This window comes from Flavobacterium sp. GW821-FHT11G01 (genome assembly GCF_058808175.1).
Genome location: NZ_JBXARK010000001.1, coordinates 115,344 through 173,014, shown reverse-complemented (window position 1 = coordinate 173,014; position 57,671 = coordinate 115,344). Strand labels below are relative to the sequence as shown.

Genomic DNA, 57,671 nt, shown 5'->3' with positions numbered 1-57,671 from the left:
ATGTTTCCTAAATCGTAAAGTGTCAAACCAACTCTGTGATCTGTTACACGACCTTGTGCGTAGTTGTATGTACGAATTTTAGCCGAACGGTCTCCAGAACTTACCTGAGAAGTACGTTTTGTAGCATCTTCAGCTTCTTTCTTCGCCAATTCTTGTTCGTATAAACGAGAACGTAAAACGTTCAAAGCTTTATCTTTATTTTTGTGCTGTGATTTCTGATCCTGACATTGCGCCACTAATCCGGTTGGAATGTGCGTTAAACGTACAGCCGATTTCGTTGTATTTACCGATTGTCCTCCAGGTCCGGACGAACAGAAGAAATCTACACGAACATCGTTCATATCAATTTGTACATCAAATTCTTCTGCTTCTGGTAAAACCATAACAGTAGCTGCCGATGTATGCACACGACCTTGTGTTTCAGTCTGAGGAACACGTTGTACACGGTGAACACCCGCTTCAAACTTCAAAGTTCCGTAAACATCTTCTCCCGAAACCTCAAAAATAACCTCTTTGAAACCTCCAGAAGTTCCTTCGTTCATATCTACAACCGAAGTTCTCCAACCTTGGTTTTCACAATATTTAGTATACATTCTGAACAAATCTCCGGCAAAAATACTCGCTTCATCCCCACCCGTTCCGGCGCGAATCTCCACCATAACATTTTTAGCATCTTCAGGATCTTTCGGAATCAACATAAACTTAATTTCTTCCTCCAGTTCAGGCAATCTTTCCTTTGCTTCATCTAGTTGCATTTTGGCCATTTCGGTCATATCTGCATCACTTCCATCCGCAATAATTTCGTTTGCCTCATCTATATTAGCCATCAAAAGCACATATTCATCACGCTTTTCAGCCAATGCTTTCAGGTTCTTGTACTCTTGATTCAATTGCACATAACGTTTCTGATCAGCAATAACATCCGGCTGGATAATTAAGTCCGAAATCTCGTCGAAACGTTGTTTTACTATTTGAAGTCTATCTAACATTTTTAATTCCTTTTTATTGGACTGCAAAATTACAAAATTTTTGTTGAAAATTCTATCATTAACTTTTTGAGTTTTTTAGGCTTCGTTTCTTAAGATTGTTTGGTGGAATTATGATGGTTTTTAGGAGCTGTTTCCTGCTATCCGCTATATCTTTTTAGGCAGAAGGTGTAGTTTTTAATTTAGATATTTTCGTTTGCCTAAAAAGGATGCCGCTGCTATCAGGGCTAGGGAAATTGGTTTTAGAAGTGGCTTTTGAGTTTAAACATTTTTTTTTCTTAAATCAGGTGTTTTTACGTGGTGGTAGATTTAAATTAAAATACGATGTTTGTTTAATTTTAATAAAAAACGAATCTTAAAACTAATCTATTTCATGGAACAATCAACATTAAAATATCTTCGAATCATTATTCCTGGTTTAATATTTTTGTTTGGCATATATCCAATATATGCACACTATTTTGCAGATTTATTTGGATTAAAAACACTTGATTTTGGATATGTCACAATTTTAGCAATTATAATTGGTGGAATATATTACCAATTAAATATTCAACGAATTATAACAAAACCTTCTCATTTCTTCATTACCAAAAATATACGTAAACATTTAATAAAAATATCTGGTCTAAATTTAAATGCTAATGAATTAAAAAAAATAAGAAAAGAAAAAAAGTACATGAATGTGTTTTATAAAATTTTAGATAATGATGAATCTTTGAAAAAAAAAATGGCTAATGTATATTTCAATGGAATTTTTTGGACTTCAACAGCTGATTCATTTTTAATTAATTTATTATTTCATTTTTTATATAAATATGATGCAACTGATGTTAATGGGAGGGAAAACTTTTCTACCTTGTTTATGATATTGGCGATTTTCTCACTTGTATTGCATATCATTTCAGTTTTCAAACATATTAGTTTAGCAAACGATCAATTTCATTATATAGAAACACACATGCAGTCTGAAATTAATACCGAAATAAATAAGATCGTTTAGGTGATCTTTATATAGTATGTATTCTAAAAAATTAAACTCTAACGCAATTGACATTATAAAACAAGAGTATTTAAAAGATAATACTCCTTGGTTTTTGGGTTATAGCGGAGGAAAAGATTCTTCTGCTTTATTGAAATTGACGTTTAACGCAATGTTACAAACTGAAAATCATCATAAAAAAATATTTGTATTATATTGTGATACAGGAGTTGAAAATCCAATTGTAACCGATTATGTATATGCGACATTTGTTAAATTAAGAGAGGAAAATAAATTAAAAAAATTACCCTTTATATTTAAAATAATAAAACCAAAAATTGAAGATAGATTTTTTGTAAAAGTAATTGGTCGTGGATATCCTACACCAACTAATATATTTAGATGGTGTACAGATAAATTAAGGATAAATCCTGTCAATGAATATATAAATACCAAAGAAAAATCAACAATTTTATTAGGTGTTCGAAAAGCAGAGAGTGAACAAAGAGATCGAACCATATCGAAACATATTACAAATAACGAATATTATTTAAAACAAAATAAATCTAAAAATAGATTGATATTTTCTCCTATTATAAATCATACTTTAGAAGATGTTTGGATAACTATATTAAGTCTAGATTACCCTAAAAGCATTGACTTTAAAAAAATAAGAGAGATATATCAAGATGCTGAATCTGAATGTACAGCTATAAAAACAGAAAAAGAAAAAGCATGTGGAAGTTCACGGTTTGGTTGTTGGACTTGTACTGTAGTAAGAAAAGATAAATCTGTCGCTAATATGATTTCAAATGGATATGAAGAATTGGCAGAATTATATAACTTTAGAAATTGGATTTATAATTTTAGAGATAATAAAGATTATAGATGCAAAAAAAGAAGAAATGGAGTTGTTGGATTAGGGCCATTTACAATTGAAGCAAGGAAATTAATACTCGAAAAATTGAAATATGCCGAAAAAAAATCAGGCTTCACACTTATTGATAAAGACGAACTAAAAAAAATCTATGAATTGTGGGACTTGGACATAAAAAACCCTAGATATTTTGAAATGTAATTTTTTTAATAATAAAAGTCTAACTAATACTTTATAATTAAAGAAGTTTATTAGAATTAAAAGATTAATTCACTCAAAAGTTTAAAAATCGTATCACAAATATAAATTATACTTTGAACAAAATAAAAAGCATTTAAAAAATTAAACCTACTAATAAAAATGGGAATTGAAGAAATTTTTAAAGGAATTTTTGATGTAAAAAAAATACCAACCAAAGTATTTCTAGTTATATTTATTGTTGGCACATTCATGTTTTACGCTCCACAAAAATTTATTACGATCCAATTTAAGGAAGAGAGTGATCTAAAAATTTATGCATACATAGTCTACTTAATTTGTACAGGAATTTTCATCGTTAATTGTATTACAGGGATTTTCAATTATATAAACAACTTATTCTTGAGTAGACGATTAAATAAGGAATATAAAAAATTGCTTGATAATTTAGATAATTATGAAAAAGGCGTTTTAAGAGAGTTCTATTTATATAACAAAAACACTTTAGACTTTCCATATGATGACAATATTATAAAAGGGTTAGTAGATAAAAAGTTTTATATTTTGCTTCACAATTTGGAGGCAGTATAATGTTAAGTGGCAGAAATTCAACTTTTAAAATTAACAGTTACCTAAAAAATATAATATGTCCGGAGAATGATTTAGGCTTGCAAAATAATCCTAATAAAAAACAACAAGATTTTATTTTGCAAAATCGACCACATTGGACTAAAAATGATATACAATATACCAATAATAAAAATTAATTCCCTCGCTGGCGAGAGCGTCCCGCTCGTGAACGCAATCTAAATCAATTTAAAAAACTGTATGGGCACGAGCTGGACGCTCGTGCTAGCAGAGGAAAATTTGAAGTTAAATAAAGGAAAATTTATAACTAATATTAGAAATTATGAAGAAAGAAAATCGTAGTAGTGGAATTTCAATAAGTTGTGGAAAAACAACCGACGATTACTCAAAGTTGCAAAAAATGTGTGAGGAAAAAGCAATGGAATTAGTAAAAACTATTGAAATTGGTAAAGACGAAATTGTTTCAGTTCCTTGTTGGACATCTGATTTTCCTGAGCTAATTGGTGTCGCACATTTTGAGAAGGATGAAAACGGTACCGTTCTGACGAGAGTAGATTTTTCAGAAAGCACATTGTAAAAAACTAAAAAACGGGCGACGGCTAACCCTGCTCTACGAAGTGTTCTTCTGAAACGCTACGCAAATGTCTCTGACTTTGCGTAATTTTTTTACGTTTTTAAAAACTATAAACCTGTCAAAAGTCCCCCCGCTAGCGCGAGCGTCCCGCTCGTGAACACAAGCCATGTCTCAAATAATCTTATTATCTAAAGCAAAAGAAAGCGCTTCGGTGAAGTTTTTAACTTCAAAAGTTTCAAAAATTTTTCTTCTATAATATTTTATAGTATCCGGAGAAACAAACATTTTTTCGGCAATCTGATTTATGGTTAAACCCTGAGCATACAAACGAAGTATTTCTAATTCTTTGTCTTTTAATTTTAATTTATTTTTTTCAATCCACACTTTACCGGATAAATCAAATTTCCATAAAGTATCTGAACCCTGTTTGTTTATAATAATGTTTCCGGCTTTTTTATTGTGTGAAATAGAAACCAGACACAACGATTTCCAAACTGCGCCTTCCTGATTAAGAAAAAGAGGCGTCAGTTTATGATTAATAAGAATGGGTTTGTCATATTTCCCTTTTAAATGAAAATCATACGATATGCTGTATAATTTTCGTTCGTCATTGTTAGGCAGTTTATCATAAAAATCAAATCCTGCACTGTTGATGGTACTTAATAATTCTAGATCTTCTTTTGGAACATTATTAAAATAGAATTCATAACCCATTTCAAGAACTTCTTCTGCAGAAAATCCACATAAAAACAAAGGATTATTGGACACATATTCGAACTTCATTTCTTCATAATCAATTACATAAATACTTTGATACGTTATTTTTGCAAAAGATTTTATCACTTCCAGATAATTACCAAACTGAAATTTGTCTGCCTCCGATGTGACTTCTATCTTATTTCGGTTGAGTAAAGAGCTTTTTTCATTTTCCATCTTATAAAATTACTAAAAACTACACTAAAGTGTAAAATGAATTTAAAATCTATTACTTTTTTTTGTACTCAGTTTTAACCTTATTTATTATGAGAAATAAATCAGTATCAGAATCTAGTTTAAAAGAACTAATTAAGAATAAAAAAGCCTTGAAAATAATTAGTATCGGGTTAGGTATTTTATGGATTCTTATTCTCACCTGGATCATTAGTATACCAAAATACAAGTTAATTTTTACGTCGCTGTCTCTTGCCATTACAACAATAGTTCCTATTTTAATTTTTATGAGTCGAATAGATTCCGAAATTAAAAACCGTAATTCGCAGAACAGTTAATGAAATCTTCATAAGGTTTAAATCTCATGCTGGCGTGGCGTCCCGCTCGTGCACGCGATCAAAATCAATTTTATAAACGATACGGTCATGAGCGAGACGCTCGCGCTAGCAGGAGTATTTTGCCAGAAAAACAAAACACACACTGAATCAGCATTCTACAAATTAATTTATATATTTGATAATTGCCAAAATCTAATCTTTAATCATTTTTTCTAACTAAACCACTAATGGAAAAACTCATTAAAATTGGCCGTTTCTTTTATGGTGTCGGCGTTGTTGCTTTAGGAATTCATCAACTTATAATCAAAAAGTTTCGTTCAGAAATTTTATCTCCATTTCCTTCCTGGGCGCATCACAATAGTATCTTACCTATTCTTACCGGAATTGCTTTAATAGTTGCGGGAATTATCATTTCAGGAGTATTCAAAATTAAATTTATTGACACCAAAAAAGTATGTCTTTATTTAGGTTTTGGTTTTCTTGCTGCTGTCATCACTTCTCACTTGCCTTATATTATAATGATCAGCGCAGATAAAACTCCCGATTTTCAGGTTTGGATAAATGCCATCGAAGCATTAACCTATAGCGGAGGAGCGTTTGTAATGGCAGGATCATTTACAGCGAAAAGTGTTGCCAAAGACGGAAAGAATTTCACCTCATTTTTAGAAAAACTTATTCCGTGTGGACGCGTTTTTTATTCCATTCTGATCATAGTATTTGGATTGAGTCATTTTACTTTTGCCAGCTTTATCGCGACAATGGTACCAAAATGGTTGCCTGCGCCCATGTTTTGGACTTATTTTTTTGGTGCTGCACTTGTAATTTCTGGCATAGCTATTATTTTTAAAATACTAATAAAACCCATTGCGCTTCTGTTAGCATTCACGCTTTTACTGTTTTTTCTATTCTTTCATATTCCTGATGCCATTGCAAACCCATCAGCAGGCGGCGGAAACGAAATTGTACGTGCACTTATATGCTTGCTTTTCTGTGGTATTGCATTAGTAATCGCATTCACAAATGATCTTAAAAGAGAGCTTTAGCATTCCTTATGAAGAAAAAGAAAAACTGGCTCAAAATAATTGTCGAGAATTTACTTGATTTTATTTTAAACTGGAGATAGTATTAAATACAATCCAGATGACGCCAATATGATTTGGCAAATCATAAAATAGGATTTAATTTAGTCCCAAACCAGATGTAATACATTGGTCAAAAATTTAGATAAAACTTACAAACCAATCAGGATGATGACACTAATTGCAATTTTCTTTCCGTTTGTTTCTTTCTTTTTGAGAGGAAAAATACTCACTTCAATTCTTTGTCTAATCTTGCAAATAACTTTAATTGGTTGGATTCCGGCAGCAATTTGGGCTGTTATTTCTTTACAGAATTCAAGAGCTGACAAACGCAATCAGAAACTAATAAAAGCGATAAAATCAAAGTCTTAAATTAATTACCTGAAATACAATTTACTCGCACTCAGAAGATTTCCTTCTAATACGCTAATTAATTCTGAAAGCTTTGGGTATTGCGTATCAAAATCAGTTAAAAATATATAGAAATTAATATGAGTAATTCAGCCCCACAAAATTCAGAAGACATACAAGTATTAGAAATTCGTAATTATTTGTTGAAACCCAATTTAACGGATCAGTTTGGTGCTTATTTTCATTCGAAATTTGTTGCGCCAATGGATGAACTTGGCGGATATACATTAGGAGAATTTAAAATTGACAACGTAAATGACAGGTTTGTTTGGTTTCGTGGTTTTGCTGATATGAAAACGAGATTAAAGTTTTTAAGTGATTTTTATAGTAACAGTACAACCTGGAAAGAATATGGAAAAGGAGCAAATGAAATGATGATAAACTCTGATAATGTTTATTTGCTACGTCCTTTAAAAAGAGAAATTAAGCGTGAATCGTTTCAAACTAATAAAGCATTTACTGTTGTAGATTTTTACATTTGTAATAGCAGACTTGAGGAAGTTATTACCCTTTTTGACTCTACTTATATTCCTTTTCTTAAAGATTTAAAAATAGATGATATAACGCTTTGGGTAAGCGAATTGTCTGAAAATGATTTCCCAAGACTACCCGTTTTTCAGGACAAAAATCTTTTGGTTAGTATTTCAAATTACAAAGATGAAAATGAGTTTTATGCCAGGCAAAAAGAAATTGATAATATGCCTGCCCATTTAAAAAATTCGATTCTGGAATTAGTAACCATTCACAACAGATTGGTACTTTTAAACCTGAGGTAATTTCTCAAAATTTAAATAACATGAACCCTGGATGGCGCAAATATTTTACGGTTCGATAGCGCGGATTTTTTTATGTTCTTATAAACCATAAACCTGATAAAAATTTCCTGTCTTTTTACGATTATAATTACGGTTTCACGTAAGGTTTTTGAATTGTAAGTGATTATGTTTGAGAAATAATAAAATACAATTATGAAAAAAGCATGTTTCTTTCTTTTATTCGGTTTACTTTTTAACATCGGTTTTTCTCAGGAATCTAGTTGCGACAAATTTAAAATTGGAAAATTCCTCTACACAAGTGAAGGACTTCCAGATATAACAGTAACCCGAACCAAAACCACTCAAACGGAAACCATTAAAGAATCAACTGAAGTAATTCAAGGCACAATTGTCTGGAAATCTAATTGTGATTATGAATTTACCTTTTCAAAATGTCCTATAAAAGAGCTTTTAGGAAAAACGATGTCTGTCGAAATATTTGACACAAAAGGAAGCATGGCTAAAGGAAAAGCTTTTTTTGAGGGAAAGAATGTTAGTTTCAATTTAGAAAAATTGGAATAATTTCTTCAATGGCGCTAGCGCTGTCTCTGACGCCCCATTTTTTGTTTTAGAAAATATAAATCTGACAAAACCTTTAGCAACAATGAATAAATTTGACTTTAATAATAAAAGATTTGCAGTAATTGAAAATTCTGATAATGGAGAAGTAAACACACAAACCATTTTTCACTATAAGCAGAAAGGCAATCTTGTAACGGCAGACTATTCTGGAGGAACAATAACCTACGGGAAAATTATTGCCGACTTAAAAGATGATAGATTACACATGCTTTATCAATGTTTAACAGTAGATAATGAATTGAAAGCGGGTAAGGCATTAGCAAAAATTAGATTGACAGAAAATGGCAAAATTAAATTGACTTTAGATTGGGAATGGCTCGACGACGAAAATGGAAAAGGAAGATCTGAATATATCGAGATTGAATAAAATATATATAATATAATTCTTTAAAAAAACATACTTATGAAATTACTAACCACCACTCTACTTTTAATTTTCAATCTAACTCTATTCGCCCAATCAAATCAATTTGTTGGCGATTATCAACGAACACTTAGTGACACACAAACAAAGAGTGTAATTGAATACAAATTGATCTTAAACCAAGACGGCACATTTGTATTTCATTCGTATTCGAATATTAAGGGAGGTGTCCCTCCGGAAGCCAATAAATACGGAAAAGGGAAATGGACTGCAAAAGACAATCTGATTACTTTTTCTTCAAATAAAAAAGAAGATTTTGATGAAAAATATACTTTGGATTTTAATAATTCAATAGCTCGATTTGTAACTAAAAATCCTAGAGACAAATCAGATCAAATCGTAAAAACGAGACTTACGTTTTTGGAGTCAGGAATTTCCTGGATGGAGAGACTTGATGTTTTTAAAATATAACTATTAAACTAATTTAGCATTGTCCTATAAACCAACACCAAAAATCAATTCAATGAAAAAATTATTACTTTTAATTTTATTTGGATTTTCAATAAACAGCTATTCTCAATCTTCTGGGGAAAAACTTTTTAAAGCTATTTTTGAGCATAATTTAAATGAAGTAAAAAAGATTATTGAAGAAGATAAATCGCAAGTGAATTACATCAGAAAAATAAACGAATCATTTTATATTCCGGTATTAATGCAGGCAGTCGTAAATGATGAACTGGAAATCTCGAAATATTTAATTGAAAACGGAGCCGATATTAATAAAACAGATGGTTTTAAAATGACCAATTTAATGTGGGCTGCAAACAATCAAAATGTAGAACTAATTAAATTGCTATTGAAAAAAGGAGCCGACAAAAATGCAAAAGACATGAATGGAATGACTGCGTTAAAAGCTGCTCAGGAAGTGAAGAATACAGAGATAATTGAGCTTCTTAAATAAGAAACAAAACAAACTAAAAAAACAAAAAAACTACAACCCTAAAGTTGTAGTTTTCTTTTTTTATACGATCAGTAAAAATTCCAATTTGAACTTTCCAACTGATTAATAATTTTTTTTAATTTTCTAAAAGCCAAATATTGACCGAAAGCTTTTCCTAAAAAAGCGCCTAAAAGACACATTAGAAAAACGAAACCAGCTGTCGGCCAGGTTAAAAAAAGTTGATTATGGCTGTATTTCCATCCTATAGCGATTAAAAAGAAAATAAAAACAAAGAACTTTCCTTCACCACATCCGCAAGCTTTATATAGTCTGTTGATTTTTTGTTCCCAATTTAATGCTATTTCTTTATCTAAATTTTCCATATCAAATTTCACAGCATTATATCTGTGAAATATCGATTTTATTGATTTTAGATAGCGTAAATCATCAAAACACCGAATGACAAAAAATGAAATATCTGTATGCATCATTATTCGGAATTAAATATAAACACAATGTCTTGAACCACGTAAAGTAGCTATTTGCAGATTCGTCATCGTAAAATTAACCAGTTCACCAGCACCGTCAATACTAATCGATGGAAACATCAGATTGGTTCGACTATCCTCATTGTGCGGTAATAAACAGGAATGTCCAATTTCGTGAGCAATAGACTGAATTCCACTTATATTTGGTTCTATTACGATATAATTATGAGTAGCGGCAAAACTACATCCAACAGTTTTATCTGGTGTGATGCTCTGAACAACAAAAACAATTAATTCAGATCCGTAGCCCAGCGTTCTTTTTAATCCATCTTCAAAAGCACAATCTGCAGAAACCAATTCATAATAAGAACCTCCAATCCACCAATCAGAAAAGAATCCACCGGCCCCACAATCTACATTATTAGCATCATTAGGCGTACTTAACTTTGGAACACAAACACCCGTATAAATTAGATTAACATTACATTGCATTCTAAAAATATCCTGGGCAGTCCTGATTCCCCTAATTGCTGTGGCTTCATTAGTGTGAGGAGTTACGTTATTATTCAGGATAATAAGCTTAACATACATTTTCTTCAAAGGACGAATCCCCGCAAGAGAAGCTAAAAAATCTGGTAAACTAACAATTCTCCAGACGATTTCGGTAATCCAATTAATAACGGTTCTTATAATTCCACCTATAATCGGAATACTTAAAATTAGATTAATAACAAAACCAACAAGATCAAGAACTAGTCCCACGATTGTACAAACAACCTCAGTAATCAATTTTGAAATGGTCACTATAATCCAGGTTACTACCAATACGGCAACCAATACTATCCAGCAAAACCATTTATTGCAACACAGACACCACCAGTTACAAGGTTCTTCCCTGCATCTTTGTTCTTCTCTGTTTATCCAACTTTCTACTGGCTGTTGAACATTTTCTGTTATCCAGCGGCTAACTTCTCTACATACTCTCATGACATTCAAATTTAGTTTTCTTCATTTTAAACCCAACACTACAAATCCGGGTTAACTAACAATCAAAACAAATTTCTGTCCTTTATCTGAGTATGTATCAAGGATAAAAACCCTTTCTTCGGGGGGATTTTTCCTAATTATATTAGTGTATTGATCTTTTATTTTTAAAGATTTCAACTTTTTGTTATAAATTTGATTTTGTTTGCGTACGATTAAACATGTGTATAGTAAGCGACGCAAAGTAATCAATGATATGAACAATGACTTCTTTTATAAAGCTGTAGAACCAGACCCTTCACTTGCCGACTTTGTAGAAAATATTGGGATGTTTCATAACCCATCAAACAATGCCATGGAGGTGGTTTTAATGCCAGATGGAAGAATTGATTTGTTTTTTATGAAATCTGAATTAGAGCCCTTTCAAACTACACTTATTGGTTTAGAAACTATTCCTCAACAACAAAATATTCCACCTAATACAATCGCTTTTAAAATTAGTTTTAAACCTTTGGGAGCTGAATATCTTTTACAGACTTCTATTGCCGATATTTTAAATAGTGCCAAAGTTTTACCTAATGACTTTTGGGAATTTACTACTGATGATTTAAAAGATTTTGAGGGCTTTCATTCTAAAATAGCCAGAAAACTAAAGGAACTTTTGCCTGTCAAAATCGACGAAAGAAAACGTAAACTTTTTAAACTGGTTTACGAATCAAACGGCGAAATAAAAATACAACAGCTTTCAGAAGAAATATCCTGGAGCAGCCGCGAAATCAATCGTTATTTCAATAAACAATTCGGACTTTCTTTAAATGCATTTTGCAAAATCCTCCGCTTCAAGGCTTCATTAGAACATATTGCAAAAGGTAAACTCTTCCCCGAATTAAACTTCACAGATCAAACGCATTTCATCAAAGAAATCAAAAAATTCTCCGGTGTTGTGCCCAGCGAATTACTAAAAAATAAAGATGACCGATTTATACTATTATCCGTTCTAAAACAACAATAATTTTGTTCCGACCAAAGACTGAGAAGCCAAACGGATCGGAATTAATTTAAAATTAAACGGAATGTTACTAGAAAATAAACAAGTCGCTATTATTGGCGGTGGTCCCGGTGGCCTTACATTGGCAAGACTTTTACAACAGCAAAACGTAAATGTAAAAGTATATGAAAGAGATTTAAATAAAAATGCAAGAGTTCAAGGTTCGCCGCTAGATTTGCATGATAATTCGGGGTTAGCCGCTATTCGTAAAGCCAATTTATTCGAAGAATTTAGAACTAACTTTATGCCTGGTGCAGACAAAACACTCATTTTAGACGAACAGGCAAAAGTATTTTACAGCGACCACGAAACCAATCTCGAAGAAGATTTTGGCAATGAATATTTTCGTCCTGAGATTGACCGCGGTGTACTCCGAAAAATATTACTGGAATCTTTACAGCCTGAAACAATAGTTTGGGACAGTCATTTTATTTCGATGGAGCCACAAAACGAAGGCTGGTTACTGCATTTCAAAAACGGTTTATCCGTTTACGCCGATATTGTAATTGGTTCTGATGGTGCCAATTCTAAAATTCGCCCTTACATCACGGACATAAAACCATTCTATTCGGGCATAACAATGCTGGAGGGCAATATTTACGAATCCGTACAAGCAGCGCCAAAGCTTCATTCGATACTCGACGGAGGTAAAATAATGGCTTTCGGAAATGAAAAAAACATATTGATGGGACAAAAAGGCGCAGGCGCTCTTGGTTTTTATGCCAGTTTTAAAGCTGATGAAAACTGGTCCGTCGACAGTGGTTTAGACTACGCCGATAAAGAACAAATTTTAGAATGGTTTAAAAACGTATATCCCGAATGGAGTACTGTTTGGTATGAACTATTCGAAAATGTTTCAGTACCTTTTATTCCGCGTCTTATTAATTGTATGCCTTTAGATCAAACCTGGGAAGCTTTACCTAATGCAACTATCATTGGCGACGCTGCACATGTAATGCCTCCTTTTGCTGGCGAAGGTGCTAATATGGCCATGCTTGATGCTTTGGAATTAAGCGAATGTTTAACTTCTGACAAATATAAAACGGTTCAGGAAGCTATTTCAGCTTATGAAATCATCATGCGAAAAAGAGCTTCAGAAGCAGCACAGGAATCTCTTGAAAATGGAGAGAAAATGCACTCAAAAGATGCGTTGAAAACAATGTTGGAGTTTTTTAGTCACTAAAGTGCTGCGCTAAAAATCAATCAAAGACAGTGCAAAATTTTCTCGCAAAGTCGCAAAGTCGCAAAGTTTGTTTCGCGCAGATTTAAATAATTTGCAACAAAAAACTTTGCGACTTTGCGACTTTGCGAGATTAAAAAAATCAAGCTCAAAAAAAACTTAGTGCCTTAGTGCCTTAGTGGCAAAAAATTTCAATACCAATTTCTAATTCCTTAATTTCGCCTTTAAATCAAAAAGTAGAAATGAAGGTCTGTATTGCTGAAAAACCAAGTGTAGCACGTGAAATCGCATCCGTTTTGGGTGCTAATACCAAGCACGATGGTTATTATGAAGGCAATGGTTATGCGGTGACCTACACTTTTGGACATTTGTGTACCTTAAAAGAACCTAACGATTACAAACCGCACTGGAAAAGTTGGGATTTAAATAATCTACCTATGCTTCCGGAGAAATTTGAAACCAAAGTAGTTGAAAATTCTGGTATTCAAAAGCAGTTTAAAATTGTAAAGAGTTTATTCGATAAAGCCGAAGTAGTCATAAACTGCGGGGATGCCGGACAAGAAGGAGAATTGATTCAGCGTTGGGTAATGAACGAAGCGCATTACAAAGGTGAAGTACAACGCTTGTGGATTTCTTCCCTAACAACTGAAGCTATAAAAGAAGGTTTTGAAAACTTAAAACCATCTGCGAACTACGATAATTTATTCTACGCCGGATTTTCGAGAGCAATTGGCGATTGGCTTCTCGGAATGAATGCCACACGTTTGTATACCGTAAAACATGGCGGTTACAAGCAAGTGTTGTCTATCGGTCGTGTACAGACACCAACTTTAGCAATGGTTGTGGACCGTTTTAAAGAAATCGAGAATTTTAAACCTCAACCCTATTGGGAATTGCAGACTTTATACCGAGAAACGCTTTTTAGTTATGAAGAAGGCCGTTTTCTGAATAAAGAAGATGGAGAAGTTTTAGCCAATAAAGTTAAAGAAAGTGAATTCGAAATTGTTTCGGTTGAAAAAAAGAACGGAAATGAATTTGCACCAAAACTATTTGATTTAACAGGTTTACAGGTTTATTGCAATACCAAATTTGGGTTTTCGGCAGATGAAACGCTTAAAATTGCACAAAGTTTATACGAGCAAAAAGTAGTTACATATCCCAGAGTTGATACTACATTTTTGCCCAATGATATTTATCCGAAAGTGCCCGGAATTCTGCAGAAATTAACGCATTATGCTGCCTTAACGGAGCCACTTTTACAAAAGAAAATTAAAAAATCACCAAAGGTTTTCAACGATAAAAAAGTTACGGATCACCACGCTATTATTCCGACTGGAATAGAAAGCAATTTACCGTACAATCAACAGCAGGTTTATGATATTATTGTAAAACGTTTTATTGCTGTTTTTTATGACGATTGTTTGGTCGCCAATACTACAGTAATTGGAAAAGCGGCAGATGTAATGTTCAAGACCACTGGAAAAGAAATCCTTAAAAAAGGTTTCCGTGTTGTTTTTGAAGACCCGAACGCCAAAGAAAAAGAAGCTGATATACTACCGAGTTTTATTGTGGGAGAAAAAGGCCCACATGAGCCTTCGTTTTTAGAAAAAGAAACCAAACCACCGAATCAGTTCACGGAAGCAACTTTACTGCGCGCGATGGAAACCGCCGGAAAACAAATCGACGACGAAGATTTACGTGAATTGATGAAGGAAAACGGAATCGGCCGTCCGTCAACGCGTGCGAATATTATTGAAACGCTTTTTAAGCGCCAATACATTGTTCGAAACAAAAAACAGGTTTTACCAACGCCAACCGGAATTCAGCTTATTGACACGATTCAAAATGAATTAATCAAGTCGGCTGAACTCACAGGTTCCTGGGAAAAACAATTGAAAGATATCGAAAAAGGAACTTTCACCGCCGGCGCCTTTATTAAAAACATGAAGCGTATGGTCGAAGCTTTGGTCACTGAAGTAAGAAGTGAAACCCGACACGCCAATATTTCGCATGCCGGAAATGTCCAGAAAGAAGCGGTAAAAGTCGAGCAAAAAAAAGCTGCCGGAATTTTAGCGGAAGCCTGTCCGAAATGTAAAAAAGGAAATCTAATAAAAGGAAAATCGGCTTACGGATGTTCTGAATATAAATCGGGTTGCGACTTTGTGTTACCTTATGTTTTTTCAGATAAAAAAATAACGGAAAGCCAATATATGCGATTGCTTCAGAAGGGTTCAACTGTGAACATAAAAGGCTTTAAAACAGAAGCTGGTGCTGTAGAAGGTTTAATTCGTTTTGAAGAAAACTATAAACTAAAGTTAGAAGCAAAAAAAATAGCTTCAAAAGCAACATCAGACTTAAAATCAGATGCGACTTCAGATTCCTTAACGTGTCCGAAATGCAAAAAAGGAACGATTATGAAAGGAAAAACTGCTTATGGTTGCGGTGATTATAAATTAGGCTGTGATTTCAAAGTTACTTTTGATGATGTAAGAGCAAAATTGGGAGATGAAAAACCTACTAAAGAATTAGTTTATGCTATTTTATGTAGTTAGTGGTTATGTGTTAGATGTTAAAGGTATTGACAATTGTCAATTCATAATTCACAATTCACAATTTTATTCCTAACTTAGCTATTCAATCTAACCTCAAAAATTAACCAATATGTTTCAAAAAACCACTCTTCTACTTGTTTTATTAGCCGTTGTATCTTGCAAAAAAGCAGAAACTGTTGAAAAAGATAAAATAAAACTGGCCGACTGGCTTATTGGAACCTGGGAAAATAAATCAGAAGATGGTGTTTTAACTGAAAGCTGGCAGAAAGTAAACGACAGTACTTTCAGTGCGACATCCTATTTTATAAAAAATAACGACACTTTGCATGCTGAAAAAATAACTTTAGCTCAAAAAGGTGAAATGTTATTGTACAGCGCAGCAGTAAATGGACAAAACAACGACAAAGCCATAGATTTTGGTTCAACTACAGAAAGTGAAAACAAATTAGTTTTCGAAAATCCATCTCACGATTATCCTCAAAAAATTACTTATACAAAAGGAGCTAATAATACTTTGACTGCTGAGATTTCAGGAAATCTACAAGGGAAAATGACCAAGGAGAAGTTTGTTATGACTAAGAAGTAGATTTTGGAGCTGCTATTAAACAATGAAAAAAACTTTCTTTTTAATCCTAACTTTAATTCTGATTGTAGGTTGTAATTCAAAAATTGAAAATACTCTAGAAGATATTATTGATAATTTTTCCTTCAATAAAACAAAATCTAACAGTACTGAAATAATTATCAAACTGTATGATACAACACTTACGAAAACAAGAATAACAGATGTTGAATTTTTTCCTTCAAAAAAAGAATTTAAAAATATAAATAAGCAACAATTTGAAAGTTTTGACAAAGTATTTATAAATGCCGAAAAAACTGGATATTGTTGTTGTCCAACTGCTATTTATTCTATTCATTTTTTAAATAAAAAAGAAGAACTGGATTTATTTTATGTTGATACGCTTCAATTTAAAGACAAAATAAGGATATATGAAAAAAGCTTTCAATATTCTTATATAGTTAAAAAACAAAAATGGAAAGATTATCTAAATGCAATTTCAAATTGACAACTCCAACAGATTAATCCCGAAGCTTCGTACGTTACTTCAATATAATCCATCCACCTGAATTTAAACTTCAAACCAGAACCATAGGTTCAAATTATTTTGTAGGGCTGGACTTTAGTCCAGTCTACATCCAGTACAGCAAACAAAAAAACTCAGAACCTCAGAACCTTAGTATCTTAGCCACTTCAAGAATCACTCATTCTCTCCAATCTTATTTACCATAAAAATCATCAGTATTCCTAAAAATGCCATGATTAGAAACGCCCATTTCATACTTAAATATTCAGAGATAAAACCTACCATTGGCGGCACAAGCAAAAAGCCAAGATAACCAACTGTAGATATAGAAGTTAAGGCAGAACCGCTGCTTAATTTTGATGATCTGCCGGCGATGGCAAATACTAACGGAACGACGCAGGAAACGCCTACTCCAATCAATACATAGCCAAAAATAGTTGGATAAGCATAAGGCAGAATAAAACAAATACCAAATCCTGCTGTGATCAAAATACCACTATAAAACAGAATTCGTTTCGTACCAAATTTCATTACACCATAATCTCCAAACAAACGTCCTAAAGTCACCGCTGTTGCAAAAAATACAAATGCAGCACTGGTTAACTTTGGAGAAGCATGCAATATATTTTTAAAATAAATACCACTCCAGTCGTACATCGTATTTTCGCAAGCCATAGAAACAAAACAGATCAGGGCGAACTTCACAAGATTTTTTTCAGGCATCGAAAAGAACTTCTTTTTAACCGGCACGGGCTCATTATGAATACTCATTGGATAAAAACAAGCCGTAAGTCCCATCATAAAAACACTCACTCCTAGTAAATGATAGGATGGTGCAATATGTTGTGTTACCATGATATAACCTAAACCAGCTCCCGAAAAAACCGCAATACTCCAAACGGCATGAAAACGCGTTATAATTGATTTTGGATATAACTTCTGAACCTCAAGAGATTGTGCATTAATCGATAAATTAAAAATATTACGAGAAGCACCAAAGATTAAAAGCACAATGACCAACTGCCAGACAAAAGCAACTAAACCCGGTAAAGACAAAGCAATATTAAACATCACTGCTCCTAACAACATAATATAACGGCTGCTGTATTTATTTAATAACATTCCCGTAAAAGGCATTGTTAACATTAAACCAATCGGGAATGCAAATAAAACAGCTCCAAATTCAGCTTCAGACAAATGTAATTCTGCCTGTATATGTGGAATTCGGGATACCCAGGAAGAATATCCAAAACCGGAAAGGAAAAAAAATACAGTATTGGCTAGCCTAAATCCTTTTGGTGAGCCTTGTATTTTTTTAAAAAAGGGAATGATCATGAAGTCGTGTCAATTTGTTCGGTTGCAAAATTAAGTCTTTTAAAGATATTCTATTCTACGATAATCCTATTAATTTTCAAGTCTTCCCTTATAATTTCAAATCAAAATAAAAGTTACAAATTTCCAGCATTTTATTTTTAATTATTCTAAATAAACTTTAGATTTGTGAAAAATATCATACTTAACAAATTTTAAACCTGATCTTATGAAATTAGATACTTTAAAAAAAATCACTTTTTTTCTTTTTATGCTTGTGGCAAGTCCGCAATTGTTTGCTCATGCACTTTGGATCGAAACTAAGGCAACAGGAACAAAAGGAAAAGCGCAGGAAATCTCTGTTTACTTTGGAGAATTTTCAGATAACGATATTACAAAGGCTGACAAATGGTTTTCAGATTTAAAAGATTTTTCATTGGTTGTGATTAGTCCATCAAAAAAAGAAACTAAACTTTCATCAAAAGCATTAGAAAATAAATATCAGGCATTTTTTACGCCAGATGAAGATGGAGTATATACAATCGTAATGCATCATAAAGTAAAAGATGTTTACGGAACAATGGTTTTAGATTATAACTCAAGTGCAACTGTAACAGTTGGCAATGCTGCAAAAGGAAATGAAGCTATTGCAAACTCAAATATTATCAGTTTATTTTCTAAAGATGTTATAACTGCAAAACAAAATACAAAAATCAATGTAAATGCTTTGTATGAAGGCAAAATTGCCAAAGAACAAAAAATGAAAGTAATCGCTCCAAATGGTTGGGAAAAAGAATTATGGAGTAATGAAAACGGAGAAGTTTCATTTACACCAATCTGGCCAGGAAACTACATGGTAGAATTTGCTTATACAGAAAAAGCATCTGGTGAGCATAATGGTAAGAAATACGATGAAATCTGGAAAATGGCAACTTACTTAATTTCTGTTAAATAAGATCAATTTATTTTGATGTTAATCTATTCTATTTCCTTAAAGCCTTGTTCTTTTGAACAAGGCTTTTTTTTATCATATAGTATAAATAGACCTTTCCAATTAAGCTACGGTATTATTATTTATAATGAATAAAAATAAAACCAACAACAAATTAAGCAAATCTTAAGACAAAAATAATACAAAATTAAGCCATAAAAAGTATTGTTAAATTTTGTTAAAACTATTTACTAACCCTATATTTGCACAAAAAAATTATTTTTATTAAATCTAAATAAAGAACATGAAACATAGTTTACTACTTGCTTTGTCGTTTCTAAGCTTTGGAGCTTATAGCCAGGAATATACAAGTGCAGAAAATACTACTACTTTAAATGATACTGTAAAAAATAAAAAAGGAGAAATCCTTAATGAAGTTTTAATCACAGCAAATAAACCTAAAAAGCCAATCGAAGCAGCTCGTTCTGGTATTAAAGTTATGGACTTGCCACAAAGCGTTCAGGTTATTGGCAGCGAAGTAATCGAACAACAACAAGCGATAAGACTGAGTGAAGTAGTAAAAAATCTAAACGGTGTTTATGTAGGATCTGCTCGTGGTGGAGCACAAGAATCATTCTTTTCAAGAGGATATGATATGAGCGCCAATAATATGTTTAAAAATGGTTTTCGTTATAATGCAGGTTCAATCCCAGAAGTTTCGTCCTTAGAAAAAGTTGAATTCTTAAAAGGAGGTTCTGCTTTATTGTATGGAAATGTTGCACCAGGTGGAATTATGAATTTAGTTACTAAAACGCCAAAATTTACTTCGGGTGGTGAAGTATCTATGCAAATGGGAAGTTATTCTTACTACAAACCTTCTATTGATTTTTACGGACCATTAAATAAATCTATAGCATACAGATTTACAGGGTCTTATGAAAACTCTGAAAGCTTTAGAGATTTTGTAAAAAATGAACGTATCTACATTAATCCTTCCTTTTTGTTTCATTTATCAGATAAAACCCAAATTACATTACAAGGGGATTATTTAAGTGCTGACTGGACACCAGATTTTGGTACAGGGATCTATGAAAAAACAATTTTAGATTTGCCACGTAACGAATTCTTTGGAGCACTTTGGTCTACTGCAAATACTAAATCATCTAGTGCCTCATTATTGTTCAATCATGACATTAACAAAAACTGGAAATTAAATTTTAATTCTTCTTATCAATCTTACCGCAGAACTCAAACATCTACAGCACAGTTAAGCACAATTGATGCTAATGGAAATTGGAAACGTGGCTTAACAAAAGCTGATGGTGCCGAACAAATTTTTGGAGACCAGTTAAGTTTACAGGGAAATTTTAAAACAGGAAGTATTAAACATCAAATATTTACCGGAGTTGATTACGAAAATTCTCTTGCTCCTAGTTACACTTTTGGATTCTATGCTCCTGGAAAACCTGCAGACCTTTTAACAACAGAAGCTACCGCAATAAATTTATATACTTACGATTATAACACACAAAGTACTGTTATACCTTATCCAACAAGAACTACTCAATTAACAAGTACAGAAACGCAACGTTTTGGAGCCTATTTTCAAGATTTAGTTTCGGTTAATCAATACATAAAAGTTCTGGCCGGATTACGTTGGTCATGGCAACAAAGTGAAGCTACCACTACAAAAGAAGTGATAGAGAAAAAGAATAATGTAAATGTCATTACAACTACTTACGAAAATGCATTACCAGTAACTGGTGCTACAGCCGTCAACAAAGCTTTCTCACCAAAAGCAGGTTTGGTAGTACAGCCTACTAAAGATTTGTCTTTATTTGCAAGTTATTCAAACTCTTTTACTCCAAATACTGGAACAACAGTAGATTCACAACCATTAGATCCATCTATTATAGATCAATATGAAGTTGGTGTGAAAAAAGATTTTTTCAGAGGTCTTTTGACTACAAACGTAACATTATATCAAATTACCAACAATAATTTAGCACAAACAGCTCAATATCAATCAGATGGAGTTACACAAAACGTTAATACGAATATAAAAGAATTGGTTGGGGCTACAAAAGGAAAAGGAATCGAAATAGATATTACTGCGACACCTGTAGAAGGTTTGAACATTATGGCTGGTTATAGTTTTAATGAAACCAAAGTATCTAAATCATCTGGAACAAGTGGAAGCCTTGTTGTTGGCGATGTTTTAGCAAGAACTCCAAAAAACACTGCCAATTTGAGCTTTTTCTACAAATTACCTAGCGGTTTATTAAAAGGAGTAACTTTTGGAGCTATCGGAAACTACGTTGGTGACCGTACAGGAGGCTGGAATGATGATTATTTATGGACAGAAAACACACCTTCAACCAATCCAAAAACATATACTGTAACAATTAGAGATCGTGATATTCCTTTGGAAGGATACGTTACAGTAGATGCTTCTCTTGGGTATGAATGGAAAAAATTCTCAATTTTATGCAGACTTTCAAACATAACGAACGAATTGAATTACACAGTTCACGAAAATTATAGTGTGAATCCTATCGCACCTCGTCAAATCATGACAAGCTTACGATACAAATTCTAAAAATTTGAATTAGATTTTAATTAGCCAAGGCTTTTTAAATTTTACAAAAACCTCATTTAGCAATAGATGAGGTTTTTTATTTTCTGAGAAGAAACTGTTTTAAATATCTTTACTTTTGTTAAAACATTTTTATTTCAACAAAACAAAATTTTATGTCAGATTCCAAACAGAACCAATTAAAAAAAACGCTCGGATTAAGTTTTAATATTGCAGTATTAATTGGAGGAACAATTGGAGTTGGAATTCTGCGAACCCCCGGAACAATTGCGGGTCTGCTTGAAAACTACTGGCTTATAATTGCTTCCTGGCTTTTTGGCGGTTTATATATTTTAATTGGTGCCAATTCGTATGCAGAACTCGCTACAATGCTTCCTAAAGCCGGTGGTTCCTATAATTACATTAAAAGAGCTTTTGGAGATTATGCCGGCTTTTTATCCGGTTGGTTTGATTATATTACCAATGCGATTCCACCTGCTTTCTACTGTATTGTAATCAGTGAATATCTGATTATTTTATTTCCGAATTTGGCTAGTTATTCAACCGTAATGGCGATTTCACTTTTAATAGCGTTTGTATTGTTGCATTTAAGTGGTGTAAAAAACGGAAGTGTTATTCAGCAAATCACAAGTTTACTTAAAGTCATTTGTTTTGTATGTTTGGTTGTGGCGTGTTTTATGTATTCTGGAGTAAAAATTCCATCTATTAAAACAGACAATTCATTCTTTCAAATCGGATTACTATTTGGCTTTTTTAAATCGCTTCAGCTTATCATCGGAACATATAATGGATGGAACAGCGTTTGTTTTTTTGCAGAAGAAAATGATGATCCGAGTAAAAATATTCCAAAATCATTATTCAGCGGTGTATTGTTGGTTGTAGCAATATATATTTTGGTAAATATGGCCTTTTTCTATGTGTTGCCACTTGAAACTGTAGCAAAATCTAATTTGGCTGCTGCCGATGTTGCCAATATTATCTTCGGAAAAAATGGAGCTATTATTGTAACAGTAATCTCAATTTTTTCTTTAATCAGCATTTTGAATGCCTTTATGATGATTCCGCCAAGAATTTTATATGGCTTAAGCCGAGATGGTTTTTTTACTAAAAAAGGAACGAATGTCAACAAAGGCGGCACTCCAATTACTGCGCTTTTGGTCTCTTCTGTATTCAGTTTATTTCTGATTTGTATTGGGTCCTTTGAAGTCTTGTTTTCCTTTGCAGCCTTTACTTCTATTATTGTGTGGGGATTAGCATATTGTTCTCTTATAAAACTGAGAAATTCAGAACCTGATTTGCCAAGACCTTATCGTTCGGTTTGGTATCCCTGGACCACTATTTTAGCAATTATTGCTTCGGTTGCATTACTTGCGGGTTTTGTTTACAGTGACCTTAAAAGCTTTATGATTATTGTAGCAATTACTGTGATTTCTTATCCGTTGTTTTTGGTTTTGAAGAGGAAGAAGTAAAAATATAAAGTCCATTTTGTCTTTTGACAATCTTGTCATCCTGAGGAACGAAGGATCACACTAGCAGCTCGACAAAGAGGTTCGACAAAGATTGTAGATTACTTTACGGATTTTCGTGTGTGATCCTTCATTCCTCAGGATGACAAGATTGTTACTACTTTGTAGAGCTTCTCATGGGGATTCCTCGTTCTTCGGAATTGACAAAACTGCAACAAAAAAGCTGTCCAAAAGGACAGCTTTATATTTTAAAAAGTAAATCTAATTCTTATTTCAAACCAGCAATACTTTGCTCAATTGTAGCAATCTTCGCCAAAGCATCAGCTTCTTTGTTTCTTTCGTTAGTCAAAACTTTTTCTGGTGCTCCGGCAACAAATTTCTCATTAGACAATTTCGCCTGAACTGATTTCAAGAAACCTTGTGTATAAACTAATTCTGCATTCAATTTTGCGATTTCAGCTTCAACATCAATATTTCCTCCTGAAATCGGAATGAAATATTCATTTGATTTTACACGGAAAGATAGTGCTCCGTCTACCTTAGTAGATACATATTCGAATGCTGAAATATTACCTAATTTCGTTACGATTGAATCAAAATAAGTCGAAAGATTCTCACTGTTGATTGCTTTCAATTCGATTGCACCCTTAAACGGAATATTTTTATCTTTTCTGATCGTTCTGATTCCTGAAATCACTTCGATTGTACTTTCAAAATCAGCAATTAAACTTGCATTAAACGGTTTTAATTCTGGCCAGGTCGAAACAATTAAAGCTTCTTCGGCAGTTCTGTCAGCAATTAAATGCCAAATTTCTTCAGTTAAGAAAGGCATGAAAGGGTGTAACAATTTCAAATTACTTTCTAACATTTCGATTGCTTTATCAAACGTCGTTTTATCAATTGGTTGTTGATACGCTGGTTTGATCATCTCTAAAAACCAAGAACAGAAATCATCCCAAACCAATTTGTAAATCGCCATTAACGAATCTGAAATTCTGTATTTTTCAAAATTATCTTCGATATCAACTAAGGTTTGTTGCAATTTAGCTTCAAACCATTCAATAGCAACTTTTGATGATTCCGGCTGTGGAATAGTTTCAGAAACTTCCCAACCTTTGATCAATTTAAAGGCATTCCAAATCTTATTAGAAAACGCTTTTCCTTGATTACATAACTCTTCATCAAACATAATATCGTTTCCGGCAGAAGCACTCAAAAGCAATCCTACACGAACACCATCGGCACCGAATTTATCGATCAAATCTAAAGGATCAGGAGAATTCCCTAATGATTTAGACATTTTACGACGTTGTTTGTCACGAACTAAACCAGTTAAATATACATTTGTAAATGGTTTTTCGCCAGCATATTCGTAACCTGCAATAATCATTCTCGCAACCCAGAAGAATAAAATATCCGGACCTGTCACCAAGTCATTTGTTGGATAATAATATTTATAATCAGCACTTTCCGGATCCATTATTCCTCCGAAAACTGACATCGGCCAAAGCCAGGATGAAAACCAGGTATCTAACGCATCAACATCTTGTTTAAGGTTGTCGGTTGTTAGTTGTTGGTTGTTGGTTCTTTCCTTTGCTAAAACTAACGCATCTTCGATGTTTTCAGCAACTACGAAATCTTCTTTTCCGTCTCCGTAATAATAAGCTGGAATTTGTTGTCCCCACCATAATTGACGAGAAATATTCCAGTCGCGGATATTGTTTAACCAGTGCGCGTAAGTGTTTTCAAAACGTTTTGGATGCAATTTGATATCTCCCGTTTCTAAAACTGATTTAATTGCCGGTTTTACTAAATCTTCCATTTTCAAAAACCATTGATCTGATAATCTTGGTTCGATTACCGCTTTGGTTCTTTCAGAAGTTCCAACTTTATTCAAATGGATTTCGGTCTTCGCCAAAGCTCCAATTTCTTCTAATTCTTTTGCAATTTCAGTACGAACTACAAAACGATCTTTTCCTTGATAATGTAATCCGAAACTATTTAAAGTAGCATCTTCATTAAAAATATCTACGATTTCAAGATTGTGCTTCTCTCCCAGCGTTTTGTCATTCATGTCATGCGCTGGCGTCACTTTCAAACATCCAGTTCCGAATTCAACATCTACATATTCGTCTTCGATAATCGGAATTACTCTGCCACAAATTGGAACGATAGCTTTTTTTCCTTTCAAATGGGCAAAACGCTCATCATTCGGATTGATACAGATAGCAGTATCTCCAAAAATAGTTTCTGGACGCGTTGTAGCAATAGTTAAGAAATCTTCTGAATCTTCAATTTTATATTTTAAGAAAAATAATTTTCCTTGTTGTTCTTCGTAAATAACTTCTTCATCAGATAAAGTTGTTTTAGCTTCAGGATCCCAGTTTACCATTCGGTACCCTCTGTAAATTAATCCTTTGTTGTATAAATCAACAAACGATTTTATTACAGATGCCGACATGTCTGGATCCATTGTGAATTTGGTTCTTTCCCAGTCACAAGAAGCTCCTAATTTTTTAAGCTGATCTAAGATTACGCCACCGTATTTATCTGTCCATTCCCAGGCATGCGCCAAAAATTCTTCGCGTGTTAAATCATTTTTATTGATTCCTTCTGCTTTTAATTTTGCTACAACTTTAGCTTCAGTTGCGATTGATGCATGATCCGTTCCCGGAACCCAGCAAGCGTTAAAACCTTTTAAACGCGCGCGACGAATTAAAACATCCTGAATTGTATTGTTTAACATATGTCCCATGTGAAGGACTCCTGTCACGTTTGGCGGTGGAATTACAATTGTATAAGGTGTTCTATGATCTGGCTCTGAATGAAAATAATTATTTTTCATCCAGTAATCATACCATTTATTCTCGATCGTTTTAGCGTCAAATTGTGCTGGAATTGTCATTTTATCGTGGATATGTTTAATCGTTAATTCGTTTAATTGTCAATTTGTTTTACTCTTTCTTAATCGTTATTAATTAAACGATTAAACAGTTAAACAAATAAACCCTAAAAACTTTGGTTCAATTTTTGTAATTATAACTGACAGCAAAAGTAAATAATTAAAGACACTATAAAAAGCGAATTAATAATTTGTGTGTTAATTAAAAGAATGTATATTTACTTACAACTTAAAATAATTTCAAAATGAAAAATGTTGCCTCTTTTATTGCAATCGTATTGTTTAGTGCAATGGGTTACGCACAAAATGGTCCGAAAATTGAATTTGCGGCTCAGGACAATACAATTGATTATGGAAAAATTTCTAAGAGTGATAATGCAGTTCGTTCATTCGAATTCACCAACACTGGAGATGCTCCTTTGATAATTACTGGTGCTGAATCTACAGTAAGTACTATTGTTGTTACAAAACCAGCAACTGCTATTTTGCCAGGAAAAAAAGGAAAAATTGATGTAAAATATAATATGGCCGCTGGTCCTATTCGTAAAACTATTACTGTTGAAACTAATGCAGTGAATTATCCTGATGGCCGTGTAGCCTTAAAAATTAAAGGTGAAGTTTTATAAAAAAAATTAAATCTAAAAATAAATAAAAGCCGTTTCATAATTGTATGAAACGGCTTTTTAATTTTAATTTCTCTATTTATTTTGCTTTTTCAACGCACTCAACAGTTGCGAATTTGTATTTCACATTTTCGAAATCTATAGGCTTATCTTTTACTAAATAAGTAACTCCCATCGTCGTTTGCATGGTTCCGTTGCCTAAAATAAGTTTCTTATCACGTTTTAACAAAGCCATCGGATTTTTGAATTTTGTATCTTTATGTTCGGTATCTACAAATGTGTAATCAATAAACAGCGTATCACCTTTAAATTCTCCTGTGACTTCTCCGGTTCTTTGTGGTGCATTAGCCACTTTCATTACCATATCTCCGGATACTTTTCCGTTTTTTAATGTATTTACTTTTAAATCAATAGTATCCTTTTCATATATTGCTTTATAACATTCAGTATTTACTACTTTTTCACCTTCAGATTTTGCGGATTCAATTCCTTTTTGCTTTTCATCATTTTTACAACTTTGAAATCCAATAGAAGCCAAAACCAAACATAATAATACAGATTTTTTCATATTTTAATTTTTTAAGTTCATTCTTATCTTATAAAAATAAATAAAAAAGAAGCCAAAAAAAAGGCTTCTTAATTAAAATTGTATTTTTTTGATAAGATGATGATTATAACTTCTTAATTACAAATTCGCTTCGTCTGTTCAATTCGTGATCTTCCTCTGAACAGGCATCATCTGTTTTACATTTGATAATTGGTACAGATTCTCCATAACCTTTAGCCGAAACCCTGCTGGCATTGATACCAGACTGAATGATAAATTCTCTGGTCGAATTGGCTCTTTTTTGAGAAAGTTCTTCATTAAATTTATCATTTCCTCTTGAATCTGTATGGGAACCAATCTCGATTACCATTCCGGGATATTTATTCATCAAAGCTACAACTCTTCCTAAAACAACTTTCGATTCTTTACGAATATACCACATATTGTAATCGAAATAAATAGGATCAGTTTTGATAATTAAGCGGTCTTTATCTTTTATGACATCTTTTTCTTGTGCCATAATTTGATTCTCTTTTTCTTTTTTCTTCACTTCTCCAGCTGCAATTTCATCCGCTTTTGCTTTTTTTGTTGCTTCATTTAGAGCGATAATAGCCAATGCTTCTTTATCTCTTTTTTCTTTTTCTAAACGAATTTCCTCTTTTCTTTTATCTTCCGCATTTTTCTGTTCTTCCAATTTAATAGCGTCTAAAGATTTTAGTGCCAGTGAACCGTCGTTGGTTGCATTTCTCGTTTTTCCAATCTCTAAAGTTCTTGACTCGTTGGTATATTTTTCTTTAAACGCAACAATTGTATATGTGCTTTCGCAAGCAACGGTAAAACTGAATTTCCCATCTGCTGAAGTGGTAATTGTATTTAAAACCTTTTTAGCAGAATCCTGCAACATTACAGTCGCATTTTCAAGTACTAAATGAGTATCTACATCTGTAATTGTTCCGGCAATAAACTGTTTACAATCTTCTACGATTAAATCTTTAATTTCTGTGAATTGATAAATGTCATCGCTTCCTTTTCCGCCTTCTCTGTTTGACGCAAAATACCCTTCTTTGGTATCAGAATCGATATTAAAAGAGAAATCATCTAAATTAGAATTTAACGGCAAACCGATATTTACAGGCTCCGAATAGTCATTTCCTTTAATATCTGAAACAAAAACATCTAAAGATCCGTAACCTAAATGTCCATCAGAAGAAAAATAAAGTTTGCTGTCATTTGAAACAAAAGGAAATTGCTCTCTTTTCTCTGTGTTAACAAGCGGACCTAAATTTTTTGGTGTATCAAAAGCTCCTTTATTAATATTTACGGAATAAATATCAAAAGAACCAATTGTGCCCGGCATATCAGAAGCAAAATACAATACTTTTTCATCGGCACTAAGTGCAGGATGTTCTACAGAATAATTTGGGCTATTAAATGGAAGCGGTGTAACGTTCGTCCATTTCCCATCAACTAATTCGGCTTTAAAAATCTGAAGATTTGAAATCTTCTCATCGTTTTTCTTTTTAGTTCCGTTTTTAGAATAATTACGTGTAAAATACATTGTTTTGCCATCTTTGGTAAAAACAGCATTTGCTTCGTGCATTCCGGTTTTTAATTCTTGTGCAAAATAAGTTAAATTGGTTTCCGGAGCATTTATTTCATTCAATGGAATCGTAACCAAATTCAAATAGGTTTCGTTATCCCACTTAAATTTTTTATCGAACAAGCCCGGTTTTAATTTTACTCCGGCAAAAACTAAATTACCTTTATATCTTACCGCACCAAACTCTGAATTTGGTGTATTGATTGCTAAATTTTTTATATCAAATCGATTTCCAATTGCCGAAACATTTTCCAGTTCGTGAAGTTCATTTTGAAAATAAATAGAATCCTTACCATTAGTCGAAGAAGCATAATATTGTTTTAAAGCTGAATTTGCATCTGCAACACTATTTGTAGCTTTTAACGTTTGTGCATATCTGAAATAATAATTTCGATCTAAATCTTTATTATAATTGCTTATTAAAAGTCTGTAATAGCGTTGTGCTTTAACTAAATCATTGGTATAATAGTAAGAATCTGCCAGATTTTTAATTACTTCCTGAGAAGGTTTTTCTTCTGCTAGTTTCTCATATAAAATAATGGCTTCACTATAAAATGTCTTATCAAAAAATCGTTTGGCTCTGACCAAATCTTTATCCTGGGCGTTTATAAACTGTATTGAAAATACGAATATAATAACAAGTAGTTTTTTCATATTTTTCATTTTAAAAGAATCTAGGTGATTTATCATATCCTTTTCCTAATAAATCTAAATCAAATAGCAACATAATTTCATGTGTTCCCGAATTGAACTGTCCTAAATTTGAAAGCGTATAATCGTATGCATAACCTATTCTCAAAGAAGGTGTAACATTAATATTGGCCAAAGCGCTAAAGGAATCATTAATTCTATAAGCTGCACCAAGTTCAAACTTTTCATTGTATAAAACATTTGCAGTAATATCTACAGCAACTGGAGCACCTTTTACAAATTTTGCCATCGATGCAGGTTTTATTTTCCACATATCATTTACCTGAAAAACATAACCGGCGGTTAAATAAGTATGAATTTCTTCAGAACCGTAAGCGTTTAATCCTGACTTTTCTTCAATCTGTTTGGATTTCAATAAATTTGGAGCTGATAATCCCACATAGAAATTATCTCTAAAATAGTACGCTCCTACTCCAATATTGGGTTTGGTTACGTTAATATCTTCTGCGAAAGCGGCATCAGTGGCTGCATTCCCACTTTGTAAAACAAACCCATTAAAATTACTTTGTAATGCTGAAAACCCGGCCTTAAGACCAAGTGAAAGTTTATTTTTTCCACCCAAATTAAGAACATAAGCAAAATCACCGTACACATTATTTTCTTTTTTGGCTCCATCTCCAATATCATCAGATATCAAAGACAAACCAACTTCAATTTTATCACTTAAAGCAGTATGTCCGAAAAATGTAAACGTTTTTGGAGCACCAACGGCACCAACCCACTGCGTTCTGTACAAACCTCCAAAATTCATCATCAAAGGAGTTCCGGTTGCATATGCAGGGTTGATCACACTCATATTGTACATATAATGAGTGTATTCAGGATCTTGTTGTGCCGACGTTGTTGTTATATAAAAGAGAAAACTTATAAAGAGTATTATTTTTTTCATTTGAAAATTATATTAAATAATGTAAAACGGAATTATCGATTTAAATAAAGACGCCCTTGTTTAGGAGGTTTATTGCCTTTATTAAAATGGATAACATAAAAATAAACTCCATTTGGTGCTGTCCCGTGGTTAAGACCCTGGGTTTCATAATTTATTCCGTCCCAGCCTGGTTTGTCTTTACCGCCTCTATACATTCCGTTTCCGTATCTATTAAAGATTTCGATTTGATAATCCGGAAATAAAAAGTCAATATTCGGAATAACAAATACATCATTTACACCATCTCCATTAGGAGAAAACCCATCCGGAATAAAGAAATCTGGTGGTACAACATCGCAATCTGTTAATGAAACAATGACTTCGGTATAGTCATACGAAAGACAATTTTCTGTTGAAAAATCGAATGCGTAATACTTTTTCTTATCAACTAAAGGAGTTGTTGATGGAAATAGATATCCATTTTTTGGAGCATCATACCAAACAACTGACGAAGGCATATTTGTATTATTTGATAAATCTGCAATTGTTGGCGCATCTAATCCGCAGAAATTTTGCCCGTCTGGATTTAATTCCGGCGCTGGTGTATCTTTTAAGGTAACTGTAATCATTGTTGCCGATGATGTACAATTTAAAGTTGTTTCTGTTACATAATAATTTTCCTCTTTTAAAACATAAGTATTCGCAAGAGGAGTTGTTAATGTTGCAGAATTATACCATTTGAATTGAGTACCTTTTGGTTCTAAACTAGCAATTGTAGCTAAATCCGATTTACAAAAAGACTGATTACCTGCAGTTGGCGCAACTGGAATAGGATTTAATGAAAAAGAATCTGCAACGCCGGTTATACTTACACCACAAGTTGTGGTATTATTTGCCAAATTGGTAACAGTTGCCGTTGTAGATCCCGTGTTTAAAAGTAAACTAGCAGGAACTACAAAACTTGCGCTACCATTTGTAGTAGTAAGTACAACTGTCTGTACCGTTGATGTATTACTTCCTGAAAGTACATAAGATAATGTAACGTCCGTCAAACTTCCCAATCCTGAAACGGATGCTGTAACAGGTGATCCAAAACAAAAATCATTAATTTGTATTCTTAAATTTGGAACGTTTGGTAAAGGATTAATAAGAATTGTACCTTTTAAATCTGCACTGTTTGTACATTGTGAAATTACATGTGTAATATTGGTAATCTTTATTTCACCAGTACCACTTTGAGAGTTTAAGATAGAAGGGATTGTAAAACTCGTACTTCCTCCCAAAAACGTAACTCTTGCTATTTGAGAAGGTGCATTATTAGCACCTGAAATATTGTATACAATATCAAAAACTCCATCTATAATTCTTGTAGCATCAGAAATTTTTACTAATGTACTGGTATTTTGACAGGTCGTTATTGGAGCAATTTTTGCTCCTGTTAAATCCGGAATTGGATATATGCTTAATACATCTGATAAATTGTTGATGATATTTTGACAAGCTCTCTCACTAGTTATAGCATAAATATCATTAATACTTACAGTAAAATTTCCAACACCTTGAAAATATTCTGATTTTATCGGAAAAATAAGTACTCCATTAGTAAAATTTGCCATAATTGTTTCTGATCCTCCATTTGGTCCGGAAACATTAAACGAAACAAAGTAACTACCATTAGGAATAGTTATGGGACCTTGATTAATAGTCACTGAATAAGATGCTGTTGGAATTTCCGTTTCGCATATATCAGAATCAACTGTAACTTTGGCACCTGTAAAATCAAGTTTTCGTTCAAGTCTGATTCTGATTGAGGTCGACTCATATGGACAAATTGGGTTTGTTGAAGCAACTGTATAGGTAAAAGAGTAATCACCTGCTCCTAATCTGTTGAATATTTTTTGTATATCAATATTATGATCTCCAACAGTTGTTAATTCTCCGGTATTGCTATTATCTCTCCACACTCCACCTGCGTCTTCTCCAGAAAGTGAATTAAACAAGTCATAATCTGTATAAGCAGTTAAACCATCACTTCCACATAATGATAATCTATTGGCTGTTCCTGACTCAGGCGCCCTGAAAACAGTAACCTTTGCAGTTGATGACATGGCAGGGCAAGTACCAATAGCAGGCATCGTATAAGTAAACTGAAAAGTACCACGCAAATTTTTCACTGGAAGATTGGAACCAACATTTTGATTTGTAGTATCGTTATGCCACTGTCCGTTAGAATGTGGTGCTAAATATTCACCATCAAAGGCAGAGAAAAGGCTAAAGGTCTCAACTGAACTACAAACAGAAACGTTTGGAGATGAAACTCCCGAATATCCACCAATTGTAACTGTAACAGTAGACGTATTATCAGGACAAAGTCCAAGCCCTTCAACAGTATAAGTGTAATTAAAAGTTCCACTTCTACGAATAAGTTGTGCATTTAAAATTCCTGTAGTTGCATCTAAACCTCCGGAACTGTTATCGTCAGTCCATTCTCCACCCGAAATAGGTGAACCTGTTAAGAAAGTAAATAAATCTACTGATTGGTTGGCAGGATCGGGAACATTACAAATTGTAGTTTCACCATCTTCCCCCGCACATTGTGCAAAACTTATTGTAGGTAAACATGAAAAAAAAACAAAAAACAAAATTACTCGTAAGAAATTAGTGTATTTTTCAACCATAAACTTTAATTTGTTGGCAAACTTAATAAATATTAACGCTGGAAGAGAACTATTCCATTAAAACAATAGAATTTTAGTAAAATTCAAACAAAATCAAAAAATAATGTTGATAATCACGATTTTAACACAAAAAAATATATATTTTTCAATCGTAATTCTTACAATTCATCTTCCAGTTTAAACCTGAATTTTAAAATCAAACTATTACGTTCTACTTCCAGGGTAATCCATACATCTTCTTCAGATTTTAAAAGTGCATTTATTTGCTGTAATGAGTATTTGTATGGTGTTGTATGATTAATGCTGACAATGATGTCTCCTGCTTTTAAACCACATTTCTCAGCAGCAGAATGCTTACGAATGTTGACAATTTCATAAACAGGCTTTAGTGAAAACTTATATCTGAAATCATTATTCTTGGTATCATTAAAACCTGCTTCGCTGGGTGAAGTAACTACTCGAACGGTTTCTAAATGTACTGTTTCCTGAACCCATTGCAGACCATTATGTTGTACAGTTATACCACTTTTATTATACGTGAAAGGTTCTGAAAATTTACTGTTTTTTTTAAGAAACATTTTTTTATCCGCATAATCTAAAACAACAGTAAATCGTTTTAAAACTTCGCCACCTACTGAACCTATTCGTCCGGGAACCATTCTAACATTTCTAATAGATGTTGAATCAGGAAATGCGACAATAGGATTCTTAAAATCAAATTCATCCAGAGAGAATTTTGCTATTTTAGCACGATGACCTTCAACATCTCCACTAAATCCTTTTCCTAAAAAATCAGGAAAGTTCTTCTTAGGTAATTTAATTTTGTTATTTTCAAAAATCCAAAAAGCATCACTATTACCAATATCAATCAATAATTTAGCAGGAATAGTAACGCTATCTACAACAGCATTTGCAAGTATATAAGGTTTCGATCTCTCAATAGTAATAGGAACTGCCTTAAAGTTTTTGTCTAATCTTTTTTGATTTTTTTCGTTGTTGGAATGTATAATAACCTTTTTCTTTTGGTAATTAATTTCTACTAAATTATTTTTAAAAAATTGATACCCAATAATACCGTTTACTGGAATTCCGATATGAGAAGACAAATTAAAATTTTGATCCAGAATAATATACAACAGATGATTATGAGATTCTAATCCATGAGTTTCTAATATATTATTGGTTGATTTCAGTCCTTCGATTTCTTCCTCACTTCCTAATCCTCTTAGTTTAATTTTCTCTACATTCTTAAAACTAACTTCTTTTTTTTCTTCCATACTAAACAAAATAGTTTCCTCGACGCCTGAATCTAACAAGAAATTCAACTCGATTCCATTTACTTTTATCGGAATAAAAACAAGATTATTAATCAGTTTAAAAGGTATAACTACCTTAGTCCGGTGGTCTTCAATAGAGAAATCTTCCTGAGCCAAAAGTGAAAAAGGTATCAAAAGCCCAAAAAACAACATGAAATATTTTTTCATTGATAATATTTTAATATAAAATTAATAAAAATATTGATAATTGTTACATTTTCGTAACACCCCATAATGTTTTCGTTAAATTGGAAAAAAAAATGCAAATTTGCACTTCAATAATAAAGCTCATGCCAACAATTTCACACAAAGGCAGAAACATGCCCGAATCACCGATACGCAAACTAGCTCCTTATGCAGACATTGCAAAACAAAAAGGACACAAAGTGTATCATTTAAACATTGGTCAACCGGATATCAAAACACCCGAAGTGGCCATCGAGGCGGTAAAAAATATTGATTTAAGTATTATAGAATACAGTCCGTCTGCCGGATATGAAAGTTATAGAAAAAAATTAGCAAAATTTTACCAACGTCAAAATGTAAATGTTAACTCAGAAGACATCATTATTACAACTGGTGGCTCTGAAGCCTTATTATTCGCACTGGCCACTATTACAGATCCAGGAGATGAAATCATTATTCCTGAGCCTTTTTATGCTAATTACCATGCATTTGCGTCATCAACCAGTGCAACCGTTGTTCCTGTAATTTCGACTATCGAAAGTGCATTTGCTTTGCCGAGTATTGACATGGTTGAAAAATTGATTACACCTAAAACCAAAGCAATTTTAATTTGTAACCCTGGAAATCCAACAGGTTATTTATACTCTGAATCAGAAATTAAACAATTAGCAGGTTTAATTAAAAAACACGATTTGTATTTAATTGCTGATGAAGTTTATCGTGAATTTTTATATGATGGAGATGATGTTCATTTTTCAGTAATGAATCTAGAAGATGTACAGCAAAACGTAATCATGGTAGATTCAGTTTCAAAACGCTACAGTATGTGCGGTGCAAGAATTGGCTGTCTGGTTACCAAAAATGCAGCTGTTTTGGCAACTGTAATGAAATTTGCTCAGGCACGTTTGAGTCCGCCAACAATCGAACAAATTGCTTGTGAAGCCGCTATAGACACACCACAAAGTTATTTTGATGAAGTAATATCAGAATATAAAAGTCGTCGTGATACCTTGATCACCGAACTTAATAAAATTGAAGGTGTAATAGTAACGAAACCAAAAGGCGCTTTTTACTGTATTGCACAATTGCCAATAAAAAATTCAGAAGACTTTGCACAATGGCTTTTAGAAAGTTACGATCTTAATGGTGAAACTGTAATGGTTGCTCCTGCTGCCGGTTTTTATTCAACACCGGGAATGGGTTTAAATCAGGTTAGAATTGCTTACGTTTTAAATAAAAAGGATTTGATTAAAGCTGTAAATGTTTTAAAGGAAGCGCTTTTAGTTTATAATAAAAGATAAAATCAAAAAATACTTGTTCTAAAATCTGTTTTAACTTTAAATGTTGAAACAGATTTTTTTTGCGCTGTGTTTTTCTAAAATAAAACCATAAAAAAACTTTGCTATTATTACTTCTTAGTAAATTAGCTATCAATTTATGGCCTTTTATCATGAAAAAGTTAATTATAATAGCATTTCTATTTCTGATATCAGCATCGTTTACAATTAATAACAATAGTTTAAATGTAAAAGATAGTTGTAAAATTAAACATCGTTATAATCTTCAAAACGAAGGAATAGCATATTATCGAAAAGAAATTAATCAGGCTTTTTTAATATTAAAAAAAAGAAAAAAGAAAATTGATTTAGAACTCAATACAAATGAAAGAGCACAAATTCTTTCTATTGCTTTTCCGGAAATCCTGCGATACGACTCTTATTCTGACTATCTGGAAACATCCTCAAACAGAATTTTTTATGTGGATGAAGGAAAGAATGCCTCAGATTTTTCAACCGGTTATTTTCAGATGAAGCCTTCCTTTATCGAAGAATTAGAAAATTATGTAGCTAATACCGAAAATTTAAAGCAATACAACTGGATTCTTATTCAAAAGAAAAATGAAACAGAAGCCAGAAAAGAAAGAATAAACCGTCTCGGGAATTTTCAATGGCAACTTCGGTATCTAAAAGTATTCTGGTATGCTGCTGAATATAAATATCAAAATATAGATTTTAAAACCACAGAAGACAAAATTAGATTTTTCGCAACGGCCTACAACTACGGATTCAGTAAACCTGAAAAAGAAATAACAAAGTATCAAGCTGCAAAAAAATTTTCTCCCGGAGAAAAGTCCAATGCTGAAAAATTTGCGTTTGCAGATTTTTCAATTGATTTTATAAAGACTTACTCTTATTTCTTCAATTAATAATATAAATAAATGAAATACTAAATTAAAAAACACCTAATTAGTACTAATTTAGATTATATCCAAAAAGGATCGATTAAATAGTAAAAACGATAGAAAAGGTTTCCTTTTTATTAATTATCTTTACCGCCTTAAAAAGATATACCCATTATAATAGTAGTTTTTAATGACAAATAACGAAGATTTTTTAGACGAAATAGGAGACAATCATTTTAGCAGCAACGCGAAAAACCCTGTAAGACAGGATGCTTTTGACTTAACAGATGATGAAAAAATAGAAAAAATAAAAAAAGATGTCGAAAACATTCTACAAACTCTTGGAATGGATTTGACGGATGACAGCATAAAAGGCACTCCAAACAGAGTAGCAAAAATGTTTGTAAAGGAGATTTTTGGTGGTTTAAACCCTTCAAAACAACCTAAAGCTTCTACTTTTGACAATAATTACAAATACGGTGAAATGTTAGTTGAAAAAAACATCACTGTTTATTCTACCTGCGAACACCATTTACTTCCAATTATAGGAAGAGCACATGTAGCTTATATTTCCAGCGGAAGAGTTATCGGTTTATCAAAAATGAACCGTATTGTAGAATATTATGCAAAAAGACCTCAGGTTCAGGAGCGTCTTACTATGCAAATCGTTCAGGAATTACAAAAAGCTTTAGGTACTGAAGATGTTGCCTGCGTTATTGATGCCAAACATCTTTGCGTAAATTCAAGAGGAATTAAAGACATTGAAAGTAGTACAGTTACTTCTGAATTTGGCGGAAAATTTAAAGATCCCCAAACAAAAAGAGAATTCTTGGATTATATCAAGCTAGACACGCAATTTTAGTTTAATCGGTGAATCGTTAATTTGTTTAATCGTCTGGTCGAATTCCGGTTAAGCGCTTAAACAAATCAAACAATTAAACAGCAGAAATATATATTTTCTCCTTTGAAAAACTTGAGGTTTGGCAAAACTCTAGAATGTTTATTTTGGATATTTATAAATTAACTAGTAAATTTCCATCAAATGAAATATTCGGGATAACTTCTCAAATAAAAAGAAGTTCATCTTCTATTGCAACCAATATAGCTGAGGGAACATCAAGAAATTCAAACAAAGACAAAGCTCACTTTTTAACGATCTCTTATTCATCAGCAATGGAAACTTTAAATCATTTAATTATCTCTAAAGATTTAAATTATGTTTCAGAAGCTTAATACATAGAATCTCGTGAAAAAATTGAAAAAATTTGTAATCAAATAAATAACTTAAAAAAATATTATCTTTCTAAAGAATAAGACAAAGTAATAAAACGAATTACACAATTAAACAAATCAACGATTAAACAATAAACTAAATATGCCTTTATATACAAGTCAACATCTAAAAATATACAATTCACTTTCAGGTGAAAAAGAAAATTTCAACCCAATTCATGAAGGAAATGTTGGAATGTATGTTTGCGGACCTACGGTTTATAGCAATGTACACTTAGGAAATGTGAGAACTTTTATGTCATTTGACGTCATATTCAGGTATTTTTTACATCTTGATTATAAGGTTCGTTACGTTCGAAACATTACAGACGTTGGACACATTGTAGATGATGTTGATGAAGGTGAAGATAAGATTGCCAAAAAAGCACGTTTGGAGCAACTTGAACCAATGGAAGTTGTACAACGCTATACAGTAGATTTTCATGACATCCTAAAGTCATTTAATTTTCTGCCACCAAGTATAGAACCTACGGCAACCGGACATATTATTGAACAAATCGAAATCATCAAAAAAATTATCGATACCGGAATTGGTTATGAAGCCAACGGATCTGTTTATTTTGATGTTGTAAAATATAACGAAACCAACAATTACGGAGTTTTAAGCGGACGAAATATCGAAGATATGCTCGCCAACACCCGTGATCTTGATGGTCAGTCAGACAAAAGAAATCCGCAGGATTTTGCACTTTGGAAAAAAGCAGAACCAGAACATATCATGAGATGGCCTTCACCCTGGAGCGATGGCTTTCCGGGATGGCATCTTGAATGTACTGCCATGAGCACCAAATATCTTGGCAACCATTTTGATATTCACGGTGGCGGAATGGATTTAAAATTCCCTCATCACGAATGTGAAATTGCTCAAAATGAGGCTTGCACAGGTCAATCTCCGGTAAATTACTGGATGCACGCCAATATGCTGACTTTAAACGGAAAGAAAATGGCTAAATCAACAGGAAATAATATTTTACCAGGTGAGATTTTAAGTGGAGACAACAACATTTTAAGCAAAGCTTTTTCAGCATCAGTAACACGATTTTTCATGTTACAGGCACATTACAGAAGTATCTTAGATTTTTCTGATGATGCTATTGTGGCCGCAGAAAAAGGATACAAAAGATTAATGGAAGCTGTTGACGCATTGCCAGCTATTTCACCTAGCGCAACAAGTTCTATTAATATCGCTTCCTGGAAACAATTGTGCTACGACGCCATGAACGACGATTTCAACACGCCAATTTTAATTGCTCAGTTATTTGAAGCCGTTCGTTATATTAATTTATTGAAAGAAGGAAAAGAAACTATTTCCGCCGAAGATCTAAAAATATTTACAACAGCTATAAATGCTTTTGTTTTTGATGTTTTAGGTTTAAGTGATGAAAAGGCTGCTGATAGTAATAATGATAAATTAGAAGGCGTTGTAAATATGCTTATCGGAATGAGAAATCAGGCAAGAGCAGATAAAAATTTCGCTCTTTCTGATCAAATCCGCGATCAATTGATTACTTTGGGAATTCAGTTGAAAGATGGAAAAGACGGTACAACCTTTTCAGTATAATCAATTCATTTTCTAATAAACCATGAAAGTAATCACTCCATTTGTTTTATTAGTACGCTTCTATCAAACCGCCATTTCGCCATTTACACCTGCGTCATGCCGCTTCGAACCTACATGTTCGAGCTATATGATTGAAGCACTACAAAAACATGGATTAGTATATGGAGGCTACTTAGGAATAAAGCGTATTTTGAGCTGTCATCCTTGGGGAAGAACTGGTTACGATCCCGTTCCTGAAAAGAAATGTTCACACAAACATTAACTTTTTATAAAGAGGAACTCTACTTTAAATATTTATTTTTACAACTAATAAAAAAATACAATACTACATGACACACGCCTTAAACCTCGTTTGGAACCCTTCAGAAGGAATCAATTTAGGATTTTTCATGATTCGCTACTACAGTTTAATGTTCGTAATTGCTTTTGGTTTAGGATGGTACCTAATGAAAAAGATCTTCGAACGCGAAAATGAATCGATTGACAAATTAGATTCTTTATTTGTTTGGACCGTTTTAGCAACTTTAGCAGGCGCACGTTTAGGACATGTTTTATTCTACGATTGGGAATATTTCAGAAACCATTTACTTGAAATCTTTTTGCCCTTTAGATTTGAACCAAAATTCGAATTTACAGGATTTCAGGGATTAGCAAGTCATGGTGCTGCAATTGCAATTATAATTGCTATGTATTTCTATAGCAAAATGATCTTAAAACGTCCATTATTATGGATTTTAGACCGCGTTGTTATTCCGGTAGCGAGTGGTGCTATTTTTGTACGTTTGGGAAATTTTTTCAATTCTGAAATCATCGGACATGAAACGACTTCCGCATTCGGAATTCGTTTTTTACATGACAAATTCAGTAAAGCCGAAGCTGTGAATGCAACTCAAATCGCAGATCCAAAAGAAGCCTATAATACTATAGCACACAATCCAAAATTCGCTGAATTATTAGCCCAGGTTCCTGCAAAACATCCAACTCAATTATACGAAGGATTCTGCTATATATTTGTATTTGCCATTTTATATTTCTTATACTGGAAAACAAATGCAAGACTTAAATCAGGATTATTATTTGGATTATTTCTAGTACTTTTATTTGTTGTACGTTTCATTGTAGAATTTGTAAAAGAAAGTCAGGGCGGAATTGAAGAAGAATTAGGCTATTTCTCAACCGGACAATGGTTAAGTATACCTTTTATCATTATCGGTCTTTTCTTTATCATTAGAGCACAGAGAAATCCTTTAGCAACATCTTAAAAATTTTAAGTTTCAAAATATATAAAATGCCCGATCTATATCGGGCATTTTTTTTATACCAACCTGAGAACGTGTATAAGCTTAATAATTATAATTGCTATATATTTTAGAAGCAGAAAGTCATCGTTTCTAAAAGAACGTTTAGTCCCGCTGTACACTATATCTTTTTCTGCCTAAAGAAGGCAAAAAAAGGATATCGCTCCCATCGGGGCTAAGCTAGAAGTCTATTTTTCAAAAGAAACTTAGAAACATCCTTTACAGCATTTAATTAAATTAAAAAGTGTTATACAAACTAAGAAACAACTTCTTCATTCCACAAAAATATTCCTTTACTTTAAAGTAAAAACATTCTCTTATTACTTTTAGAAAATAGAATTTAAAATTTTACTCTTTAAAATTTTTCCAAAAAAAAAGATCCAGTTTTCACTGGATCTTTTTTTATATATAAACTAGCAGTTAATTATGCTTTATTATGCTTGTCTTCGATTGTATGTTTATCATCTTTAGAAATCGTATCAACCAATACTGGTGTTGCGATAAATAATGAAGAATAAGTACCTACAACAATACCAATTAACATTGCAAAGATAAATCCTCTGATAGACTCACCACCAAAGATAAACATCGTCAATAATACGATAATCATCATTAATGAAGTATTCAATGTTCTTGATAATGTAGTATTAATAGAAGCGTTTACAATATCTTCAAAACTTCCTTTACGGTTTCCAATGATGAACTCTCTAATTCTATCGAATACAATTACAGTATCATTCATAGAGTAACCAATAACGGTAAGAATCGCAGCAATAAAGTGCTGATCCATTTCCATATGGAAAGGCATGAATTTATAACATAAAGAGTAAATTCCTAGTACAAAGATTACGTCATGCGCAACAGCTGCAATCGCACCTAATGAATATTGCCATTTACGGAAAGAGATCATTAAGTATAAGAAGATAACTGCCATCGCACCAAGAACTGCCCAATATGAGTTAGTTTTGATATCTTCAGAGATAGAAGCTCCAACTTTAGAAGCTTGTAAAACTCCAACTCTTTTACCATCAAAAGTGTTTGTGAATTTATCATAAGAAACATTAGGGAAATACTTCGCCAATGCATTGTATAATTTCTGATTCACCTCTTCATCGATAGCTACTCCGTCTTCTTTAATTTTATATTTAGTCGTGATTTTCAACTGATCATCATCACCTAAAATTTTAGCTTCAACCGGAGTTCCAAAAGCAGCAGATAATTCATCTGAAACAACTGTAGCATCTACTGGTTTTTCAAATTTAACCTGGAAAGTTCTTCCTCCAACAAAATCAACACCTTCATCTAATCCATTAACGAAGAAGATAGAAATCAAACTTACCACAACTACAATAGAAGAGAAGATATAAGTGAATTTTTTGATTTTAATAAAGTCAAAGTGGAAATTAGTAAACCAGTTTTTAGTAATATTAGTAGAGAAAGTCAAATCACCTTTTCCAGCAATATTTCTGTCAATGAAAATTCTTGCGATAAAAATTGATGTAAACAATGAAGTTACGATACCAATTAATAATGTCAAAGCAAAACCTTTAATTGGTCCTGTTCCAAAAATAAACAAGATTGCTCCAGTTAAAACGTGTGTTACGTTCGCATCAATAATAGAACGCATTGCACCGTGCCATCCGTAAGAAGCAACAACTGCCTCTGACAATGATTTACCTTCACGTAATTCCTCTTTTGCTCTTTCAAATATAATAATGTTGGCATCTACCGCAGTACCTAATGTTAATACGATACCTGCAATACCTGGCAATGTTAATACAAAACCAAAACTTGCCATAATTCCAAATAAGAATAGTAAGTTTAATAATAACGCAAGATTAGCATACCAACCCGCTTTACCATAATAGAATACCATCCATAAACAAACTAATAAAAATCCAATTACAGATGAAATTGTACCAGCATCAATTGCAGCCTGACCTAAAGATGGTCCAACAACAGTTGATTGGATAATATCTGCAGAAGCTGGTAATTTACCTGCATTCAATACGTTTGCTAAATCTTTAGTTTCAGCCACATCAAAAGAACCTGTAATTTCAGATCTTCCTCCAGCGATTGGACCACTAGTAACACCAGGAGCAGAATACACAATGTTATCTAAAACAATAGCGATATAACTTTTTTGAGCGAAAGCTCTTCCTGTCAATTCTTCCCAAACTTTAGCACCCTGACTGTTCATTTGCATAGAAACAGCTGGTTTTCCTAATTGGTCAAAAGTATCTTTTGCATCAGTAACAACACCACCGCTCATAGCAGGTACGTTATCTCTGTTTCCTTTTAAAGCATATAATTCAACTGCTTCAACTTCTTTTCCTTTAGCATCTTTTAAAGTAGTTGGTTTACTCCACACAAATTTCGCGTTGTGTTGGTCAGCAGCCAATAAAACTCTAATTTCTGGTCTTTTAAAATAAGCATTGATAGTAGCAGTATCTTTTGGAGCAAAGTAAGCTAAAACCGGTCCACCACCCTGACCTAACATTTTGTCAAATAATGGGTTGTTTCCTTTCTTAACGTCAACAGAATCTTTAGCATCAGTCAATAAAGCATTCAATGAATCTTTAGCAACTGTTTTAGTTTCTGTTTTCTTAACTTCAGTTTTTTTCAAAGCTTCATTAGTAGCTACTAAGAAGTTTCCAATTTCTTCAATTTTATAAGTTTCCCAAAACTCTAATTGAGCTTTTCCTCCTAATAATTTCTTGATTCTATCAACATCTTTAGCACCTGGAAGTTCAACTAAAATTCTTCCAGTTTCTCCTAATTTTTGAATGTTTGGTTGTGTAACACCAAATTTGTCAATACGCTCTCTTAATACTTTGTAAGCACTTTCGATAGACTCATCAACTTTTTTCTTAATTACTTTTTGAGCTTGCGCATCAGTCATTTGGAAATCAATTCCACCTTCACCTTGTAAACTTCTGTTTGCAAAAATATCTGGTGAAGCTAATTTTGTAGTTCCATTTGAGTTTGCTTCAAACGCTTCAAAAAACTTATTTAAATAGGTTTTGTTTCCTTCTAAATTTGCAGTCGCATCAGCTAATGATTTATTAAATACCGGATTTTTAGAATTGTTTGACAATCCTTTCAATACATCTTTAACAGAGATTTGAAGAATAACGTTGATTCCTCCTTCTAAGTCAAGACCTTTATTTAATTGTTTGTTTTTTACTTCATTATAAGTAAAATTTGTAAAACCAAGATTTAGCACATCTACTTTACCAATAGAATCTAAATATTTTAGCTCTTTATCAGGATTGTCTCCTGCAAAAGCTTTAGCTTCACTTTTGACGCTGTTTGCCACAAAAGTGAACGAAAGTTGGTAAATACTTACCAATGCAAATAGAATTGCGAAAAATTTAATAAGTCCTTTATTCTGCATTATTACTAAAAATTAATTATGTTTTATTGTTTGTTTTTGTTTTAAAGTCCCATAAAATAAGCCCTGACATCATTTTTTAAAACTAAAAAACCAGATCACGAATTACAGCATTTTTTTTAAACCGAGCAAATATATAATTCTCGAAAAGATTAACCAATTTATTTATTAATTAATCTCAAAAAAAAGACTGCAAAAGTGCAGCCTTTTCCTTTTTTTACCAAATTCTTTATACTAAAATCGATTTTAGGGCATCATTCATACCTCTAACCGCATCTGCGCTTTTAGCGAACAAAGCCTTTTCCTGATCGTTTAATTGAATATCTAAAATTTCTTCTACTCCATTTTTACCTATAATACAAGGTACTCCAATACAAATATCATTTTGTCCGTATTCTCCTTCAACAAATACAGAACAAGCAATCATTTTCTTCTGATCGTTCAATATACTATCAACCAAATAAGCCACAGAAGCTCCTGGAGCATACCAAGCTGACGTTCCTAATAATCCAGTAAGTGTTGCTCCTCCTACCATAGTATCAGCAGCAACTTTCTGCAATGCTTCTTCTGAAAGGAATTCTGTTACCGGAATACCATTATAAGACGCTAAACGTGTTAAAGGAATCATCGTAGTATCACCGTGACCACCAATTACCATTGCTGAAATATCATTTGCAGGTTTATCTAAAGCTAAAGACAAATAAGTTCTAAAACGAGAACTATCTAAAGCACCACCCATACCAATAATTCTGTTTTTTGGTAATCCTGTAGATTTTAAAGCTAAATACGTCATCGTATCCATTGGGTTCGAAACAACAACAATTATAGTATTTGGCGAATGCTTTAATACATTCTCAGCAACTGTTTTTACAATTCCTGCATTTATACCTATTAATTCTTCACGTGTCATTCCTGGTTTTCTTGGAATTCCTGATGTAATTACTACTACATCACTTCCAGCTGTTTTAGAATAATCATTGGTTACACCAGATACTTTGGTATTAAAACCTGTATTAGTAGCACATTGCATAATATCCAACGCTTTCCCTTCGGCAAAACCTTCTTTAATATCCAACAACACTACTTCGCTGGCAATTCCTCTATAAGAAATAACATCAGCACATGTAGCTCCAACATTTCCTGCTCCTACAATGGTAACTTTCATATTTTATACTTTATCGGTTATTAATTAATTTATTTTATAAACGACAATTCGTTTAATCGTTTAAGTAAATTTAAACAATTAAACGAATTGAAGGTTAAACTTTTTTATTATGCATCGATATTTGCGTAAACAGCATTTTTCTCGATGAATTCTCTACGTGGTGGTACTTCGTCTCCCATTAACATTGAGAAAACTCTATCGGCTTCAGCCAAACTATCAATAGTTACCTGACGTAAAGTTCTGAAGCTCGGATCCATTGTAGTTTCCCATAATTGCTCCGCGTTCATCTCTCCAAGACCTTTATAACGCTGAATAGCTGCACTTCCTCCCATTCTTTCATTCGCCTGATCGCGTTGAACATCATTCCATGCGTACTCCTTTTTATTTCCTTTTTTAACTAAGTATAAAGGTGGTGCTGCAATGTAAACGTGACCTTCTTCGATCAATTCTTTCATGAAACGGAAGAAGAACGTTAATATTAAGGTAGAAATGTGACTACCATCGACATCGGCATCACACATGATGATTACCTTATGATATCTTAGTTTTTCAAGATTTAATGCTTTACTGTCTTCTGCAGTACCAACAGTTACTCCAAGAGCAGTAAATATGTTACGAATCTCTTCGTTTTCGAATACTTTGTGGTGCATTGCTTTCTCCACATTCAAAATCTTACCACGTAACGGTAAAATCGCCTGAAAGTTACGATCACGACCTTGTTTTGCTGTTCCACCAGCCGAATCTCCCTCGACAAGGTAAACCTCACATCTTGCAGGATCCTGCTCAGAACAATCCGATAATTTTCCTGGTAATCCACCACCACCCATAACGGTTTTACGTTGTACCATTTCACGCGCTTTTTTCGCAGCGTGACGTGCCTGAGCAGCTAAAATTACTTTTTGGATGATGATTCGTGCATCATTTGGATTTTCCTCCAAATAATTCTCTAACATTTCTCCAACAGCCTGAGAAACCGGAGAAACTACTTCTCTGTTTCCAAGTTTAGTTTTTGTCTGACCTTCAAATTGTGGCTCAGCAACTTTTACCGAAATAATAGCTGTTAATCCTTCACGGAAGTCATCTCCCGCAATTTCGAATTTCAATTTATCTAACATTCCAGAGGCATCTGCGTATTTTTTTAGGGTTCTTGTCAAACCACTTCTAAAACCTTGTAAATGCGTTCCTCCTTCGTGTGTATTAATATTATTTACATAAGAGAAAATATTCTCTGTATAACTTGTATTATAAATCAAGGCAACTTCAACCGGAATTTCACCTTTTTCATTATCCATGCTGATCACGTGAGAAATAATTGGCTCACGGTTACCATCTAAATAACGAATATATTCTTTAAGACCTTCATCTGAATGAAAAACTTCAACTTTAAATTCTCCTTTATCATCAACTTCTCTTTTATCTGTAAAAGTAATTGTGATTCCTTTATTCAAGAAAGAAAGCTCACGCATACGAGCTGATAAAGTATCATATGAAAACTCTGTAGTTTGTGTAAAGATTGTATCATCAGGGTAGAAAGTCTGACGTGTACCTCTTTTATCTGTTTCTCCGATTTGTTTTACCGGATATAATGATTTTCCTCTTTCGTATTCTTGTTCGTAGATTTTACCATCTCTGAAAACAGTAGATTTCATATGAACAGAAAGCGCGTTTACAACTGAAACTCCAACACCGTGCAAACCTCCGGAAACTTTATAAGAATCTTTATCGAATTTACCTCCGGCACCAATTTTAGTCATTACAACCTCAAGTGCAGAAACTCCTTCTTTTTTGTGTAAATCAACTGGAATACCACGACCATTATCTTCAACTGTTACCGAACCGTCTTCGTTAATTGCAACACCAATGGTATCACAATGTCCTCCCATCGCCTCATCAATAGAGTTATCAACAACCTCATAAACCAAATGATGTAGCCCTCGAACCCCTACATCTCCAATATACATCGATGGACGCATTCTTACGTGCTCCATTCCTTCTAATGCCTGAATACTATCTGCTGAATAATTGTTCTTCTTGATTTCTTCGCTCATATAATTTATTCTAAAAAATGTATTTATTGTCTAACACGCAAATATATAAAAACGCAAATTATATATCCGTTAAATTCCTATTTAAAGCACTTAAGTTATTAACATATTGTCAAAAAAAGTCAATTAAAAATGGAACAATCAATTTTAATTTCTGTTTTTTTGAAATTCTAAATCTTAAACCAAAATTCTAAAAAATAAATTGCAGTTTCAAAACTTAAACAATTGTAAAAAACAAAATCCGAAACCACATTTTCATGCTGTTTCGGATTTTAGAATTTGAATTAAAAAAAATTACATTTTATTTTTTATTAAAATCTCCTGCATAAACAGAAGTCATTTTATCCAGACTTAAATATTTTTTCAAAACAGCATTAACATCTGCTACTTTTAATGCTTTGACTTTGTTTTCTAAATCATCATAGTCTTCTAACGGAACACCGTATTGCAAATAGGTATTAACAAGATTCATCAAAGTGTCGTCACTTCCTAATCTTGTTTTTCTTTCATTCTGCCAACTAACCAAATTTGATTTTAGTTCTTCGGCAGTAAAACCATCTTTTAACGCTTTAGTAATTTCTTCTTTTGTAGCCGTCTCAACCGCATTCTTTTTTGTCGGATTTAGAAAAGCATAATACGACCATGAAGCAACATCATTTGTGATAGGCACATCAATAAACGAACCTGCACCGTAACTTATTCCCTCTTTTTCTCTCAATCTCATCGGGATTCTTGCACTTAAAAAACCACCACTACCTAATATTTCATTAGCCATTACAAATGCGGGATAATCGGCACTGCTTCTGGTCATTTTAAAACCAATTCTACCAAGCGCTACGGCATTTTCTTTATCTGGAGTTATATAATCCTTATCCAAAACTTTTGTTTCAAAATAAGTAGGTTTAGCTAATTCATATTTTGACTTAGAGTTCCATTTTCCGAAAGTGTTTTCTAAAATCTGAACAGTAGATTTTTCATCCAAATCTCCAACTACACTTCCAACACCATTATTTCCACCCAGAATATTTTTATAAAAATCTACAATTTCAGTTTGTTTTATCTTTTTAAAAGCATCGATTTGCTCCTGAATAGTTGGAGTATAAAAAATACTTGTTTTATCATATTTTGTAGTCTGTCTTGAAAGCTCTGTAAAAGCAACTGTTTGCGGATCATTAAGATTAGACTCTAAATAAGTATTATAATCCGTAATCGTTTTGGTCAACTCATTTTCCGGAAAAGTAGAATTGACAAGTAAATCATTTAAGATTTCCATCACTTCTTTAAAATTTTCCTTATACGTACTAATGTTAATCGACAAAGTTTGTCCTGAATAATTAAAATAAATACTAGACTTTAATTGATCCAATCGATCCTGAATTTGCTCTTTTGTTCTGGTTTTTGTTCCTGTTTTTAATAATTGGGCAAGAATTCCGCCAGCATCCGTTTTTCCTGCTAAATCTTTTTCATTACTCATCGGAAATTTAAAATTAGCCTGAACTTTTCCTCCTTTTATTTCTTTTTTGATCAAGCCGTATTTTGCTCCGTTACTTAATTTTCCCTCAACAAAATTCTGTTTTAAATTTTTGATAGACGCTTCAAATGCAGCTGCTTCCTTTTCTAAAGCCTTACCTTTGTAATCTTTAGTTAAAGCAACTACTTGCTCATCTGTATATTCTACAGATTTCACTCTTTGCTCATCTTTTGAAGGGATAAATATTCCAACCGTCCTGTTATTACTTCTAAAATATTTCTCAGCAACTCTCTGAATATCTTCTTTTGTTAATTTTTCGACTGCATCTCTGTACAAATAACCTAATCTAAAATCACCAGCTCCAATAATTTCTGTTAGATTAATCGCAAACGAAATGGTATTATTTTTAACACTTTCAATTTGTTTGATAATCTTTGCTTTGGCTCTGCTTACGTCCTGATCTGTGTATATTGTTGTTGGAATTTTATCCAATTCTGTCCTTACAATATCTCTTGTAGCCTTAATGTCTTTGTCATTAGGGACAGCAACTCCAAAATACATAAAACTTGCATCCCTTACATTTGGCTGCCACACATACAAACTTGAAACTTTTTGGGTTTCAACCAAAGTTTTATACAAATAACCCGATGGATCAGAAGTCAGAATTTCACCTAAAGCATCAATTGCAGCAAAATCTTTATCGGCATAGGGAACAGTATGATATAAAGCCCCAACATTTTTGCTGTCTCCTGCTCTGTTAAGTTCAACGAATTTTTCTCCATCCTGAGCCGGTTCAAGAGTATATGTTTTATCTAAAACCCTTTTTGGCCTCGGAATAGCTCCTAGATATTGTCCAACATATTGCAATGCTTTTTGTTCATCAAATTTACCTGCGATAATTAAAGTAGCATTGTCTGGCTGATAGTATCTTTCATAAAAAACTCTCAGTGTATTTGCTTTAACCCTTTCTATATCTTCCTTGCTTCCAATCGTACTATTTCCGTAATTGTGCCACAAATAAGCTGTTGAAAGGATTCTTTCCTGTAAAACGCCATCCGGATTATTTTCACCTATTTCGAATTCGTTTCGCACCACTGAAAATTCCTTATCAAGATCTGTTTGCAAAATAGTCGCATTAATCATTCGATCAGCTTCCATTTCAATACTCCATTTTAAATTTTCATCGTTTGATGGAAAAATTTCATAATAATTAGTTCTGTCTAACCAGGTTGTTCCATTGGCCGCTCCTCCTTTATCAGAAAGCATTTTTTTGATGTCGCCCAAATTCTTAGTACTTTTAAAAAGCATATGCTCTAATAAATGCGCCATACCTTTTTCTCCATAACCTTCGTTTCTGGAACCTACACTGTAAACAATGTTGACCACCATATTGCTTTGAGAAGCGTCTGGAATCAAAAGAATTTTTAATCCATTATTTAAAGAATATTCTTTAACACCTTCTACATTAGTAATGTATTTTGGTGTTTCAGATTTTTGGGCATAAACTGAACTCAATGAAACAAATGAGCAGCACAAAATTCCACATAGCAATAGGTTTCTCATAGATTGTGTTTGATTATTTAGAATTAATTGTTCTTGGTAATCAAATATAGTATTTTTCTTAAATACGATAATCTGAAATTAACTAAGTTTTAGTAATTTACGGGAAACCACAAAAAAACCGAAACTACATTGTGAATGCATTTCGGTTTTTATATTTTGATTCCAAATTGAGATTTGGAATTTGGAATTTTTTTATTAGAATTTCTATATTAAACTGCAACTCCAGATTTTACACTCTCAAAATTTCCCTTTAAGTGGGCTGCATTTGCCCTGCCACTTGGATCCTGATTGTCTTGCCATTTCGGAATCCATTTGCGTACTGTTTGAGCAGCACTAACCTGTGGATAATATTTATGAAAAATTGATCTGTAAAAATAAGCTTCTTTTGTTGTTGGTGAATTGTATGGAAATTCAGCAGCAGCTCCGGCTAATTGTTCGTCTGAAACCTGTTCAGCGCAATATTCAATTAATTGATCAACCCAATTATAACCAACTCCGTCTGAAAACTGCTCTTTTTGTCTCCACAAAACTTCTGCTGGCAAATACGGATTTTCAGGGGTATCAAATGCTTTTCTTAAAATATATTTCTCAATACCATCGTATGTTTTTGGTTGTTTTTCTTCCGTTTTGATTCGGATTGCTACATCTAGAAAAGCGGTATCCAAAAACGGAATCCTCACTTCTAAGCCCGTTGCCATTGTGGTTTTATCAGCACGTAATAAATCGGCAGTAAATAATTTCTGAACTCTTTCAATTGTTTCATCCTGAAATTCTTCTGTTGATGGTGCGTTTCTAAAATACAAATGTCCACCAAAAATCTCATCGGCACCTTCACCTGAAAGAATTACTTTTATTCCTTTTTCGCTTATTGCTTTAGATAGCAAATACATAGGAACTCCTGCTCTTACAGAAATAATATCATACGTTTCAATATGATAAATTACTTTTTCGATCATTTCAACAGCTTCTTCTACAGAAAAATGTATTTCATGATGTTCCGTTCCCAAAAATTCTGCTGCTTTTCTGGCTGCAGTATTATCAGGTGCATCAGCATCTAATCCGATAGAAAATGAATGTAATTTTTTTCCGTTTTCAGCATATATTCGAGCTGCGATTGACGAAGTCAAAGAAGAATCTAAACCGCCTGACAATAAAACACCAAGAGGAGCTTCACTCATTAAACGTTTACGGGTAGCTTCGACTAAAGTCTCACGTATCAAATCTAAATCAAGACTTTCAACTGCCTTTACATGATCTTCATATTCAGGTCGGTAATATTTTACAAAACCTGTTTTAGCTGTATAATAATGTCCCGGAGGAAAAGTTGAAAATGACTTACACTGATCAGCAATAGATTTCATTTCTGAAGAAAAATAAATCCTTCCTCTCTCGTCCAATCCGTAATACAAAGGTTTTACTCCGATAGGATCTCTTCCGGCAATATAATCATCGCCATCAATAATAACGAAAGCAAAATCTCCGTCTAGCATATTACAGAAATTATATCCAAATTCTTCGTACAAATGGACAATAACTTCTGAATCTGATTTTGTTCTAAATGTGTGTTCCTTTAAAACAGTATTTTTTAATTCCTGATAATTATAAATTTCGCCATCATGAACCATCCAGGCTTTATTTGTTCCCTGAATAGGTTGTTTACCTGTCTGTAAGTCCACAATTGATAAACTTTCGTGACAAATAATACTTCCATTCTCCATAATATGAAGATCATTCTCATCAGGACCACGATGTGACATTCTTTTAGAAAGTTCTTTTACAAGTTTCGGGTCTTTTCCTTTACCAATAACGGCCAATAATCCAGACATACAATTCTATTTTTTATTATTAATTTTTTCACTCCCCTCATGGAGTGAATTAATTTTAAAAGCTTACTATAATTTCAAATATGACACAAAACTAAATATTATTCCTTCATTTCATTGATTCGTTTCTTAATCTTGTAGATTTAAACTGTCTTTCAACAAAACATCAAATATAAAAAGAAAGTTAAAATATTATCGAAAAAAATCATAAGTCGCTGAAATTATGAATTTAACAATTTAAAAGACGAAAAACGTCCTCTAAATAGAGAACGTCTTTGCTTAATATATACTAAATTCAAAAATTCATTTTTTTATGCTTTCTCATAGGCATCATCATGTACACTTGCAACAGCTCTACCTGAAGGATCATTCATGTTTTTGAAAGCTTCATCCCATTCCAAAGCAATTTTTGTACTACAAGCAACACTTGCTTCCTGAGGCACACATAAAGCTGCAGCATCACTTGGGAAGTGTTCAGCAAAAATGGAACGATAATAATATTCTTCTTTAGAAGTTGGCGTTTGTAACGGGAATTTAAATCTTGCATTTGCCAATTGCTCATCAGAAACTTCTTTTGCTACGACTTCTTTCAAAGTATCAATCCAGCTGTATCCTACTCCATCAGAAAATTGCTCTTTTTGTCTCCATGCTACACTTTCCGGCAACATATCTTCAAATGCTTTACGAACAACCCATTTTTCCATCGGATGCTCTTTGTTAATCATTTTATCTTGTGGGTTAATGCGCATTGCAACATCCATAAATTCTTTATCTAAGAATGGTACACGACCTTCAATTCCCCAGGCAGCTAAACTTTTGTTCGCTCTTAAACAATCATACATATGAAGTTTTCCTAATTTACGAACGTTTTCTTCGTGGAATTCTCTTGCGTTTGGTGCTTTATGGAAATATAAATACCCTCCGAACAATTCATCTGCACCTTCGCCAGAAAGAACCATTTTAATTCCCATTGATTTAATAACTCTCGCCATTAACCACATTGGAGTTGAAGCTCTTACTGTAGTTACATCATAAGTTTCAAGGTTGTAAATTACATCACGAACTGCATCTAATCCTTCTTGAATTGTAAATTTAATTTCGTGGTGAATAGTTCCGATATGTTTTGCTACAACCTGAGCAGCTGCTAAATCAGGAGAACCTTCTAATCCTACTGAAAAAGAGTGCAATTGCGGATACCAGGCATCAGTAGTATCATCTGATTCTATACGTTTTTGTGCAAATTTTTTGGCTACAGCCGAAGTAATAGACGAATCTAAACCTCCAGAAAGTAAAACTCCATAAGGAACGTCACTCATCAATTGTCTGTGAACTGCAGCTTCAAGTGCTTTTTTAATTTCAGGAATACTTGTTTCGTTGTCTTTTACAGCATCATATTCTGTCCAGTCTCTTTTGTACCATTGTACAAATTCACCGTCTTTACTTGTCATATAATGTCCTGGAGGAAACAATTGAATTTTTGTACAATATCCTTCCAAAGCTTTTAATTCAGATGCTACATAAAAAGTTCCATGTTGATCCCAACCAATGTACAATGGAATAATTCCCATATGATCACGAGCAATAAAATACTCATCTTTCTCTACATCATAAATCGCGAATCCAAAGATTCCGTTCATTTCATCAATAAAGTGAGGTCCTTTTTCTTTGTAAAGAGCCAAAATTACTTCACAATCACTTTCAGTCTGAAAGTTATATTTTCCTTCAAATTGTTTACGCAATTCTCTGTGGTTGTATATTTCACCATTTGCAGCCAAAACCAACTTTTTATCTTCTGTAAATAAAGGTTGTTTTCCAGACGCCGGATCAACAATTGCCAAACGCTCATGAGAAAGAATTGCTTTATCATTACTGTAAATACCACTCCAGTCTGGTCCACGGTGACGGATAATTTTAGACATTTCTAATACTTGAGATCTTAAAGTCTCGGCTTTTTGTTTTAGATCAAAGGCACATACGATTCCGCACATAATTATATATTTTTAATTGTAAATTTTATTTTGATAGGGCAAAGATGCGGTATTGGTTATAATTGAAAAACATAAATATTCATTTCAGTTATAATTTTAAAGCATAATTTCCATTTTACATATAAAATGTAAAATTTTAAAGCAAAAAAAAGCCCTAAACTTGAAAATTTCAATTTCAGGACCAAATACAGCGTAAAACGCAAGGTTTTCAATAGATTATTGAACTATGTTTTAACATTTAAAAGAAATATTAAGAAATATTCAACAACAAGAATAAAAGCTGTTCAGAAATTATTTATTACTCAATCCTGAATTAAATTATTCAACACTTTCAATAGTATAATGTGTTTTATTAATTTCAAACTGAAACCCAACTTTATTCCCCATTAAATGAGAACCCAAAGGAGATTGTGGAGAAAGTGCAATAACATTAATTCCGTCAATTGAAATTTTAGGAAGTGCCACGCTCAAATACAAATGAATTCCATTGGCTTTTACCAAACTTCCTGAAATAATATTTTCTGTTGTTTTTGACGCGTCAATCTTGTCTAAAATCGCTTTTTGAGTTATAGCTTCTTTTAATTTATTGGTCAGTTTTTCCTGTTCGATATGCATCATCGACAAAGCGGTTTCATGCTTATCACCGGCAGAACCTTTTGCATCGTTTTTAGAATCTTCGGTCAAAGCCGAAATCATGTCTCTAAAAACATCTATTCGGTCCTGAACCATTTGTAAATAATGGGAATGTATTTTTTGTTTGAAGTTCATAGGTTTTCTGCCACGAAGGCGCTAAGTCGCAAAGATCGTAAAAAAAAGTAAGCTGCAAATTCAAGATAAATTTATTTACTCTTGAATTTGCAGCTTTATTAACTTTAAAAAACTTTGCGACTTAGCGCCTTCGTGGCAAACTTCTCTTAAAAATCGAATTTATAATTTCCTCCAACTAAAACCTGGAATCCCTGAACCGGGTAATTCAGCCATCTTTCATAAGCCTGATTTCCAATATTATTCAGCTTTAAGAAGAAAGTTAAACGTTCGTTGTATTTGTATCCTAAATGGGCGTTCGCATCAAAATAACTTTTTAAAGTAACCGGAACGCCAAGTGTTGCAACATCTAAATTGGTTTGCATATCCTTACGTTCTCCCACAAAGAAAACATTTAAACCAGCGTACCATTGTTTAGTAATAGTAACATCCAAATTGGAACTTAATTTCATTGAAGGTAAGTTCCACGCTTCTAATCCATCAGTTTTATAACTATTGAAAGTTCCGTTGATTCCGAAAGAAACATTTTTAGAAAAGTCAGCTTTTAATTCTGCATAAAAACGTAAGGTTCTTACGTCATCATAAACTACTCCAAATGAATTTCCGAATGCATAATTCTGGTTGTCAAAATTCTCTGTATAATCATTGCTTTTAAACAAAGCTTTGTCTTTTTCGTTTAAATAAGAACCCGTCAAATTATAATTGATATTATTAGCCAATTTCCCTTTTAAACCAGCAAAAACATTATACTGATTGCTTGTAGGTCTCATATTTAAAGTTGGAGATAAAAACGGATTTGCAGTCACAAAATCAGCATAAGAGTTTTGATTTAAACTTCCGTTTACTCCTGTGTAGAAAATCATTAAATCGCCTACTAATTTATAAGAAGCATTTACTTTTGGATAAATATAGAATTTGTTTCCGCTGTTTTCAGAATCTAATCCGTAATACAATCCAGCTCCCAATTCTAATGTCCAATCGTTTTCATGAACTACAAAACTTGGCTCAATTCCGAAGTTCGTTAAACTGTATTTTACAGGCTCAGTATTCGTTAAAGTATAATTATTTTCGAAAGAGCCACTTACGTGATCAATGATAACATTGGTATTAATCGATTGATCCATTACATCTACTTTGAAAGAAGGTTTCAGATAAAATCTATTTTCCGAAGAGGAGAAACTATCTGAAAAATGGGTAAATCTTGTATCGATTTTGTTGAAAATCCCTTCATTGAATTCTATATTTCCTCCTAAAGAAATTGTGTTATATGAATGATTCGGATTAATTCCTCTGATTAAATCCTCTTGTGTTTCAGGAGGCAAAGTCATTCCAAAATCAGCTGGCAAACCATACCAATTGTACAGTTGATTCTGATATCCTAAATCTACAGCCCAGGACATATCGCGATTATTTACACCATAACCAACATTCAAAGCTGTATCATAAAATTCATCATTCAGATTCACATCTTTAATTCCGCCCTGAGAAGAATGATGACGGAACATTCCGGCCACATAATCATTATTTCCTAAATCCTGTGTTACAAATAATTCAGCATTCAAAGTGCCATAATTTCCAACTCCAAGAGTCGCATAATTATTAAACAATCTTTCTTTTTTAGATTTCTCTACACCTTCTGCTTTTCCTTTTGAAGGCGTAAAAGTTGATGCAACCGGAACCGACAAAATACTATATTTAATAGTCTCTTTTGGCTGATTTCCGCTATCGTCAAGCGAAGGTGTTTCTTTCACTTTAAAAGCATCTGAAATTGTTGGCGAATAAGGCTTTACCACATTTACCGTTTCCGTTCCGATGCTTTCATTTTTCTTTTGAGCAAACGAAAGCTGAACAACAAACAACAGCAGTAAAATGATGGTTTTATTTTGGCATTTAATTTTCATACTTTATTTTTTTGAGAGAAAAGAAAAAAGAGCAAAGAAGAAAGACTTCTATCCTATTTCTAAATTTTCTCTATTTTTTATTCTATTCTAAAATCCTGATTCTTTATCCTATTTTCTAATATCTTTTTTCTTTGCTCTTGACTCTATTTTCTAGCTTTCCCACTCTCCTTTTGCGACAAACTGCGCTTTTCCTCCAATATTAATATCAAATTGATTATCAGTTAATTTCCCTTTGAAATAAATCTGAGAAGGGCGATCAATATAATCTCCCTGATAATTTATCAATTCAAATTCTGGTTTATGATACTTTAGTAGGAAAGCCTGCAGACATGTACTTGCGCTTCCTGTTGCTGCATCTTCTACCAATTGATTATGTTCAACACACAACATTCTGCTAAACAATTTTGACCCTTCTAAATAATAAAAATACAAGCCTCTGTGTGTTGTTTTGCAATTCTTTTTCAGCCATTCATCTGTTTTGTC

The 57,671-nt window shown here is 33.0% G+C and carries 47 protein-coding genes (2 of these 47 cut by a window edge); 27 read left to right on the top strand and 20 right to left on the bottom strand.

All coding sequences use genetic code 11. The features are described from left to right. On the bottom strand, positions 1-989 hold the 5' portion of the coding sequence (prfA, locus tag AC1RRN_RS00755; protein WP_072975643.1) for a peptide chain release factor 1. It extends 88 nt beyond the left edge of the window; the window shows 989 of its 1,077 coding nt (coding positions 1-989); its start codon is at positions 987-989; its stop codon lies beyond the left edge, outside the window. A gap of 370 nt (positions 990-1,359) precedes the next feature. Here prfA and AC1RRN_RS00750 point away from each other — a divergent pair, with 370 nt between their 5' ends. From AC1RRN_RS00750 to AC1RRN_RS00735, 4 genes are all read left to right on the top strand, one after another. Next, on the top strand, positions 1,360-1,989 hold the full coding sequence (locus AC1RRN_RS00750; protein WP_492965432.1) for a hypothetical protein: 630 nt from the start codon (positions 1,360-1,362) through the stop codon (positions 1,987-1,989). A gap of 16 nt (positions 1,990-2,005) precedes the next feature. Continuing rightward, the gene (locus tag AC1RRN_RS00745; protein ID WP_492965431.1) at positions 2,006-3,046 is read left to right on the top strand and encodes a phosphoadenosine phosphosulfate reductase domain-containing protein; all 1,041 of its coding nucleotides are present in this window, start codon (positions 2,006-2,008) and stop codon (positions 3,044-3,046) included. A 159-nt stretch (positions 3,047-3,205) separates the two neighbouring features. Next, the gene (locus AC1RRN_RS00740; RefSeq protein ID WP_492965430.1) at positions 3,206-3,634 is read left to right on the top strand and encodes a super-infection exclusion protein B; all 429 of its coding nucleotides are present in this window, start codon (positions 3,206-3,208) and stop codon (positions 3,632-3,634) included. A 319-nt stretch (positions 3,635-3,953) separates the two neighbouring features. Then, on the top strand, positions 3,954-4,208 hold the full coding sequence (locus AC1RRN_RS00735) for a hypothetical protein (protein WP_492965429.1): 255 nt from the start codon (positions 3,954-3,956) through the stop codon (positions 4,206-4,208). Positions 4,209-4,376: 168 nt separating this feature from the next. On the opposite strand, the gene AC1RRN_RS00730 is transcribed toward AC1RRN_RS00735, so the two are convergent. Next, positions 4,377-5,138: a response regulator transcription factor gene (locus AC1RRN_RS00730; RefSeq protein ID WP_492965428.1), complete on the bottom strand. Its 762-nt coding sequence runs from the start codon at positions 5,136-5,138 to the stop codon at positions 4,377-4,379. Positions 5,139-5,700: 562 nt separating this feature from the next. Between AC1RRN_RS00730 and AC1RRN_RS00725 the strand changes: the two genes are divergently transcribed. The 7 genes from AC1RRN_RS00725 to AC1RRN_RS00695 all read left to right on the top strand — a co-directional run bounded on the left by AC1RRN_RS00725 (position 5,701) and on the right by AC1RRN_RS00695 (position 9,685). Further along, positions 5,701-6,516: a DoxX family membrane protein gene (locus tag AC1RRN_RS00725; RefSeq protein WP_492965427.1), complete on the top strand. Its 816-nt coding sequence runs from the start codon at positions 5,701-5,703 to the stop codon at positions 6,514-6,516. Positions 6,517-6,720: 204 nt separating this feature from the next. After that, on the top strand, positions 6,721-6,924 hold the full coding sequence (locus AC1RRN_RS00720) for a YqaE/Pmp3 family membrane protein (protein WP_492965426.1): 204 nt from the start codon (positions 6,721-6,723) through the stop codon (positions 6,922-6,924). 119 nt (positions 6,925-7,043) lie between these two features. Continuing rightward, the gene (locus tag AC1RRN_RS00715; protein ID WP_492965425.1) at positions 7,044-7,739 is read left to right on the top strand and encodes a hypothetical protein; all 696 of its coding nucleotides are present in this window, start codon (positions 7,044-7,046) and stop codon (positions 7,737-7,739) included. Between the two features lie 192 nt (positions 7,740-7,931). Continuing rightward, entirely contained in the window at positions 7,932-8,300 is a 369-nt protein-coding gene (locus tag AC1RRN_RS00710) for a hypothetical protein (RefSeq protein WP_492965424.1), read from the top strand. 82 nt (positions 8,301-8,382) lie between these two features. Continuing rightward, complete coding sequence (locus tag AC1RRN_RS00705; RefSeq protein ID WP_492965423.1) at positions 8,383-8,727, top strand: avidin-fold protein; 345 nt, start codon at positions 8,383-8,385, stop codon at positions 8,725-8,727. A 36-nt stretch (positions 8,728-8,763) separates the two neighbouring features. Next, entirely contained in the window at positions 8,764-9,195 is a 432-nt protein-coding gene (locus AC1RRN_RS00700; RefSeq protein ID WP_492965422.1) for a hypothetical protein, read from the top strand. A 52-nt stretch (positions 9,196-9,247) separates the two neighbouring features. Next, the gene (locus tag AC1RRN_RS00695) at positions 9,248-9,685 is read left to right on the top strand and encodes an ankyrin repeat domain-containing protein (protein ID WP_492965421.1); all 438 of its coding nucleotides are present in this window, start codon (positions 9,248-9,250) and stop codon (positions 9,683-9,685) included. A 68-nt stretch (positions 9,686-9,753) separates the two neighbouring features. Here the strand turns inward: AC1RRN_RS00695 and AC1RRN_RS00690 are convergent, their stop codons facing one another. Both AC1RRN_RS00690 and AC1RRN_RS00685 read right to left on the bottom strand, forming a co-directional pair. Beyond that, the gene (locus AC1RRN_RS00690) at positions 9,754-10,047 is read right to left on the bottom strand and encodes a hypothetical protein (RefSeq protein ID WP_492965420.1); all 294 of its coding nucleotides are present in this window, start codon (positions 10,045-10,047) and stop codon (positions 9,754-9,756) included. Positions 10,048-10,164: 117 nt separating this feature from the next. Further along, a complete protein-coding gene (locus AC1RRN_RS00685; RefSeq protein WP_492965419.1) occupies positions 10,165-11,139 on the bottom strand; it encodes a hypothetical protein in 975 nt (324 codons plus the stop codon). A 202-nt stretch (positions 11,140-11,341) separates the two neighbouring features. Here AC1RRN_RS00685 and AC1RRN_RS00680 point away from each other — a divergent pair, with 202 nt between their 5' ends. The 5 genes from AC1RRN_RS00680 (at position 11,342) to AC1RRN_RS00660 (ending at position 16,986) form a co-directional block, all read left to right on the top strand. Next, positions 11,342-12,148 (top strand): DUF6597 domain-containing transcriptional factor, encoded by an 807-nt coding sequence (locus tag AC1RRN_RS00680; protein ID WP_492965418.1) that lies wholly within the window; start codon positions 11,342-11,344, stop codon positions 12,146-12,148. Between the two features lie 61 nt (positions 12,149-12,209). Beyond that, positions 12,210-13,367 carry an FAD-dependent oxidoreductase gene (locus AC1RRN_RS00675; RefSeq protein WP_492965417.1) on the top strand — a complete coding sequence of 386 codons (1,158 nt, stop codon included), beginning with the start codon at positions 12,210-12,212 and terminating at the stop codon, positions 13,365-13,367. Between the two features lie 239 nt (positions 13,368-13,606). Beyond that, entirely contained in the window at positions 13,607-15,916 is a 2,310-nt protein-coding gene (locus AC1RRN_RS00670) for a type IA DNA topoisomerase (protein ID WP_492965415.1), read from the top strand. A gap of 109 nt (positions 15,917-16,025) precedes the next feature. After that, the gene (locus tag AC1RRN_RS00665) at positions 16,026-16,502 is read left to right on the top strand and encodes a DUF6265 family protein (protein ID WP_492965414.1); all 477 of its coding nucleotides are present in this window, start codon (positions 16,026-16,028) and stop codon (positions 16,500-16,502) included. 22 nt (positions 16,503-16,524) lie between these two features. Next, positions 16,525-16,986 carry a hypothetical protein gene (locus AC1RRN_RS00660; protein ID WP_492965413.1) on the top strand — a complete coding sequence of 154 codons (462 nt, stop codon included), beginning with the start codon at positions 16,525-16,527 and terminating at the stop codon, positions 16,984-16,986. Positions 16,987-17,178: 192 nt separating this feature from the next. Here AC1RRN_RS00660 and AC1RRN_RS00655 read toward each other — a convergent pair whose 3' ends face one another. Further along, positions 17,179-18,339, bottom strand: coding sequence for an MFS transporter (locus AC1RRN_RS00655; protein WP_492965412.1), 1,161 nt, complete (start codon positions 18,337-18,339; stop codon positions 17,179-17,181). Positions 18,340-18,544: 205 nt separating this feature from the next. Between AC1RRN_RS00655 and AC1RRN_RS00650 the strand changes: the two genes are divergently transcribed. From AC1RRN_RS00650 to AC1RRN_RS00640, 3 genes are all read left to right on the top strand, one after another. After that, entirely contained in the window at positions 18,545-19,270 is a 726-nt protein-coding gene (locus AC1RRN_RS00650) for a DUF4198 domain-containing protein (RefSeq protein WP_492965411.1), read from the top strand. 280 nt (positions 19,271-19,550) lie between these two features. Further along, positions 19,551-21,845, top strand: coding sequence for a TonB-dependent siderophore receptor (locus tag AC1RRN_RS00645; protein ID WP_492965410.1), 2,295 nt, complete (start codon positions 19,551-19,553; stop codon positions 21,843-21,845). A 152-nt stretch (positions 21,846-21,997) separates the two neighbouring features. Next, a complete protein-coding gene (locus AC1RRN_RS00640) occupies positions 21,998-23,311 on the top strand; it encodes an APC family permease (protein WP_492965409.1) in 1,314 nt (437 codons plus the stop codon). A gap of 265 nt (positions 23,312-23,576) precedes the next feature. Here AC1RRN_RS00640 and AC1RRN_RS00635 read toward each other — a convergent pair whose 3' ends face one another. Further along, on the bottom strand, positions 23,577-26,213 hold the full coding sequence (locus tag AC1RRN_RS00635; protein ID WP_492965408.1) for a valine--tRNA ligase: 2,637 nt from the start codon (positions 26,211-26,213) through the stop codon (positions 23,577-23,579). A gap of 242 nt (positions 26,214-26,455) precedes the next feature. Between AC1RRN_RS00635 and AC1RRN_RS00630 the strand changes: the two genes are divergently transcribed. Then, on the top strand, positions 26,456-26,836 hold the full coding sequence (locus AC1RRN_RS00630; protein WP_492965407.1) for a DUF1573 domain-containing protein: 381 nt from the start codon (positions 26,456-26,458) through the stop codon (positions 26,834-26,836). A 76-nt stretch (positions 26,837-26,912) separates the two neighbouring features. Here the strand turns inward: AC1RRN_RS00630 and AC1RRN_RS00625 are convergent, their stop codons facing one another. The 5 genes from AC1RRN_RS00625 to AC1RRN_RS00605 form a co-directional block, all read right to left on the bottom strand. Next, positions 26,913-27,401, bottom strand: a complete 489-nt coding sequence (locus AC1RRN_RS00625; RefSeq protein WP_492965406.1) for a hypothetical protein — start codon at positions 27,399-27,401, stop codon at positions 26,913-26,915. A gap of 103 nt (positions 27,402-27,504) precedes the next feature. After that, entirely contained in the window at positions 27,505-29,634 is a 2,130-nt protein-coding gene (locus AC1RRN_RS00620; RefSeq protein ID WP_492965405.1) for an OmpA family protein, read from the bottom strand. Between the two features lie 10 nt (positions 29,635-29,644). Next, positions 29,645-30,580, bottom strand: coding sequence for a PorP/SprF family type IX secretion system membrane protein (locus tag AC1RRN_RS00615; RefSeq protein WP_492965404.1), 936 nt, complete (start codon positions 30,578-30,580; stop codon positions 29,645-29,647). A gap of 32 nt (positions 30,581-30,612) precedes the next feature. Then, positions 30,613-33,237: a gliding motility-associated C-terminal domain-containing protein gene (locus tag AC1RRN_RS00610; RefSeq protein ID WP_492965403.1), complete on the bottom strand. Its 2,625-nt coding sequence runs from the start codon at positions 33,235-33,237 to the stop codon at positions 30,613-30,615. Between the two features lie 158 nt (positions 33,238-33,395). After that, a complete protein-coding gene (locus AC1RRN_RS00605; protein WP_492965402.1) occupies positions 33,396-34,721 on the bottom strand; it encodes a PDZ domain-containing protein in 1,326 nt (441 codons plus the stop codon). 122 nt (positions 34,722-34,843) lie between these two features. Between AC1RRN_RS00605 and AC1RRN_RS00600 the strand changes: the two genes are divergently transcribed. The 7 genes from AC1RRN_RS00600 to lgt all read left to right on the top strand — a co-directional run bounded on the left by AC1RRN_RS00600 (position 34,844) and on the right by lgt (position 41,037). Further along, positions 34,844-36,040, top strand: coding sequence for a pyridoxal phosphate-dependent aminotransferase (locus AC1RRN_RS00600; RefSeq protein ID WP_492965401.1), 1,197 nt, complete (start codon positions 34,844-34,846; stop codon positions 36,038-36,040). 149 nt (positions 36,041-36,189) lie between these two features. Then, positions 36,190-36,945: a hypothetical protein gene (locus tag AC1RRN_RS00595; protein WP_492965400.1), complete on the top strand. Its 756-nt coding sequence runs from the start codon at positions 36,190-36,192 to the stop codon at positions 36,943-36,945. 166 nt (positions 36,946-37,111) lie between these two features. Next, positions 37,112-37,783, top strand: coding sequence for a GTP cyclohydrolase I FolE (gene folE / locus AC1RRN_RS00590; RefSeq protein ID WP_492965399.1), 672 nt, complete (start codon positions 37,112-37,114; stop codon positions 37,781-37,783). A gap of 86 nt (positions 37,784-37,869) precedes the next feature. Continuing rightward, complete coding sequence (locus AC1RRN_RS00585; protein WP_492966029.1) at positions 37,870-38,154, top strand: four helix bundle protein; 285 nt, start codon at positions 37,870-37,872, stop codon at positions 38,152-38,154. Between the two features lie 142 nt (positions 38,155-38,296). Then, on the top strand, positions 38,297-39,775 hold the full coding sequence (cysS, locus tag AC1RRN_RS00580; protein WP_492965398.1) for a cysteine--tRNA ligase: 1,479 nt from the start codon (positions 38,297-38,299) through the stop codon (positions 39,773-39,775). 22 nt (positions 39,776-39,797) lie between these two features. After that, positions 39,798-40,037 carry a membrane protein insertion efficiency factor YidD gene (gene yidD, locus AC1RRN_RS00575; protein ID WP_492965397.1) on the top strand — a complete coding sequence of 80 codons (240 nt, stop codon included), beginning with the start codon at positions 39,798-39,800 and terminating at the stop codon, positions 40,035-40,037. A 67-nt stretch (positions 40,038-40,104) separates the two neighbouring features. Next, positions 40,105-41,037 (top strand): prolipoprotein diacylglyceryl transferase, encoded by a 933-nt coding sequence (gene lgt / locus AC1RRN_RS00570; RefSeq protein WP_492965396.1) that lies wholly within the window; start codon positions 40,105-40,107, stop codon positions 41,035-41,037. 460 nt (positions 41,038-41,497) lie between these two features. Here lgt and secDF read toward each other — a convergent pair whose 3' ends face one another. The 9 genes from secDF to AC1RRN_RS00525 all read right to left on the bottom strand — a co-directional run. Then, the gene (gene secDF / locus AC1RRN_RS00565; protein ID WP_492965395.1) at positions 41,498-44,470 is read right to left on the bottom strand and encodes a protein translocase subunit SecDF; all 2,973 of its coding nucleotides are present in this window, start codon (positions 44,468-44,470) and stop codon (positions 41,498-41,500) included. 226 nt (positions 44,471-44,696) lie between these two features. Then, the gene (gene mdh / locus AC1RRN_RS00560; protein WP_492965394.1) at positions 44,697-45,632 is read right to left on the bottom strand and encodes a malate dehydrogenase; all 936 of its coding nucleotides are present in this window, start codon (positions 45,630-45,632) and stop codon (positions 44,697-44,699) included. A 107-nt stretch (positions 45,633-45,739) separates the two neighbouring features. Next, positions 45,740-47,680, bottom strand: coding sequence for a DNA topoisomerase (ATP-hydrolyzing) subunit B (gene gyrB, locus AC1RRN_RS00555; protein ID WP_154783142.1), 1,941 nt, complete (start codon positions 47,678-47,680; stop codon positions 45,740-45,742). A gap of 298 nt (positions 47,681-47,978) precedes the next feature. Continuing rightward, entirely contained in the window at positions 47,979-50,711 is a 2,733-nt protein-coding gene (locus tag AC1RRN_RS00550) for a M16 family metallopeptidase (protein WP_492965393.1), read from the bottom strand. 209 nt (positions 50,712-50,920) lie between these two features. Continuing rightward, the gene (asnB, locus tag AC1RRN_RS00545) at positions 50,921-52,537 is read right to left on the bottom strand and encodes an asparagine synthase B (RefSeq protein WP_492965392.1); all 1,617 of its coding nucleotides are present in this window, start codon (positions 52,535-52,537) and stop codon (positions 50,921-50,923) included. 308 nt (positions 52,538-52,845) lie between these two features. Beyond that, complete coding sequence (gene asnB, locus AC1RRN_RS00540) at positions 52,846-54,522, bottom strand: asparagine synthase B (RefSeq protein WP_492965391.1); 1,677 nt, start codon at positions 54,520-54,522, stop codon at positions 52,846-52,848. A gap of 318 nt (positions 54,523-54,840) precedes the next feature. Then, positions 54,841-55,290: a hypothetical protein gene (locus AC1RRN_RS00535; protein ID WP_492965390.1), complete on the bottom strand. Its 450-nt coding sequence runs from the start codon at positions 55,288-55,290 to the stop codon at positions 54,841-54,843. A gap of 146 nt (positions 55,291-55,436) precedes the next feature. Next, on the bottom strand, positions 55,437-57,188 hold the full coding sequence (locus AC1RRN_RS00530) for a TonB-dependent receptor (RefSeq protein WP_492965388.1): 1,752 nt from the start codon (positions 57,186-57,188) through the stop codon (positions 55,437-55,439). Positions 57,189-57,338: 150 nt separating this feature from the next. Continuing rightward, positions 57,339-57,671 carry the final stretch of a PhzF family phenazine biosynthesis protein gene (locus tag AC1RRN_RS00525; protein WP_492965387.1) on the bottom strand. 531 nt of this gene lie beyond the right edge of the window, so only the last 333 of its 864 coding nucleotides appear in the window; its start codon lies off the right edge, out of view; its stop codon occupies positions 57,339-57,341.

Excerpts from the sequence above, each read along its gene's own strand:
- AC1RRN_RS00750 (WP_492965432.1), top strand. The coding sequence starts at position 1,360 with ATGGAACAATCAACATTAAAATATCTTCGAATCATTATTCCTGGTTTA.
- AC1RRN_RS00745 (WP_492965431.1), top strand. The coding sequence starts at position 2,006 with ATGTATTCTAAAAAATTAAACTCTAACGCAATTGACATTATAAAACAA.
- AC1RRN_RS00740 (WP_492965430.1), top strand. The coding sequence starts at position 3,206 with ATGGGAATTGAAGAAATTTTTAAAGGAATTTTTGATGTAAAAAAAATA.
- AC1RRN_RS00735 (WP_492965429.1), top strand. The coding sequence starts at position 3,954 with ATGAAGAAAGAAAATCGTAGTAGTGGAATTTCAATAAGTTGTGGAAAA.
- AC1RRN_RS00730 (WP_492965428.1), bottom strand. The coding sequence starts at position 5,138 with ATGGAAAATGAAAAAAGCTCTTTACTCAACCGAAATAAGATAGAAGTC.
- AC1RRN_RS00725 (WP_492965427.1), top strand. The coding sequence starts at position 5,701 with ATGGAAAAACTCATTAAAATTGGCCGTTTCTTTTATGGTGTCGGCGTT.
- AC1RRN_RS00720 (WP_492965426.1), top strand. The coding sequence starts at position 6,721 with ATGATGACACTAATTGCAATTTTCTTTCCGTTTGTTTCTTTCTTTTTG.
- AC1RRN_RS00715 (WP_492965425.1), top strand. The coding sequence starts at position 7,044 with ATGAGTAATTCAGCCCCACAAAATTCAGAAGACATACAAGTATTAGAA.
- AC1RRN_RS00710 (WP_492965424.1), top strand. The coding sequence starts at position 7,932 with ATGAAAAAAGCATGTTTCTTTCTTTTATTCGGTTTACTTTTTAACATC.
- AC1RRN_RS00705 (WP_492965423.1), top strand. The coding sequence starts at position 8,383 with ATGAATAAATTTGACTTTAATAATAAAAGATTTGCAGTAATTGAAAAT.
- AC1RRN_RS00700 (WP_492965422.1), top strand. The coding sequence starts at position 8,764 with ATGAAATTACTAACCACCACTCTACTTTTAATTTTCAATCTAACTCTA.
- AC1RRN_RS00695 (WP_492965421.1), top strand. The coding sequence starts at position 9,248 with ATGAAAAAATTATTACTTTTAATTTTATTTGGATTTTCAATAAACAGC.
- AC1RRN_RS00690 (WP_492965420.1), bottom strand. The coding sequence starts at position 10,047 with ATGGAAAATTTAGATAAAGAAATAGCATTAAATTGGGAACAAAAAATC.
- AC1RRN_RS00685 (WP_492965419.1), bottom strand. The coding sequence starts at position 11,139 with ATGAGAGTATGTAGAGAAGTTAGCCGCTGGATAACAGAAAATGTTCAA.
- AC1RRN_RS00675 (WP_492965417.1), top strand. The coding sequence starts at position 12,210 with ATGTTACTAGAAAATAAACAAGTCGCTATTATTGGCGGTGGTCCCGGT.
- AC1RRN_RS00670 (WP_492965415.1), top strand. The coding sequence starts at position 13,607 with ATGAAGGTCTGTATTGCTGAAAAACCAAGTGTAGCACGTGAAATCGCA.
- AC1RRN_RS00665 (WP_492965414.1), top strand. The coding sequence starts at position 16,026 with ATGTTTCAAAAAACCACTCTTCTACTTGTTTTATTAGCCGTTGTATCT.
- AC1RRN_RS00660 (WP_492965413.1), top strand. The coding sequence starts at position 16,525 with ATGAAAAAAACTTTCTTTTTAATCCTAACTTTAATTCTGATTGTAGGT.
- AC1RRN_RS00655 (WP_492965412.1), bottom strand. The coding sequence starts at position 18,339 with ATGATCATTCCCTTTTTTAAAAAAATACAAGGCTCACCAAAAGGATTT.
- AC1RRN_RS00650 (WP_492965411.1), top strand. The coding sequence starts at position 18,545 with ATGAAATTAGATACTTTAAAAAAAATCACTTTTTTTCTTTTTATGCTT.
- AC1RRN_RS00645 (WP_492965410.1), top strand. The coding sequence starts at position 19,551 with ATGAAACATAGTTTACTACTTGCTTTGTCGTTTCTAAGCTTTGGAGCT.
- AC1RRN_RS00640 (WP_492965409.1), top strand. The coding sequence starts at position 21,998 with ATGTCAGATTCCAAACAGAACCAATTAAAAAAAACGCTCGGATTAAGT.
- AC1RRN_RS00635 (WP_492965408.1), bottom strand. The coding sequence starts at position 26,213 with ATGACAATTCCAGCACAATTTGACGCTAAAACGATCGAGAATAAATGG.
- AC1RRN_RS00630 (WP_492965407.1), top strand. The coding sequence starts at position 26,456 with ATGAAAAATGTTGCCTCTTTTATTGCAATCGTATTGTTTAGTGCAATG.
- AC1RRN_RS00625 (WP_492965406.1), bottom strand. The coding sequence starts at position 27,401 with ATGAAAAAATCTGTATTATTATGTTTGGTTTTGGCTTCTATTGGATTT.
- AC1RRN_RS00620 (WP_492965405.1), bottom strand. The coding sequence starts at position 29,634 with ATGAAAAAACTACTTGTTATTATATTCGTATTTTCAATACAGTTTATA.
- AC1RRN_RS00615 (WP_492965404.1), bottom strand. The coding sequence starts at position 30,580 with ATGAAAAAAATAATACTCTTTATAAGTTTTCTCTTTTATATAACAACA.
- AC1RRN_RS00610 (WP_492965403.1), bottom strand. The coding sequence starts at position 33,237 with ATGGTTGAAAAATACACTAATTTCTTACGAGTAATTTTGTTTTTTGTT.
- AC1RRN_RS00605 (WP_492965402.1), bottom strand. The coding sequence starts at position 34,721 with ATGAAAAAATATTTCATGTTGTTTTTTGGGCTTTTGATACCTTTTTCA.
- AC1RRN_RS00600 (WP_492965401.1), top strand. The coding sequence starts at position 34,844 with ATGCCAACAATTTCACACAAAGGCAGAAACATGCCCGAATCACCGATA.
- AC1RRN_RS00595 (WP_492965400.1), top strand. The coding sequence starts at position 36,190 with ATGAAAAAGTTAATTATAATAGCATTTCTATTTCTGATATCAGCATCG.
- folE (WP_492965399.1), top strand. The coding sequence starts at position 37,112 with ATGACAAATAACGAAGATTTTTTAGACGAAATAGGAGACAATCATTTT.
- cysS (WP_492965398.1), top strand. The coding sequence starts at position 38,297 with ATGCCTTTATATACAAGTCAACATCTAAAAATATACAATTCACTTTCA.
- yidD (WP_492965397.1), top strand. The coding sequence starts at position 39,798 with ATGAAAGTAATCACTCCATTTGTTTTATTAGTACGCTTCTATCAAACC.
- lgt (WP_492965396.1), top strand. The coding sequence starts at position 40,105 with ATGACACACGCCTTAAACCTCGTTTGGAACCCTTCAGAAGGAATCAAT.
- secDF (WP_492965395.1), bottom strand. The coding sequence starts at position 44,470 with ATGCAGAATAAAGGACTTATTAAATTTTTCGCAATTCTATTTGCATTG.
- mdh (WP_492965394.1), bottom strand. The coding sequence starts at position 45,632 with ATGAAAGTTACCATTGTAGGAGCAGGAAATGTTGGAGCTACATGTGCT.
- gyrB (WP_154783142.1), bottom strand. The coding sequence starts at position 47,680 with ATGAGCGAAGAAATCAAGAAGAACAATTATTCAGCAGATAGTATTCAG.
- AC1RRN_RS00550 (WP_492965393.1), bottom strand. The coding sequence starts at position 50,711 with ATGAGAAACCTATTGCTATGTGGAATTTTGTGCTGCTCATTTGTTTCA.
- asnB (WP_492965392.1), bottom strand. The coding sequence starts at position 52,537 with ATGTCTGGATTATTGGCCGTTATTGGTAAAGGAAAAGACCCGAAACTT.
- asnB (WP_492965391.1), bottom strand. The coding sequence starts at position 54,522 with ATGTGCGGAATCGTATGTGCCTTTGATCTAAAACAAAAAGCCGAGACT.
- AC1RRN_RS00535 (WP_492965390.1), bottom strand. The coding sequence starts at position 55,290 with ATGAACTTCAAACAAAAAATACATTCCCATTATTTACAAATGGTTCAG.
- AC1RRN_RS00530 (WP_492965388.1), bottom strand. The coding sequence starts at position 57,188 with ATGAAAATTAAATGCCAAAATAAAACCATCATTTTACTGCTGTTGTTT.